49 protein-coding genes, 2 pseudogenes and 1 riboswitch (2 of these 52 cut by a window edge) are annotated in these 57,671 nt (G+C 54.9%); of the genes and pseudogenes, 29 read left to right on the top strand and 22 right to left on the bottom strand.

The window, feature by feature from the left end; all coding sequences use genetic code 11:
- Both ABWV79_RS12625 and ABWV79_RS12620 read left to right on the top strand, forming a co-directional pair.
- Window positions 1–1,375, top strand: partial view of a type I secretion system permease/ATPase gene (locus ABWV79_RS12625; protein WP_353392342.1) — the 3' portion only. It extends 368 nt beyond the left edge of the window; 1,375 of the gene's 1,743 nt are visible here — the last part of the coding sequence; its start codon lies beyond the left edge, outside the window; it ends in the stop codon at window positions 1,373–1,375.
- Window positions 1,372–2,688 carry an HlyD family type I secretion periplasmic adaptor subunit gene (locus ABWV79_RS12620; protein ID WP_353392340.1) on the top strand — a complete coding sequence of 439 codons (1,317 nt, stop codon included), beginning with the start codon at window positions 1,372–1,374 and terminating at the stop codon, window positions 2,686–2,688. The genes ABWV79_RS12625 and ABWV79_RS12620 overlap by 4 nt, the downstream gene beginning before the upstream one ends.
- On the opposite strand, the gene ABWV79_RS12615 is transcribed toward ABWV79_RS12620, so the two are convergent.
- From ABWV79_RS12615 to ABWV79_RS12595, 5 genes are all read right to left on the bottom strand, one after another.
- A complete protein-coding gene (locus ABWV79_RS12615; RefSeq protein ID WP_353392338.1) occupies window positions 2,651–3,442 on the bottom strand; it encodes a maleate cis-trans isomerase family protein in 792 nt (263 codons plus the stop codon). The two genes, ABWV79_RS12620 and ABWV79_RS12615, sit on opposite strands and share 38 nt — an antisense overlap.
- Window positions 3,439–4,521, bottom strand: a complete 1,083-nt coding sequence (locus ABWV79_RS12610) for a pyridoxal phosphate-dependent aminotransferase (protein ID WP_353392336.1) — start codon at window positions 4,519–4,521, stop codon at window positions 3,439–3,441. Before ABWV79_RS12610 ends, ABWV79_RS12615 begins: the two co-directional genes overlap by 4 nt.
- Window positions 4,518–6,167, bottom strand: a complete 1,650-nt coding sequence (locus tag ABWV79_RS12605) for a hydantoinase B/oxoprolinase family protein (protein WP_353392334.1) — start codon at window positions 6,165–6,167, stop codon at window positions 4,518–4,520. Before ABWV79_RS12605 ends, ABWV79_RS12610 begins: the two co-directional genes overlap by 4 nt.
- The gene (locus ABWV79_RS12600) at window positions 6,167–8,263 is read right to left on the bottom strand and encodes a hydantoinase/oxoprolinase family protein (protein ID WP_353392332.1); all 2,097 of its coding nucleotides are present in this window, start codon (window positions 8,261–8,263) and stop codon (window positions 6,167–6,169) included. The genes ABWV79_RS12605 and ABWV79_RS12600 overlap by 1 nt, the downstream gene beginning before the upstream one ends.
- Window positions 8,264–8,509: 246 nt before the next feature.
- Window positions 8,510–9,247, bottom strand: coding sequence for a DUF3299 domain-containing protein (locus ABWV79_RS12595; RefSeq protein ID WP_353392331.1), 738 nt, complete (start codon window positions 9,245–9,247; stop codon window positions 8,510–8,512).
- 331 nt (window positions 9,248–9,578) lie between these two features.
- Window positions 9,579–9,685, top strand: a riboswitch (guanidine-I (ykkC/yxkD leader).
- 95 nt (window positions 9,686–9,780) lie between these two features.
- Here ABWV79_RS12595 and ABWV79_RS12590 point away from each other — a divergent pair.
- The 7 genes from ABWV79_RS12590 to aspT all read left to right on the top strand — a co-directional run bounded on the left by ABWV79_RS12590 (window position 9,781) and on the right by aspT (window position 16,274).
- Window positions 9,781–10,839: a putative urea ABC transporter substrate-binding protein gene (locus ABWV79_RS12590; protein ID WP_353392330.1), complete on the top strand. Its 1,059-nt coding sequence runs from the start codon at window positions 9,781–9,783 to the stop codon at window positions 10,837–10,839.
- Between the two features lie 63 nt (window positions 10,840–10,902).
- Window positions 10,903–11,715 (top strand): ABC transporter permease, encoded by an 813-nt coding sequence (locus tag ABWV79_RS12585; protein ID WP_353392329.1) that lies wholly within the window; start codon window positions 10,903–10,905, stop codon window positions 11,713–11,715.
- Window positions 11,712–12,479, top strand: a complete 768-nt coding sequence (locus ABWV79_RS12580; RefSeq protein WP_353392328.1) for an ATP-binding cassette domain-containing protein — start codon at window positions 11,712–11,714, stop codon at window positions 12,477–12,479. Before ABWV79_RS12585 ends, ABWV79_RS12580 begins: the two co-directional genes overlap by 4 nt.
- Window positions 12,480–12,576: 97 nt before the next feature.
- A complete protein-coding gene (locus ABWV79_RS12575; RefSeq protein WP_353392327.1) occupies window positions 12,577–13,830 on the top strand; it encodes an agmatinase family protein in 1,254 nt (417 codons plus the stop codon).
- Complete coding sequence (locus ABWV79_RS12570) at window positions 13,820–14,275, top strand: hypothetical protein (RefSeq protein WP_170756042.1); 456 nt, start codon at window positions 13,820–13,822, stop codon at window positions 14,273–14,275. The genes ABWV79_RS12575 and ABWV79_RS12570 overlap by 11 nt, the downstream gene beginning before the upstream one ends.
- On the top strand, window positions 14,272–14,427 hold the full coding sequence (locus tag ABWV79_RS12565; protein WP_170356243.1) for a hypothetical protein: 156 nt from the start codon (window positions 14,272–14,274) through the stop codon (window positions 14,425–14,427). Before ABWV79_RS12570 ends, ABWV79_RS12565 begins: the two co-directional genes overlap by 4 nt.
- A 146-nt stretch (window positions 14,428–14,573) precedes the next feature.
- Window positions 14,574–16,274, top strand: a complete 1,701-nt coding sequence (gene aspT, locus ABWV79_RS12560; RefSeq protein WP_353392326.1) for an aspartate-alanine antiporter — start codon at window positions 14,574–14,576, stop codon at window positions 16,272–16,274.
- Between the two features lie 22 nt (window positions 16,275–16,296).
- Here aspT and ABWV79_RS12555 read toward each other — a convergent pair whose 3' ends face one another.
- The gene (locus ABWV79_RS12555) at window positions 16,297–17,928 is read right to left on the bottom strand and encodes a bifunctional aspartate transaminase/aspartate 4-decarboxylase (protein WP_353392324.1); all 1,632 of its coding nucleotides are present in this window, start codon (window positions 17,926–17,928) and stop codon (window positions 16,297–16,299) included.
- 227 nt (window positions 17,929–18,155) lie between these two features.
- Here ABWV79_RS12555 and ABWV79_RS12550 point away from each other — a divergent pair, with 227 nt between their 5' ends.
- Complete coding sequence (locus ABWV79_RS12550) at window positions 18,156–20,408, top strand: hypothetical protein (protein WP_353392322.1); 2,253 nt, start codon at window positions 18,156–18,158, stop codon at window positions 20,406–20,408.
- A 139-nt stretch (window positions 20,409–20,547) separates the two neighbouring features.
- Here the strand turns inward: ABWV79_RS12550 and ABWV79_RS12545 are convergent, their stop codons facing one another.
- Window positions 20,548–21,183 (bottom strand): glutathione S-transferase, encoded by a 636-nt coding sequence (locus ABWV79_RS12545; RefSeq protein ID WP_353392320.1) that lies wholly within the window; start codon window positions 21,181–21,183, stop codon window positions 20,548–20,550.
- A 282-nt stretch (window positions 21,184–21,465) separates the two neighbouring features.
- Here ABWV79_RS12545 and ABWV79_RS12540 point away from each other — a divergent pair, with 282 nt between their 5' ends.
- Window positions 21,466–21,639, top strand: a complete 174-nt coding sequence (locus ABWV79_RS12540; RefSeq protein ID WP_353392318.1) for a hypothetical protein — start codon at window positions 21,466–21,468, stop codon at window positions 21,637–21,639.
- A 596-nt stretch (window positions 21,640–22,235) separates the two neighbouring features.
- Here ABWV79_RS12540 and ABWV79_RS12535 read toward each other — a convergent pair.
- Window positions 22,236–23,378 carry a hypothetical protein gene (locus ABWV79_RS12535; protein WP_353392316.1) on the bottom strand — a complete coding sequence of 381 codons (1,143 nt, stop codon included), beginning with the start codon at window positions 23,376–23,378 and terminating at the stop codon, window positions 22,236–22,238.
- A gap of 439 nt (window positions 23,379–23,817) precedes the next feature.
- Between ABWV79_RS12535 and ABWV79_RS12530 the strand changes: the two are divergent.
- Window positions 23,818–24,339: pseudogene (locus ABWV79_RS12530) on the top strand (flavin reductase family protein).
- 402 nt (window positions 24,340–24,741) lie between these two features.
- On the opposite strand, the gene ABWV79_RS12525 reads toward ABWV79_RS12530, so the two are convergent.
- Window positions 24,742–26,109: a sensor histidine kinase gene (locus ABWV79_RS12525; protein WP_353392314.1), complete on the bottom strand. Its 1,368-nt coding sequence runs from the start codon at window positions 26,107–26,109 to the stop codon at window positions 24,742–24,744.
- Window positions 26,106–26,774 carry a response regulator transcription factor gene (locus ABWV79_RS12520; protein WP_170356252.1) on the bottom strand — a complete coding sequence of 223 codons (669 nt, stop codon included), beginning with the start codon at window positions 26,772–26,774 and terminating at the stop codon, window positions 26,106–26,108. Before ABWV79_RS12520 ends, ABWV79_RS12525 begins: the two co-directional genes overlap by 4 nt.
- Before the next feature lie 139 nt (window positions 26,775–26,913).
- Here ABWV79_RS12520 and ABWV79_RS12515 point away from each other — a divergent pair, with 139 nt between their 5' ends.
- From ABWV79_RS12515 to ABWV79_RS12495, 5 genes are all read left to right on the top strand, one after another.
- On the top strand, window positions 26,914–28,002 hold the full coding sequence (locus tag ABWV79_RS12515) for a tricarboxylate transporter (protein WP_170356253.1): 1,089 nt from the start codon (window positions 26,914–26,916) through the stop codon (window positions 28,000–28,002).
- A 76-nt stretch (window positions 28,003–28,078) separates the two neighbouring features.
- Window positions 28,079–30,109: a tripartite tricarboxylate transporter permease gene (locus ABWV79_RS12510; protein WP_353392312.1), complete on the top strand. Its 2,031-nt coding sequence runs from the start codon at window positions 28,079–28,081 to the stop codon at window positions 30,107–30,109.
- Between the two features lie 10 nt (window positions 30,110–30,119).
- Entirely contained in the window at window positions 30,120–31,208 is a 1,089-nt protein-coding gene (locus ABWV79_RS12505; RefSeq protein WP_353392310.1) for a 4-oxalomesaconate tautomerase, read from the top strand.
- Window positions 31,209–31,258: 50 nt separating this feature from the next.
- Complete coding sequence (locus ABWV79_RS12500; protein WP_353392308.1) at window positions 31,259–31,495, top strand: hypothetical protein; 237 nt, start codon at window positions 31,259–31,261, stop codon at window positions 31,493–31,495.
- Window positions 31,492–32,472: a D-2-hydroxyacid dehydrogenase family protein gene (locus ABWV79_RS12495; RefSeq protein WP_353392306.1), complete on the top strand. Its 981-nt coding sequence runs from the start codon at window positions 31,492–31,494 to the stop codon at window positions 32,470–32,472. Before ABWV79_RS12500 ends, ABWV79_RS12495 begins: the two co-directional genes overlap by 4 nt.
- Here the strand turns inward: ABWV79_RS12495 and ABWV79_RS12490 are convergent.
- Window positions 32,441–33,505: an AbrB family transcriptional regulator gene (locus ABWV79_RS12490; protein WP_353392304.1), complete on the bottom strand. Its 1,065-nt coding sequence runs from the start codon at window positions 33,503–33,505 to the stop codon at window positions 32,441–32,443. The genes ABWV79_RS12495 and ABWV79_RS12490 overlap by 32 nt on opposite strands.
- Window positions 33,506–33,583: 78 nt before the next feature.
- Here ABWV79_RS12490 and ABWV79_RS12485 point away from each other — a divergent pair, with 78 nt between their 5' ends.
- Genes ABWV79_RS12485 through tcuB form a run of 3 tightly spaced genes read left to right on the top strand, consistent with a single transcriptional unit; the run spans window position 33,584 to window position 36,760 of the window.
- Window positions 33,584–34,264 carry a GntR family transcriptional regulator gene (locus tag ABWV79_RS12485; protein ID WP_170356258.1) on the top strand — a complete coding sequence of 227 codons (681 nt, stop codon included), beginning with the start codon at window positions 33,584–33,586 and terminating at the stop codon, window positions 34,262–34,264.
- An 11-nt stretch (window positions 34,265–34,275) separates the two neighbouring features.
- Window positions 34,276–35,670, top strand: coding sequence for an FAD-dependent tricarballylate dehydrogenase TcuA (gene tcuA, locus ABWV79_RS12480; protein WP_353392302.1), 1,395 nt, complete (start codon window positions 34,276–34,278; stop codon window positions 35,668–35,670).
- Entirely contained in the window at window positions 35,660–36,760 is a 1,101-nt protein-coding gene (gene tcuB, locus ABWV79_RS12475; RefSeq protein ID WP_353392300.1) for a tricarballylate utilization 4Fe-4S protein TcuB, read from the top strand. Before tcuA ends, tcuB begins: the two co-directional genes overlap by 11 nt.
- A 408-nt stretch (window positions 36,761–37,168) precedes the next feature.
- On the opposite strand, the gene ABWV79_RS12470 is transcribed toward tcuB, so the two are convergent.
- From ABWV79_RS12470 to ABWV79_RS12435, 8 genes and pseudogenes are all read right to left on the bottom strand, one after another.
- A complete protein-coding gene (locus ABWV79_RS12470; RefSeq protein ID WP_353392298.1) occupies window positions 37,169–38,653 on the bottom strand; it encodes a cryptochrome/photolyase family protein in 1,485 nt (494 codons plus the stop codon).
- Window positions 38,654–38,762: 109 nt separating this feature from the next.
- A complete protein-coding gene (locus tag ABWV79_RS12465) occupies window positions 38,763–39,995 on the bottom strand; it encodes an FAD-binding domain-containing protein (RefSeq protein ID WP_353392296.1) in 1,233 nt (410 codons plus the stop codon).
- Complete coding sequence (locus tag ABWV79_RS12460; RefSeq protein ID WP_353392294.1) at window positions 39,992–40,123, bottom strand: DUF2256 domain-containing protein; 132 nt, start codon at window positions 40,121–40,123, stop codon at window positions 39,992–39,994. The genes ABWV79_RS12465 and ABWV79_RS12460 overlap by 4 nt, the downstream gene beginning before the upstream one ends.
- 2 nt (window positions 40,124–40,125) lie before the next feature.
- A complete protein-coding gene (locus ABWV79_RS12455; protein WP_353392393.1) occupies window positions 40,126–41,193 on the bottom strand; it encodes an FAD-binding domain-containing protein in 1,068 nt (355 codons plus the stop codon).
- A 60-nt stretch (window positions 41,194–41,253) separates the two neighbouring features.
- Window positions 41,254–41,625, bottom strand: a pseudogene (locus ABWV79_RS12450) (deoxyribodipyrimidine photo-lyase); the annotation flags it as partial.
- Between the two features lie 137 nt (window positions 41,626–41,762).
- A complete protein-coding gene (locus tag ABWV79_RS12445; RefSeq protein ID WP_353392292.1) occupies window positions 41,763–42,215 on the bottom strand; it encodes a TspO/MBR family protein in 453 nt (150 codons plus the stop codon).
- 42 nt (window positions 42,216–42,257) lie between these two features.
- On the bottom strand, window positions 42,258–42,596 hold the full coding sequence (locus ABWV79_RS12440; RefSeq protein WP_353392290.1) for an aggregation factor core: 339 nt from the start codon (window positions 42,594–42,596) through the stop codon (window positions 42,258–42,260).
- A gap of 280 nt (window positions 42,597–42,876) precedes the next feature.
- Window positions 42,877–44,235 carry a DUF3179 domain-containing (seleno)protein gene (locus ABWV79_RS12435; RefSeq protein WP_353392288.1) on the bottom strand — a complete coding sequence of 453 codons (1,359 nt, stop codon included), beginning with the start codon at window positions 44,233–44,235 and terminating at the stop codon, window positions 42,877–42,879.
- A gap of 309 nt (window positions 44,236–44,544) precedes the next feature.
- On the opposite strand from ABWV79_RS12435, the gene ABWV79_RS12430 reads away from it, so the two are divergent.
- Window positions 44,545–45,180 (top strand): glutathione S-transferase, encoded by a 636-nt coding sequence (locus tag ABWV79_RS12430; protein WP_353392286.1) that lies wholly within the window; start codon window positions 44,545–44,547, stop codon window positions 45,178–45,180.
- Between the two features lie 1,383 nt (window positions 45,181–46,563).
- Here ABWV79_RS12430 and ABWV79_RS12425 read toward each other — a convergent pair.
- The 3 genes from ABWV79_RS12425 to ABWV79_RS12415 are packed head-to-tail and all read right to left on the bottom strand — an operon-like array spanning window position 46,564 to window position 50,111.
- Window positions 46,564–47,703, bottom strand: a complete 1,140-nt coding sequence (locus ABWV79_RS12425; protein WP_353392284.1) for an HlyD family secretion protein — start codon at window positions 47,701–47,703, stop codon at window positions 46,564–46,566.
- A 4-nt stretch (window positions 47,704–47,707) separates the two neighbouring features.
- Window positions 47,708–47,920 (bottom strand): DUF1656 domain-containing protein, encoded by a 213-nt coding sequence (locus tag ABWV79_RS12420; RefSeq protein ID WP_353392282.1) that lies wholly within the window; start codon window positions 47,918–47,920, stop codon window positions 47,708–47,710.
- 13 nt (window positions 47,921–47,933) lie between these two features.
- Window positions 47,934–50,111, bottom strand: a complete 2,178-nt coding sequence (locus ABWV79_RS12415) for an FUSC family protein (RefSeq protein WP_353392280.1) — start codon at window positions 50,109–50,111, stop codon at window positions 47,934–47,936.
- A 326-nt stretch (window positions 50,112–50,437) separates the two neighbouring features.
- Here ABWV79_RS12415 and ABWV79_RS12410 point away from each other — a divergent pair, with 326 nt between their 5' ends.
- The 8 genes from ABWV79_RS12410 to ABWV79_RS12375 all read left to right on the top strand — a co-directional run.
- On the top strand, window positions 50,438–50,719 hold the full coding sequence (locus tag ABWV79_RS12410; protein WP_353392278.1) for an aspartate-alanine antiporter-like transporter: 282 nt from the start codon (window positions 50,438–50,440) through the stop codon (window positions 50,717–50,719).
- Entirely contained in the window at window positions 50,719–52,122 is a 1,404-nt protein-coding gene (locus ABWV79_RS12405; protein WP_353392276.1) for an aspartate-alanine antiporter-like transporter, read from the top strand. The genes ABWV79_RS12410 and ABWV79_RS12405 overlap by 1 nt, the downstream gene beginning before the upstream one ends.
- 443 nt (window positions 52,123–52,565) lie before the next feature.
- Window positions 52,566–53,861, top strand: coding sequence for a serine hydrolase domain-containing protein (locus ABWV79_RS12400; RefSeq protein ID WP_170724468.1), 1,296 nt, complete (start codon window positions 52,566–52,568; stop codon window positions 53,859–53,861).
- A 66-nt stretch (window positions 53,862–53,927) separates the two neighbouring features.
- A complete protein-coding gene (locus tag ABWV79_RS12395; RefSeq protein ID WP_170621463.1) occupies window positions 53,928–54,932 on the top strand; it encodes a linear amide C-N hydrolase in 1,005 nt (334 codons plus the stop codon).
- Between the two features lie 64 nt (window positions 54,933–54,996).
- A complete protein-coding gene (locus ABWV79_RS12390; RefSeq protein WP_170621461.1) occupies window positions 54,997–55,263 on the top strand; it encodes a hypothetical protein in 267 nt (88 codons plus the stop codon).
- Between the two features lie 39 nt (window positions 55,264–55,302).
- Window positions 55,303–56,661, top strand: a complete 1,359-nt coding sequence (locus ABWV79_RS12385) for a serine hydrolase domain-containing protein (RefSeq protein WP_170724469.1) — start codon at window positions 55,303–55,305, stop codon at window positions 56,659–56,661.
- Between the two features lie 71 nt (window positions 56,662–56,732).
- Complete coding sequence (locus ABWV79_RS12380) at window positions 56,733–57,185, top strand: VOC family protein (RefSeq protein ID WP_171127162.1); 453 nt, start codon at window positions 56,733–56,735, stop codon at window positions 57,183–57,185.
- A 53-nt stretch (window positions 57,186–57,238) separates the two neighbouring features.
- On the top strand, window positions 57,239–57,671 hold the beginning of the coding sequence (locus ABWV79_RS12375) for a threonine/serine exporter family protein (RefSeq protein ID WP_170724471.1). It continues 833 nt past the right edge of the window; only the first 433 of its 1,266 coding nucleotides appear in the window; it begins with the start codon at window positions 57,239–57,241; the stop codon falls past the right edge of the window.

Raw genomic sequence — 57,671 nt, 5'->3', positions numbered from 1 at the left:
TCCAGCTGATCTGGTTGCCATTTCGCGGTTGTTCTCGTCACCAGTTTTCGGAGCGGTTTTTGATCTGCCCTGGACCCCGGTATTTTTCCTTGGAATTTGGGTTTTCCACCCTTGGCTGGGCATACTCGCCCTCGTAGGTGGGGTCATTCTTATTGCAGTAACCGTCATTAACCAGGTCACCACGCGCGCACCTAGTCAAGCGGCCAACCGGGCTTCGGTCGAGGCGCAAGTCATCTCGGACCAAATGCAAAATGAGGCCGAAATGGCGCAGGCGCTGGGAATGCGTGGCGCAGCCTTTAAAAGGTGGAGCAAAGCACGTGACAACGCATTGTCCGAACATATGCGCTCGGCCGATCTTGGAGGGACGTTCACCACCACGACAAAGACATTCCGACTGTTCTTACAATCTGCAATGCTGGGGCTTGGCGCACTGCTTGTGCTACGGGGTCAGATGACGCCAGGGGCAATGATTGCAGGTTCGATCCTGATGGGCCGAGCCCTTGCACCTATCGAACAGATCGTCGGTCAATGGCCAATGGTTCAGGCTGCTATGCGAGGCTGGGGACAACTGGCCGAGCTTTTGGGAACGGTTCCAATCGAAACAAAGCGAACACCGCTGCCAACGCCGAAAGCCCGACTTGAAATACGTAACCTCACCATTGTTCCACCCGGTGAAACGCAAGCCGTCCTAAAAGCTGTCAACTTCGCTGTTTCACCAGGGCAAGCCGTGGGGGTGATCGGTCCGTCAGGTGCTGGTAAATCAAGCCTCGCAAGGGCGTTAACCGGCGTATGGCCTTCGGCAGGGGGGTACATCCGGTTGGATGGGGCCAGTCTTGATCAGTATACGCCAGATGTTCTGGGGTCGCATATCGGGTATCTGCCGCAGGAGGTGACCTTGTTTGACGGAACAATCGCCGAGAACATAGCTAAACTGGCCCCGGACCCCAAAGCTGAAAAGGTGGTATCGGCTGCGCGCAAGGCGGATGCGCATGAAATGATCGTTAAGTTGCCAAAGGGTTATGACACGCCTGTCAGGGCCACGGCCAATCGCCTGTCTGGTGGTCAGATTCAACGCATCGGTTTGGCCCGAGCGATGTATAGCGATCCTGTCATTCTTGTTCTGGATGAGCCGAACTCGAACTTAGACAATGAAGGAAGCGAAGCAGTGAACAAGGCGATCCGGGGGCTCAAGGCTGATGGCAAGTCCCTGTTGATTATCGCGCATCGGCCCGCGGTTCTGGCAGAATGCGATCTGTTGTTGATGTTGGATGGCGGAACTGTACGGGCGTTTGGGCCCCGAGACGAGGTTTTGCGAAAAGTGGTCAGGAACAGCAATGATGTCGCTCGAACAGATGCGCAGGGAGGTGTCCAGTGACCCGACCGGTTCAGCAAAACAACGGGCAATGGTCCGCGAAGGGGCCGTTGATTCTGGGCGTATTGACACTGTTTCTGTTGCTTGGAGGTTTTGGCGCCTGGGCGGTACTTGCCCGTATCTCGGGCGCGATCATCGCTAGCGGACAGATTGAGGTCGATCAGAACCGTCAGGTGGTTCAGCACCCCGATGGTGGCGTGGTGGCAGAAATTCTGGTGGATGAAGGAGACGTGGTCAGGGCAGGTGAGACCCTAATTCGTCTGGATCCAAGCGCTTTGGAGTCCGAGTTGGCCATCGCTGAAAACCAGCTCTATGAGTTGATGGCCCGCCGCGGACGACTAGAAGCTGAAAGGGACGGGCGCGAATCCATCCGGTTTGACGTTATTCTGTCGGAAGCTGCGGCTAAAGACTCAGACGCTGCGGATCTGATTGCGGGTCAAAAGCGGCTGTTTTCCGCGCGCGCGGCATCGACGCGCAACGAGATCGCCCAACTTGAGAAGCGCGCCAATCAGATCAAGAACCAGATAGATGGTCTGGCGGCACAGGAGGCGGCGCTGTCCCGGCAGCTTGAATTAATCACACAAGAGTTGGCCGGGCAGCAACAGTTGCTGGATCGCGGCCTGGCGCAGGCGTCTCGTGTTTTGGCCTTGCAAAGAGAAGATGCCAACCTGTCGGGCCAGATGGGTGACCTCAAGGCGCGTAAGGCAGAAGCCGAGGTGCGGATCACCGAGATTGGAATCGAAATCCTCAAGCTCGCCACTGCTCAGCGCGAAGATGCTATATCCCAGTTGCGCGACCTGACGGTTCGTGAGTTGGGTTTGCGGGAAGAACGCCGGGCTCTTTTGGATCGTCTGGCTCGCCTTAACATCAAGGCTCCGGTCGCAGGCGTAGTGTATAGTCTGCAGGTCTTTGCACTGCAATCCGTTGTCCAACAGGCGGATCCGGTTCTGTTCATTGTGCCGCAGGACCGACCATTGGTGATCAACACACAAGTTGAGGCTATTCATATTGACAAGCTGAGTATCGGCCAACTGGTCACCCTGCGTTTTCCAGCGCTGGATCAGCGCAAAACACCTGAACTTAGCGGTCGCGTTGTGACAATTTCGGCAGACGCTTTCGAGGATAACACCAGTCAGCTGCGATATTACCGGGCCGAGATCACATTGAACGAAGGCGAAACGCGAAGGCTGCCAGAAGGTTCGATTCTTGTACCTGGCATGCCTGTTGAAGCTTTCATCCGAACCGCGGATCGCAGCCCTTTGGGGTATTTGGTCAAACCTATGGCAGACTATTTTGCGAAGGCATTTCGTGACTAGTGTCTGGGCGATCGGACGCCGTCGTTTGCAGCAACCTCCCATACCCATGCACAGAATTGGCAATACCCATGATGTGCCGAGCCTGATACATCATTGCTTGGTTTGACGTGACAATTGGTTTGCCCAATGCCTGTTCTAATTGGTCGATAACTTCGACACTGCGCATATCGGTACAGGAAAGAACAATCGCATCAGCCTTCGGGTGGTCTGCAGCTCGTCCAAGTTCGAACACGGCTTGGGGGCCTATCGTGCCCTGTCCATAATTGTCCAACGTACTTGCGACTTCCGAGCGGTTGACCGTGTGGATTCCGGCCTCGGTCAAAAAACTGACGGCAAGGTCGTTGATTGCGGGGACATACGGCGAAGCAAACCCGATATTTTTCGCGCGCAGTGATCGCAGCGCAAACACGATTGCTCCGGCAGCGGTTACAGTCTCGGCTCCGCATTCGGCTTTAATCCGGGCCGCAAGTGTGCGGTCAAAGGCGAACCCATGGGTCAGGGTTGCAGATGTGCATCCATAAAGTATGACCTCGGGCCGGACCCCTTGGAGCAAACGAAGCGGCTCTTCAAGATTTGCGGCTCCAAGGCCGTGCATCTGTTCGGCATCAGGAATCTCATCCTGATCATAACCGCCCATTCTCGCGAAATGCAGCGACACCCCGTCGGGGCGCAACAAATACATATCAGGTTCAAGGTTGGTGTTCGTGAAGGGCACAAGAATGCCGAAACGAGCCAGCCCTCGGGAATGCTTCATGGTGTGTCCCCTTCGATCCATGCTTCCAACAGTTGGGCCGTGCGGTCCATTTCGGCGGATTGGCCGACAGTGATCCGCAGGCATTCGGGTAAGCCGGCCCCGGCCTGACCACGTGCTATGATGCCGTCGGCCCGAAGCGCATCATTGGCCGATCGTGCATCTTGGGGGTTTGCAAAGCGGATCAACACGAAATTGGTGAAGCTTTCTGGAACCTCGAAACCCGCACGGCGTAGTCTTGTCGCGAAATCGTCGCGCAGTTGGATCGTTGCTGACCGAGTGGCCTTCATATAGTCCTGATCATTCAACGCGCCTATCGCCGCAGCCTGAGCCGCCACTGATATGTTGTTGGGATTCATAATCTTACGGGTCTGTGTCGCGATATCCAAAGGGAACACGCCCCAACCGATCCGCATACCCGCCAATCCGTAGGCCTTGGAAAACGTCCGCAAAACAACCGTGTCACCGCGTTCGACCAGATCAAAGATAGGCTCGTTAAGATGGTCCGCATATTCGCCGTAAGCCTCGTCAACAACCAGCAACACCTGATCGGGAAGAGCCTCACGCAAACGCACAAGATCCGCTTTCGGGATAACGGTACCAGTCGGATTTCCCGGATTGGCAACAAAAACGATACGTGTGTCGGGTTGAACATGGTCGATCAGCGTATCAACGCATACTCCGCGCGACTTTTCTGGGGCAGTGTCAAAACGTGCACGCGCGACTTGTGCGGCGGTTTTGAAAAACGGATATGCATGTGCCGGTGCAAGTACCGAACAGTTTTCGTCTGCGTAGGCTTGGGCCAGACATGAGATCAACTCCATGGACCCGTTGCCACATAATATCCACTCGGCTGGCAGATCATGCAGCGCGGCCAGTGCCGAGCGGAGATCACGCCAATCGGGATCAGGATAAAGATGACCTGCTTCCATAGCGCCAGCAGCGGCAGAAACTGCCAGCGGGCTGGGGGGTGTCAGACTTTCATTTTGCGCCAGGGATATTAAGCGCCTACCTTCAAGATCGCTCAATTCAGCAAGCGCGTAAGGCGACAGTCTTGAAACATGCGACACTGGTTGGATCATGTTTCCACTCCATAGACGTCACGCGCGGACTGCTCCGTGATCAGGCCCGCCTCTAAGTCACGCAGAACCTCGGTTCGGCTACGGTCCTGGGGTAATCCAAAACCTCCGCCGCCCGGTGTTTCGAATACAAGAGTCTGACCCGCCTGTATTCGGACCTGACCTTTTCCTGGCAAGTCAGAACCATCGTGGCCGACCCGAATGCGCCCATTGGCACCTGCTAATCCACCAGATCGCCCACGTGCGGGGTTTTTGACCCGTTCCACTGAAAGGAACAGCAACAGGTCTTCGTCACAAGCGGATCGAAGCTCGATATGCTGTCCTAGACCGCCCCGCCTTTGACCCGCACCGCCGGAATCTGTTTTTAATTCTCGTCGGGTTATCAATACTGGTGCGACCGCTTCGGTCATTTCGACCTGCGATCCCCAAACCCCAGATGGGAACGCAGTTGCCGAGAGGCCGTCCAAGCTGGGTCTCGCGCCAGTACCTCCACTGAACACCAACTCAAGCGCGAACTGTTCGCCTCCGGTCTGCGGCGCTTCGGGCGCATGTCGCAAAGGCAGGTCGTACATGCACGACGCGCCTTCGGCAGGTACGTGATCGGGCAGGGCCTGCGCGAGGCACCCATACACCAGATCCGGCGTCATCTGGCCCAGCGTGTGACGCATTGCAACAGGCGCACCCGGCTGCGCATTCAGAATGCAGTCTTTCGGCCCCGACACGAGGAAAGCCGCCAATGATCCTGCATTGTTGGGAATATCTGGGCCTATTAAGCACCGCAGGGCAAAGACCGAATAGGCGGTCGCGTAATTCAGGGGTACATTGATACCCTTGCTGGACAGTCCCGAAGTACCCTTGAAATCCAGAACGATCTTATCCGCCTCAATCGTCAGGGCGGCGTGCAGTTCAATTTCGCGCTCGTACCCGTCTACTTTCAGTACGTTATGCCATGTGCCTTTCGGCAATCCAGCGATGACGTCAAGAGTGCCGCGATACGATGTTTCGATAATATAGTTTGCCAATTCATCCAGCCGATTGATGCCGAACTCTTGCATCATGCCAGACAATCTAACCGCTCCGGCCTCGCAGCATGCAATCAAGGCGTAAATGTCACCTTCATTTGCAACAGGTTCACGTGAGTTTGCCTTCACGATCTCGATCAGCAGAGCGTTGACAGTGCCGGCCTCTACCAGTTTGCAGGGTGGAACAAGCAACCCCTCGTCGTAAACATCTGACCCTTCCGGCCCCATTCCCAGACCACCCAAATCGACCAGATGAGAGGTGCAGGCCGTAAAACCAATCACCGTATCATCCAGAAATACAGGCATCATCAGCAGGAAATCGTTCAGGTGCCCAGATGCGATCCAGGGATCATTGGTCATGTAGATGTCGCCGGGCTGCATGTCTTGCACGGCAAAGCGGCCACTCAAGGTTTTTACCGCCTCGGCCATCGTGTTGATATGCCCAGGGGTTCCTGTAACGGCCTGCGCTAGCATCCGCCCCTGCACATCGAATATCCCGGCCGAAATGTCGCCACACTCTCGCACGATCGGAGAAAACGCGGCGCGGATAAGCGCTTGTCCTTGTTCTTCTACAACCGCCAGCAGGCGGTTCCACATGACCTGCAACCTAGTTTCTGACAGATTCATCATGATCCTCCACCGTTGCGGGCCAGCCAGATGTTCCCGGCCTCGTCCAGCCGCGCCGAGAAATCAGCGCTGACCAAGGTTGTTGTTTGCGGTTCCATAATCAAAGCCGGTCCTGAAAGATGATCACCCGGTTTCAGAGTGGCGCGGTCATAGAGACCTGCCTTTCGCCAATCACCAGTGACGTCGCACAGGGTTAACCGAAAGCCATGAGGCTTGGCTTGACGTTTTTTTGCCGAAGCCGCAGCGGGTGTTAAAGCGGGAGGAAGCGATGAGACTTCAAGCCCCCAATTCATGATTTCGACGCGCATGCCCGGAACTGCGCGGCTAAACTGTCTGATGTATTCATTCTCGAAACTATGGTGCAGTTCTGGAATGTCTTCTTCTTGCAGTGACCTATTGGGCAGCTGAATTTCTATCTCGTGACCTTGTCCGTGATACCGCATGTAGGCCCGCCTTCGTTGCACTAGCGCGCCCGTTGGGGCGCCGCTGCGAACAACAGACCGGGCCTCTTGCAACATCAGGTCAAAAAACGCGTTGAGATCCTGCAAATCGAGTTTATCGAGAGTTGTGTAACGCGAGCGAATGATCTCGAATGACACCGGAGCGAACAGAAACCCGACCGCTGAGCCCACGCCCGGGTCGCGTGGAATAACGATCCGGTCGACCTGCGCGCGCCGAGCCACTCGGGTGGCATGTAACGGCCCGTTGCCGCCAAAGGCGATCATAACGCGCGCAGTTAAATCCTTGCCGGACTCCACAGCGTGCATTCTGCCTGCGCTGGCCATGTTTTCGTCAACGATTTCGCTAATACCGAGCGCCGCCTGATCTGCCGCCAACACCAACGATTTTCCAATGCTCTGGTCCAAAGCGCAGTGCGCAGCATGTGTGTCTATTTTTATACGCCCTTCGGCAAACCGGTCCGGATCTATATACCCTTGCGCCACATCCGCATCAGTTACCGTAGGCTGCGTGCCGCCATTGGAAAACGCCGCTGGGCCTGGTTCAGAACCAGCGCTTTGCGGGCCGACATGCAGGCGCCCCAAACGATCTACATGAGCAATCGAACCGCCGCCCGCGCCGATCTCAATCATTTCGATAACCGGAATACGAACGGGCATACCCGATCCCTTGATAAAACGCGCCGCGCGGGCGATCTCGAATTTACGCGCGGTCTGTGGGCGAAAGGCGTCGATCAGGCAGAGTTTGGCTGTCGTACCGCCCATATCAAAGCTCAGAACTTCCCGCTCGTCCGTCTCGGCGGCAACTCGCGCCGCAAGTATTGCGCCTCCGGCTGGGCCGGACTCGACCAAACGGATAGGCAGGCGCGCCGCTGTTTCCAGCGTCGTCATACCTCCGCCTGCGGTCATCATTAGAATAGGGCAATCTAAGCCTTCGGCGTTAAACCGTGTTTGAAAGTCCGACAAATAGTCTGCCATCTGCGGCTGGACATACGCGTTGGCAATGGTTGTCGACAGTCGATCGAATTCTCGCGCCTCGGGGCTGACCTCATGCGACAAGGAAATCGCCACCTCTGGCAAAGCCTTGGACAAAAGCTGCCGCAACCTGATCTCATGCGCCGGGTTGGCGTAGGCATGCAAAAGGCAAATCGCGAGAGCCTCGGCGCCACAGTCGGACAAGTCGCGAACAAGCTGTGTGACATCCTCCTCTGCAAGCCCGGACAGTTCGCGGCCACGCGCATCCATCCGCCCTCGGATTGTAAAGGCACGCGTGCGCGGCACGATCAGGTCTGGCTTGACCAGGTTGATGTCATACTGGCTGTAACGGCGCTCATAGGCGATTTCCAGAATGTCCCGAAACCCTTCTGTTGTCACGGTCGCGACCCGAGCACCGCGCCGTTCGATCAACGCATTTGTGGCAAGGGTTGTTCCGTGAATAAATCCGATGATGTCGCGCCAATTTGCGTTGGCATCTGACATCACACGCCGGACACCTTGCAGCGCGCCCAAAGTGGGGTTGCTGGGTGTCGTAGGCGTTTTGGTCGTTGCCAAAATCTGGTCATGTTCGTTGACCAGGACCGTGTCGGTAAATGTACCACCAATATCGACTGCAACACGCAGGCCGTTTTCAGGTTTCATTCAAAGCCATAAGGATTGAGTTAAGGGATTTTGAGCCTGTGTCGCGCTGACAGCGGACCCAACGACGTTTCACCTAATTACGGTCACACAACCAAGTCACAGCCAGTCGCGCGGCGCCCCAGCTGTGAGCCCTCGGCCATAGTAGGTATGTCTGAAACTACCACGATTCCCATGTTTGCAACTCTGCAAGAGGTTCTAACGCGCTGTCAATAAAACGAGCGCGGTAACCTCCCTCGGCTTGCACCGTCAATCCAGCTGGTCGGCACCGCCGGATTTACGGTGGCGGGCCGCCCGCATGCGATCAGCAAGGGTTTCGATCCGGCTTTGAGCGTCCTGTGCGTCTTCCAAAACCTCGACCTTTTCGGCAGTCATCTGAAATGTTGCGCGCATGGGCACAAATCCATCGACGATCATTACCATTTGATCTGATGGAGCGATGGCCAAAGTTCCGGTCACCCGGATGGGCTGGTGCATATAACGCGGCACCCAGTCTGAATCCAATTGCAGACGGATCATCTGATTTGGTGGTGGCGGAGGAAAATGGCTGCACATCCCCAGTTGGGGCACAAGATAAGCCACGGGCTGACCATCAGTGTCAGGCGGAGCGGGGATAGCATACCCTGATACAGTGAAGGACCGACCATCCAGTTTGGGGTTTCCAGCCGTGGCAGCACGCTCGCGCCGTGCGGTCACAGCCTCACGCTGATCCAGAAGCCAATCAATGTCCACGCCTTTCGCCGCCAAGGCGTTTTCGGTTTCTGCCAGAAGCTCCTGCCACCTCAATCTCTCGTCCGGGGTGCCGATTTCTTGCTGCAGTCTACCGCGCAATCGTACTGCAAAAACCAGATCGTCAAATTCTTCAGGGCCGAGTGTCCGAAACGGGTCTTCAAAGACTTGCGCGGCTGGGTCCGGCATCTCGGCCCAATCCAGCGTTTCGTCAGGCATTGCGTCAGCCATGAACGTCATCATGAGCAGAGCAGCCATCCAGCTGAAACCATGTTTTCGCAAATTAGACACAACTCACCATCGTCGGCATAATCCAACTTGAGTATTGTGGACTCTGTGCTGTGAATCCAGCCTCGGCCCAGAACAAATTTGCTGAGAATCAGCCTCGCCGATGTGCGCGATGATTTTGCTGCTGGGTAGTCTAAGTTTGAAACTGTAATGCTTCGGCTCGCGCCAACTCAAAGTACAGTTGAGCCCTGCAATGCAGCAAGCGTTCAGGATTTAGTCTAATTTTTAAGCAACCAGATCAGCTTCCGAGAAACCGATGGCACCTTTGTTGTCAGGATCAAAACCTCTGAGCATTCTGAACGGGCAGGGTGCTTAGGGTTCCGCTGACATCGTCAGGTCAGGTCCAAGAAGCATCACCTTGTCGGCAAACTCCGACAAGGCACACGGCGGGCCAAAATCCCGGGAGGTTACTGCGCTGGTTTCGTCCGCGCCCGATCTCATTGTTCCGCCAGCGGTCCGGAAACCCTCCACGATTTTGGCGGGACGTGACAACGGGGAATGACATGAAAATGACTAAGCTGATGTCCGCGACCGCCCTTGCCTTGGGTGCTCTGGCCGCGCCGCTGGCCGCACAGGAAAAGACCGAGTTCAAGCTGGCATGGTCAATCTATGTGGGCTGGATGCCTTGGGGGTATCTGGAAGACAGCGGGATCATGGACAAATGGGCTGACAAATACGGCATCGATGTCGAGATCGTGCAGTTCAACGATTATGTCGAGTCGATCAACCAATACACCGCTGGTGCCTTTGACGGTGTCTCGGCCACCAATATGGACACACTGTCGATCCCCTCAGGGGGCGGGGTTGATACGACCGCGCTGATCGTGGGTGACTATTCCAACGGCAATGATGCGGTGATCATGAAGGGCGCAGGCAGCCTAGAAGACCTCAAAGGCAAGCCGGTCAATCTGGTGGAACTTTCGGTGTCGCATTACCTGCTGGCGCGGGGGTTGGATTCCGTGGGGCTTGAGGAATCCGATCTGGCCTCAGTCATCAACACGTCGGACGCTGACATGATCGCGGCCTTCGCCACGCCTGATGTCGAAGCAGTGGTGACATGGAATCCGCTTGTGTCCGAAATCATGGGCAGCAACCCTGATGCAGTGAACCTGTTCGACAGCTCGAAAATCCCCGGTGAGATTCTGGACCTGATGGTGGTCAACACTGAAACGCTTGAGGCCAACCCATCATTCGGCAAGGCCGTGGCAGGCGCCTGGTATGAGATCATGGCGCTGATGGCTGCGGGCGACGAAGAGGTTCTGACCGCCATGGCCGAAGCCTCGGGCACCGATCTGGAAGGCTACAAGGCGCAGCTTGCCGCGACCGAGATGTTCTTTGACCCGGCCGCCGCCGTCGCACAGGCCAGCGCCGGGGATCTGCCGGAGACCATGACCAATGTTGCCGAATTCCTGTTCGACAAAGGCATTCTGGGCGAAGGCGCTCCCAGCGCTGATTTCGTGGGCATCGCTTATCCCGATGGCACGACCACGGGCGATGCGGGTAACGTCAAGTTCCGCTTTGACACGACCTACATGCAGATGGCCGCTGACGGCGACCTGTAAGCAAGCTTCGGGGCGGCCCGCGCTGCTGCCCCGATCCCCCGACGTGCCAAGGATCGCCCACTCATGCGCCTGATCAATCACAAACCCGGACGCCCCGGAGCGTTGCTGCTGGCCGCGCTGCCCTTCGTGGTGCTGTTTGTGGCCTATGCGGTTGCCTCGGATATCCGGTTGACAGCTAACCCGCAGGACAAGCTGCTGCCCGCGCCCTCAACCATTCTGGACACGGCGCACCGGCTGTTCACGGAACCCGACCGTCGGTCAAAAGAGATCCTGCTGTGGAATGACACGTTCGCCAGTCTGGCGCGTTTGCTGGGCGGGGTCGGGATTTCGGCGGCACTGTCTTTGGTGTTGGGGCTGGCCATCGGTTTGCTGCCCTATGCGCGGTCGCTGCTGTCCAGCATTGTTGCGGTGATTTCGATGGTGCCGCCGCTGGCCCTGTTGCCGATCCTGTTCATCGTGTTCGGGCTGGGCGAGCTGTCCAAGGTTGTTTTGATCGTCATCGGCATCACTCCCTTCATGACCCGTGATCTGGCACAGCGCGTGATGGAGATCCCAAAGGAACAGATCGTCAAGGCGCAAACGCTTGGGGCCTCGACCTCGGTGATTGCTCTGCGCGTAGCGCTGCCGCAGATTCTGCCGCGCTTGATCTCGAATGTGCGTCTGTCCTTAGGTTCGGCCTGGCTGTTCCTGATCGCGGCCGAGGCGGTGGCCTCGAATGTCGGCCTTGGCTATCGCATCTTTCTGGTGCGCCGCTATCTGGCGATGGATGTGATCCTGACCTACGTCATCTGGATCACCCTGCTGGCCTTCGTGATCGACTGGGCGTTGAAAACCACCTCGCGCCGTGCATTCCCGTGGATGGAGGCCGGGCTATGAGTTTTGTATCCGTCCGTAATGTCTGGCAACGCTACGGCGACCGATCCATTCTGGAGCGGGTCAATGTCTCGGTCGATGAAGGCGAGTTCATCTCGATCGTCGGCGCGTCAGGCTGCGGTAAGTCCACCTTCCTGCGTATGCTGCTGGCTGAAGAGCGACCGTATAAGGGCGAGATCAGTATTGATGGTGGCGACACGGCAGTCGAGCCGAACCGCGAACGCGGCGTGGTGTTTCAGAAATACTCGGTCTTTCCGCATATGACCGTGCGCGACAACCTGATCGCGGGCGAAAGCTTTGAACAGCCTTTTGGTCGTTTGCGCGGGGCTGCACGCACCGAGGCCGCAGCGCGGGCAGACGCGATGCTGGAACGGATCGGCCTGAACCATGTGGCCGATCAATTCCCGGCGGCGCTGTCGGGCGGGATGCAGCAGCGGTTGGCCATCGGTCAGGCCATGACGGCGCGGCCGCGCATTCTGCTGCTGGATGAACCCTTTGGCGCGCTTGATCCGGGTACGCGCCTGCAAATGCATGATTTCCTGATGGAATTGCGGGACGAAACCAACATGACCGTCTTCATGGTCACGCATGACCTGCAAGAAGGGTTCAAACTGGGCGACCGGGTTCTGGTCTTCGACAAACCCCGCTGGGACCCGGACGATCCGGGCCTGTTCGGAGCCACGATCACCTATGATTTCGACGCCCGTAACAAGGGTATGCCCTATCAGGACATTCTCGATCAGTACCCCTCTTTGGCAGGGGCCTGAACAGCCGCAGCATGCGCCGCCGGGCTCCGCATGCTGCGTTCACCAAAGCCCGGAGATTCCCCGCCCGACAGCGGGACACTGATTTGGGAGACATACCGTGTTTTCGGATCCAAAGCGCACGCAGTCCCATCACCCGATGGACCTGCGCACTCATCTTGAACGCCGCGAAAAGCGCCAACACCACCCTGACCTGACCAAACTGGCGGGCTGGAAGGCCATGCAGAAAGAGGCCGATCTGCCCGAAGGCCGCTGGGACGAGGAACGCCGCTGGGCCCTGCGCATGGGCCTGACCGGGGCCGACAGCATCGAGGACAAGTCGATCCCCACTTTCGCGCGGGGTGAGTTGCCGCATTTCGCAGGCATCAACACCTTCCTCAAGGCCCCCTATGCCGAAGACGTGCTGGAGGTTGCCGATTATGACGCCACCGTGTTGGGTATTCCGTTCGACGGTGGCACCACTTATCGCCCCGGCACCCGGTTCGGGCCGCAGGGGGTGCGCAAGATCTCGGCGCTTTATACGCCTTACAACTACGAGATCGGGGTCGACCTGCGCGAACAGATGACCCTGTGTGATGCGGGCGACGTGTTCACCATCCCGGCCAATATCGAGAAAAGCTTTGACCAGATCAGCCGCGCGGTCAGCCATGTGTTCAGCTCGGGCTCGCTGCCGATCATGATCGGGGGCGACCATTCCATTGGCTTCCCCTGTGTGCGTGGGATCGCCGAATGCACCTCGAAGAAAATCGGCATCGTCCACTTCGACCGCCACGCGGATATTCAGGAAAAAGACTTGGATGAGAGGATGCACACGACTCCGTGGTTTCACTCCACCAACCTGCCCAATGTGCCGGCCAAGAACCTTGTGCAGATCGGCATCGGCGGCTGGCAAGTCCCGCGTGAGGCCGTCAAGGTCGCCCGCGAGCGCGAGACCAACATCATCACTATGGGCGATATGGAGAAGATGGGCGTCGACAAAACCATCGAGATGGCGTTGGAGATGGCGTGGGACGGTGTCGATATGGTTTATATGTCCTTCGACATCGATAGCATCGACTGCGGTTTTGTTCCGGGCACCGGTTGGCCCGAACCCGGCGGGTTCCTTCCGCGAGAAGCGCTGGCGCTGGCCTCGAGCATCGCTGCCGAAGGCATCTGTGGCATGGAACTAGTCGAGGTCTCACCGCCTTATGACACATCCGATATCACCGCCCTGATGGGCACCCGCGTGATCGTGGATGTGCTGGGCGCGCTGGTGTCGAACGGCAAGATGGGCGCGCATAAGAAGTTCATCGACAAACCCGTCGCCATTCCACACGGCGAATTCGAAGGGCGGAGGTGGTCGAATGCCACATGATCACGCACACCATCACCACCACGATCATGACCATGCCCATCATGGGCATGGCCACAACCACGCCCATGGCGACCACCTGCACAGCCACATGCATCACGAGGATGAGGCAGCGGACCTGCAGGTTCTAGCCACGCAATTCATCGACGGTTTCCTGCAGGCCGGTGACAAAACCAGCTATCTGAAACTGGCCGGTGTCCCCTTTGAACGCCCGTCCAAGGACGGCGCCAAGGCGCTGAAACTGATCGACATCGAATTGAAGACCGAATGGCAGGTGGGCACCGCCTCGCCTTCATTCGGCTCGCGCGAGCTGAGCTATCTGCCCTTCCCCGGTCAGATGGTGCAGGAGCGCACCAATATGTCGCTGATCTATGTCTCGATGGATGAGAAATCCACTTTAGACATCCGCGACTTTCTTCACCAACGCAAACAGGAGATCGAAGCATGAAATCTGTAAGACTCGCATCAGTAGCCGCATTGGCCGCAACGCCCGCGATGGCCCACACCGATCACGCGTTTCACACACATGGCAGTGAGGTTTTCTTAATCCTCGCTGGCGTTGCAGTGATGGCTTTTCTGGCCTTCCGATCGAAGGGGTAAGTCTGTGACTCGTGGCGCAGTTATTTAAGCACTGCGCCACGTGAAACCTTGTGCCTGTGGTCGAAATCAAAATTTAGTATTTTCTAAATCATCAGTCCCTGTATCGTGAATTAAGCTGACCAGTGTGAAGCTCTGGGGATTTCGATATGGATATTTTAGCAGAACAACTCCGCGCGTTTCCGATTATGGCGCTTTTCCTTTGCCTGGGTCTAGGATACGGCATTGGGAAATTCAGGGTTGGAAAGTTTGAACTGGGCGGAATTGCCGGAACCCTTCTGGTCGCGGTTTTTGTAGGCCAGATCGGCGGCATTACCCTAAGCACTGATGTGCAAAACGTCTTCTTTTCCTTGTTTATTTTTATGGTTGGCTATAACGGCGGGCCGCAATTCTTTGCCGCCCTTAACCGCTCGGCTCTGACAAAACTGTTGGCGGCGTTCATGATGACCGCCTGGGGGCTTTTCTTCGTGATCGCCGTGGCTCGCATGGCTGGGCTGGACAAAGGGCTTGCGGCTGGACTGGCTGCCGGAGGGCTGACGCAGTCGGCAATCATCGGCACAGCGGGCAACGCGATTGATTTGCTAGGGCTCGCGGCAGATGAAGCGGAAAAGCTAAAAACCAATATCGCGGTAGGCTACTCGGTTACCTATATCTTTGGTTCAATTGGGCCGATTCTGGCCGTCAGCGTCATTCCTATCATTCTGCGCTGCGATCTTCGGCAAGAAGCGATCAAACTGGCCAGCAAACTCAGCGGCGGCGGTCGCAAACTGGAGGAGGGTGAGTTTCTTCCAATGAACCGATTTGAGGCGCGCGCCTATCAAGTGACTGCTGATGCGCAACTTGCCGGGCAATCTGTCAAGGCCATCGAGGAACGGTATGGCGGCGATCTGATTGTCGAGAAGCTGATGCAGAACGGAATTCCGGTAGAGCCTGAACCTGAAACCGTTGTCGGGGCAGGTGATGTAATCGTTGTCTCGGGCCTTGTCGCCTCACTTACCAGTTTCGAAGACACCGCAAGCGGCGAAATCGGGGAATATCCACCGGAATTGGTTGTCGTGGAGGAACGCCGCAACGTGATCATCACCAATCGCAAACTGACAGGAAAAACTCTGGCAGAACTGAGGGCTGCATTGACCGCCGATCAGCGTCGTGGAGTTCACATCTCAAAGATCACGCGTATGGGTCATGGCGTGCCGGTACTGCACAATACGGAACTCCACGCTGGTGACGAGATCAGCATCGTTGGCCACAAAGATGACCTGAACCGGGTGGCCAAATTGGCAGGCTACGTGCCGCCCTCGGCCTCGGCTACGAACTTCATCGCTCTGGGTATTGGTGTTGCCATCGGTTACCTGATTGGTGAGATCAGCTTTGTCATTGCTGGAACGAAGGTCGCACTTGGGTCGGGGCTTGGCTGTCTTGTGACCGGATTGATCATTGGCTATCTGCGCATTCGTCGACCCAAGATTGGTGGCATCAACCACGGCGCTGCAAACTTCCTTCAGAGCTTTGGACTGGCGGTATTTGTCGGCGTTGTTGGCTTGAATGCTGGCAAACCGGCGCTGGAAGCCATCCAGCAATACGGCATTACCTTGCTCCTGCTCGGTGTCGTAGTCACCTTGATGCCGATGATTGTGCAGTTCACGATCAACTACTTTATTCTGGGCATAAAAAACCCGGTCGAGGCATGCGCGGTCGTAACCGGATCCCGCTCAGGCAACCCAGGCTTTGCGACGTTGTTGGAAAAGACCGGAAACGCGACGCCAACCCCCGCGTTTACGATGACTTACGCGGTCGCCAATATCTTTTTAACGCTCTGGGGCCCGCTCGTTGTGGCCTTTGTTCCCTGATCAAAGCGTTCGTAGTCGCAAACTAACCGTGAATTGGCAGGCCATTCGCGGCGCGGTAGGCTTGCACATAGCCAACCGCCACCGCCCTAACTGCCCGGCCGATCTGGCGATAGGCGCTGTCATCTAGATTGGCAAAAGAGACACGTGCCGACCAGTTTGGTGCGTCAAAGCCCGACCCATTGAGTAGAACAATCCCATGGTCTTGCGCCAGTTTGAATGAGATATCCAGAGGGTGAACGTTCTCCTTAATCCACTCCACAACCTCTTCACCTACATATTTCCTTAGCCAGAATTCAAAATCGATAATGCCGTAATACTTGTCGAAAAGCGGATTGTCAGAAACCTCTATCCCCAAACCTTCGACCAGCTCATTGAAACGGTGATCGAGAATACCCCAGCAAAATGCCTGATATTTTTTCTCTTCGTCCATCAGTTCAACAAGTGAAAACAGCGTCATCATAACTTGCTGTGGCAGAGACAAACCCGCAGTATGATTCAACGCGACATCTCGGCTGTCCGCCACAATTCGGTCGATGAATTTGAACGAGGACGGATCAGGGGTAAGCGTTTCGTATCGCGCTTCAACGACTGCACGCGTATCCGCTGGGGCTTGGGCGATCATTTTGTCGAAGATGTTGTTTTCAGACACTAAGATTGCGCCGAGACGCCAACCGGTACACCCAAAATACTTCGAAAAAGAATAAACGCCGATCGTGTTTTCCGGCAAATGTCCCATCACCGACTGAAAGTCTGGCACGAAGGTGCCATAGACATCATCGGTCAGGATAATCAGATCCGGACGTCGGGTATTGACGAAATGCACCAGCCGGGCCATGACCTCGGGGCTGATCGCAACCGACGAAGGGTTGCCTGGATTGACAAGGAAAAGTGCTTTGACCTTCGGGTCGGCCAAGAGCTCCAGATGATCATCCGTCAACTGAAAATGGTGTTCTTCCTCTGACGATATGTCGACCACGTTCAACCCGTAGTCTTCCAAAAGCGGCATTTCCAAATAAGGCGTAAAGATTGGTGTGCCCAATGCTATTGTATCGCCTGCGTTAAGCAGTCGCTGGTTTTTAAGCGCCTTGAAAATATAGCACATCGCGGCGGTACCACCTTCGACAGCATATATGTCGAATTTTGCCTCGGGCCGATGCCCGGCGCACATCGCCCACATTATGTAATCGTGCACAATGGCTTCGTTGTGTTTCATGCATCGGTCAGGCATTGGATAGTGGTCGCCCACAATGCCATCGGTTAGTTCAAGGACAAAGTCGTCAGGCGTGAAACCAAATTTTTCAACGGCGTAATCCACCATTGCCGCCAGCGTGTCGGCACCCGGAGGTCCATTCTGTTCCAAAGAATTGGTGCAATAGGCTTTCAACCTCTCGTAAGAACCGTTGCCTTGAGGCATTCCGGCCAACCCGACCTGTGGTTCATCGCGGTGCCTTTTTGCCTCGGTCATCGCAAACTGGCCCAGCAGGAAGAACGCCTCGCGTGCTTTGGTTGCGATCCAGTTGGGATTTCCACGCCCTGCATTCAGATAGGGCAGGGCCATCCGATGCGACTCTTTCTGAGCCAGCTTGATGAGTTCGTCTTTGATCTGAAAAGGGCTAAGATGTTCAAATTTGTGCAAGTTGAGCGTCTCGGGCATGACAATAAACCTTTCGTAAAAACTTCAGGAAAATTCATTGAAATCGTAGGCAAACCATAGGGCCAAAGTAAACAACGCTCTGATCGAAGGCACGGGCGGTGTCACAAACTCTGGTATTCAAGACTTGGCCTTAGAACAGGTTATTGAATGCCCAACCCACAGTGAGCTAGGCTATTTTCAAGGTGCTTTGGATGCCATCTTGTCAGAATTAAGCACAGACGCCATAGTTGCCATTAGAAATTTATTTATTCGATTATTTTTTGAAGCGCTTTTGCAAGGAGCTGAACAAAATCGAAACGCAACAATCTCGGTTTTTTCAAGAACTCCTCTGGTTCCTGCTGTTTATTGGCTGGGTCCCTATGTTGGCGTCCTATGCATTTGTGCTGGACCCGGTGGCCACTGGAAAGACGGGTGTTCTGACGACGATTACCGATCAAATAACGCTTTATCAGCAGCGTGGTTGGGGGCATCCGGCCATCGGTATTTTGGGGTTGGCAGGGCTTGTTTCCGCGGGCCTAGTCATCCGGCTAGGGCGTTTGTCGCTTTGGCCAATTCCGGCCTTTTTGTTTTGGTCGTCGCTGATTTATCAGTTCAATTCGACGGGGGCCGGCGGCGCATTTGAGATGACCACGCACGTGATTTATGCCGCTCTTGCTGCCGCATGCACCTATCTTTTTCTGCGCCACGGTCATTTGCTTTCCACGTCATTCATAGGGTTTACCACTATTCTTTTTCTGGATGTAGCTGGGTCACAGATTGCGCAACTTTTCGGTGCAGCTCCGGGTGCCAGCTTGCTGGGGATGATGTTTCTTGGCTATCAACCCAAACTGGTGAACGCACTGTTGTTCCTGACGATTTCGGTGCTGGTTCGAATGCTGTGGATGATGGTCCGTGACAACTGGCAGTTTGTCACAACGCTTTCTAAATCGGATCTACGCTCCGCCAGTCGCAAGACATTACGACTCTGGAGCCCTGCATTGGCTGTTTTTGTTTTCTTCGGCGGGTTTTGGTGGGCGCTCGTAAATTTGTGGGTCGAACCACAGATGGTTGCCGATGTTGAACGCCGGACGGCCGAGTTGGAAAACCGGGCAATCATCTGGGTGATAGAAAACGAGCCGATGGCGCAAGACAGCCATGTTCCGTACGTCAAATCCTGGTCCCGTAGCTATCCAAGCGCGGACCCGCTGGAACGCGCTATCAATCAGTGGTCGGATCTGTATCTGATTTCGGTGCATAAACGTGTGAGCCTCAACCTGAAGACGGTTGAACGGGACGCAAAGAACGACCTTGCTCGTGTACCCCTAGCTGTAAAAGACCAGATGAATACAGCCTTTCCCAAAGAGGTCTTGCCCTTGTTGGAAAAACCGGGCTGGTGCTTTCCACTTGATCCTGTCTGCAAGACAAAGGAATGGATCGTCGAAGGGGCCAACCAGATGATGGTGGATGCGCGGACCGGAATGATAGACGGCACCACCGATTTTGCGGGATGCATTACTCTGGCATCGTCTGACCCGAACAGGCCCCGAAACTGCCCCAGCGATGTCGCTCTGTCTGACGACGTGTCAGATGCTTCAACCCGGGTTCAAAGCTACTACCAACAGGTGTATCTAGCCACACACACGACAACCACATCGACCGTAACAGGCGGCTTTAGAACCTGGCGCAACGTATCGCTGCTTTTGACGTTGTACAGTGTTATTATTCTGCTCAAGACGTTCCTTATTGTTTTCTCGCGCGTGATATTTGCGCCAAACGGGGCCGCCAGTCTGCATGCACAGTTTCTGCCAGATGCCCCCCCATCTTCAGCGTCTGTTTTGGCTAACCATGGGCAGCACTACCGCATCCCCATTACCGAAAAAGATGCGTATTTTGTAGCGCGTTGGGGCGTGACGTTGGAAGGGCCTCCGCCCGCCCGACGCCGTCCGCTTGGGTTTCGAATGCCTGTCGCACGCATTGCCAGCGGTACATGGGCTATGAATCGGATTGAGGGCAACCGCGTAGAGAAACCCGATGAATTTGACGCGGAACTGAAAGTCGACGAGCCTGCAGAACTTGTTTCTTGGTCCCTTCAACCCGGTGAGCGTGTGATTTTCAGGTTTTCAGATTTCGTTGGAATGAGCGAAACATTGAAAATGGGACGTATTGCCAGTCTTGGTCTTTCGACGCTGATACTGGGGCGTATGATCTACTATTATGCAGAAGGTCCAGGAACCCTGATCCTTCGAACGACCGCGGCTGCGCGTCTTACGCCTTCATCTGAGGCGGAAAAACCTGCTCCAATGCCCAAGCTGGTCGCCTGGGGTAGCAGTACAAGATTCAGCATTTTTGCCGCTCTTACAACGATGGACACGTTCTTAAGTGGATACAATCTCAAAACAGCGCCAAAAGATGCAGTCGTCTGGGATAGTTCAACCCGCCGTGGAGATGGTCCGGGGACAGGGATCATGCGATTTATGAAAAGCTTCTTGCTACCGCTATAAGTGGCGCAAGCATAGTGGTGGATCAGTTCAGTTGGGGAAGCTCAATACCCGCTGCGAATGTCAGCTTAAGCGAATACCGCATCGCGGCAAACCAGACCCCACTCAAAGTCCGGTTTGGGCCGAATATGATCTGCTGCATTCAGCCGTTAAACCAAATCGGCGCTTCGTCTTCTGACCAAGTTGCATACTTTTTCATCACCAGCAAAAAAGCTTCACTGTTTAGGAACTGATCCAACCAAGCGATTAAACTTGGCCACTTCTGTGCATCAAACCAAGCCCTGTCTATATGCGCAAACTGGCGAACAAATGGCAGAAGCGCTAGATCCGCTAGGGTGGGTCTATCCCCAAAAAGCCAGGCCCGCCCAACTAACCGTTCGTTGAGGTCAAGCAAGTAGCCCATCGCTTTCTTGCGTTCCTCATTGAAGTCTAGATCCGGATAACGCGTAGCGTATTTTGTGTGATCCAGTGCTGTTTTGAACGGGCCATCATTTGCCGAAATTAGGTCCCAGCCTTCAGAGGGCATGTCCGAAAGCCGCTGCGGGTCATTTTGTTGGAGCGCCCAAACCATGATTTCCAAGCTTTCATCTATGACTTTGTCTGGAAGTCGAAGCGCGGGCACTGTGCCGGACGGAGATGTTTGCAAGAAAGCTTCTGGTTTGTCCCGCAAGAGAACTTCGCGCAGCTCGACTTTTACACTTGAACTCGCCAGTGCGAGCCGGGCTCTTATCGCGTAAGGGCATCGACGAAACGTCCAAAAGATTGGGTAGTTGTCCATACTAGATTTTATCTCCAGATCTATCTGGCTGCCCAAGGTCTCTGCCCGCCTTGTCAGCGCGTTGCAGAATAAAAGCGTGTTGATCAGGCAATTCAACCAACCCGGTTCGAATCTCCAAATCTCCCATCGCGCGTTCAACTATCGGCCTTGGCAGTTCTGCTAGGCAAGGGCGCGCACCGACATTGATGTTGGTATGCTCCCGCAAGATTGCGCGACACATAACGCCAGCCACAAACGGTCCGTGCCCTTTCTCCGCGATCAACTTCCATGTTGGGTTATAAGATGCCCATCGAGCTTCCCGGAAACACTCACCTCCATGCCGCAGCGATCGCTTCCGAAGGGATAGAGCGCCTTAGAGAGCAGGTGGAGCGCGGAATGGGTCATGCCCGGCAGGATTGGAATGTCGATCAGGTCGATCTCATCCAGACCGTCGATCAAGTCTTTGACGATGCATGAGGACAGGCAGGGTACACTGGATGCACCAGACAGCACAAAAACGCCTGCGGCTGCCCGAGGGGGAAGGCAGCGTCTTTTCCCTGATGGCAAGGGGGGGTGGCTTGTCCAAATCCCGCAGCCCCAAAAACATTTGCGGCGGTCCAGACCTCGCCGGTACTTTTCGCGCCAGACGCGTTGCCATTCTAATGAATTGGGGGAAAGCTAACCTTCGCTGCGCTTGGCAAATGGATTGTCGTTTCCAAGAAATCGGACGTTCCGATCAAGGCCTTTGCTTCAGTGCCTGCTACACTGGAAGACATTGGAGTGATGCACTTGGTTTGCAAAGCTCAACTTGAGTCAGGCATCCGTCCGATTGCCCAATTTGCAGAACTGACAGTACTAGTGGCAGTTTAGGTGTAAAATCTTCGTTCAGTCAGAGACTTCGCAACAGATCCCGCCCATGACCCTGGGATCGTCGAAAACGTGCTTTGTGGCCACCATTGCCCTCAGTCTGACGACACATGGCACGCGACGGCGCAGAGGGTCCTGGACTGGCTAACCCGTAAGGCTTAAGCGATGCTGCTGGTTCTCTGGCCCCCCCAAAAAAGCCTCGGGGTTCACTGGTTTGAAGAGATATTGGTTTCAATAACAAATCGGGTCACTGGATCGGTGCCTTCGTTCTCCAGTATCGCCAAAAGCTGATCATCCAATTCTGCGAAATTCCAGTTACGAGCGGCGATAGCGATATCCAACGCCAAGTCGCCGCTGCTATTCAACTCAGTGGAAAAGACTTCAACAATTTGGTCTCGAAGGCTTGGGAGAGCCGTGCCGCCATCCGCTAATGCCCGAATAAGATAGCGCTTGCTTTCCAAGTTCCGGTTCTTCATTTTCAGCGCATTATCGATGGCTTCCACTGCATGCGATCGATCGACTTCAATTCCGGCCAGCGCCCATTCGTATACGTAACCACCACTGGAACGCAATGCGCGTGGGTACCGAGACCTAACGACTGAAACCGCCTCGGCATCTCCTGTCTGCAGACCCAACAGTCGAATCGAGACAGGAACAAAACTGATACGGTAAATATTGCGAAACTCGTTCAGCAGCTGGTCTTTTGGCACCCTTGGGCGAAGTGACCGGACTACAGAATACGGCGCTCGATCCATCTCAATCAACGCAGTGTCGCGCAATACTGGGTCATCGGAGGTTATGTGATGAATAAAAAACGCAGCACGCTCTGGAGAATTTACGTCATTGGGTTGCCAGATTTTTGCAGCAGTTTCAAGGCTTTCCAGAAACTTCTCTCTTTCGGGGGTCAGTGTGAAAATTCTCTTCCAACTGCGCGAAAAACTGCGGCCCGCGCCATCTTTTTCGACAGCTCCGTAAGTAAAGAGAATGCGCATTTGCGGATCAGTGCGAAAGGCCGCCCGGGTTGTGCTGTCGATGAGAAACGGAATCTCGGGCGCTCGTTCGAGGCGCTGTTGGGTCCCTTTGATCAGCTTCACCGGGGCAAAGCTAAATGGATTTTCGGCGGACGGAGCAGCCAATACGATGATCTCGGCCCCGATCAAATGATCGGCAAGCGATGCGTTTGGTAACGTGACGCAAACCGGGCAGGCGTGCGCAGAGTGAGGGTGCGAAATTGCCGCCAGAAATGCGCCGATGACCAATAGGGTCAGACTCGAAAACCGGATCAAACACCCCCGGAAAGTGCACAGAAGACCGTTAGGGCCCCAAAATGAAGCGTTTTGGTTGAGCACTTGGAGCGCCTCCGATCCTGAACCGACGCATACGTCGAACAATTGTCCGGTTATGTGCTTATAGCACTGATCAAAGCATCTGGATCAAGCCTGGCGGTCTGAAGGGTTCCTAAACATTTGGAGCCTGCAACCGCTGCATCAGGCAATTCCATTAACAGAAAATTTGGATTAACGTATGCCAAAAAGGAATGGGGCAGCCATGGACATTCGCCAAGTTGAGGCTTTTCAGGCGGTCATGACCTATGGCACGACTGCTCGTGCGGCGGCCTCAAAGGCGATCAAAGTCTGCAACGGCGGCAGCGAACGCCGCATTCGGTTGCTGTCAAAGCCAACCGGTTCAAGTCTTGACAATGCACCGGGCCGAAGAAGGTCCAGTTTGTTTTAAAGGGCATGTCGCATCACATCCCTGCATAAGTTTTCGTTGGGCAAAGCTTAAGTAATTCGTTCCTGTGATCAAGGCGGTCGCACCGGCAGAAGGGTTCGAAACAGAAAGGGGCGAAATGCTGGCCCTGACCGAATTCACAAACGCAATGCGCAAAGCGGCGAAAACCGTCCCTATGGCGCCACCGTCAGCGCGGTTTGTTCCCTAACGGCGGCGCCACCAGCAGTGTTGATTTGTATCAACAAGAAAAGCCGCATTCTGGGGATTATTTAGGAACACGGTGTTTATTGCGTCAACCACATCGCGCAGCAGTATGACAAGCTGGCGCTTGCCTTTGCCGGTGCCCCCGAATTCGTGGGTCAGCGTAACTTCGCATCTGTGCGTTGGATGGTTGATCAACAGACAGGCCTGCCGGTTCTATCTGGCGCCACAGCAATTTTTACTTGCCTGCACATCCAAACGGTTTCCTTCGGCACGCACCGCATTTTGATCGGCAAGGTCGAACGCGCCGAAAGCTCTGAGGCTAAACCGCTGGCGTATTGGGTCGGCGGCTTTCGATCGCTGGCCGATCCCGAATAGTCCAGCTTTCGAAGGCATTGGCGAATGTAAATGGAATATAGTTGTTTAACATACGATAGGATTGGCAGGAAAGTTCAACCTGCCGTCGCATCAATGTCTTTACACACCGCAACAAGGGAAGTTCGCGACGAATGATCGAAAGACCGTTTTTTCCACGAGGCAGCCTTTCGTACTCGTTCCACTGAATGACCACTACGCAACCAGAGATCGCTTCACATAAAACCGCTTCAACGGTGTTCGCGGTTCGTTATAATCTGGCCAATCATCCAATGGTTGCGAATCCGGCCATTCAGGGTGCTGTGCGACGACAATTGCAATGCGTAACGGAGAGGCACTTTGTTGCATTAGTAAAGAATGCGCTTTGATCATGAAGTGTTTCGGGCTCCTAAAAACCAAAACGACTTACAGGACTATTGGGAGCTCAAGGGTAATGCTCGCTCCTTTTTCGACTTGATTGATTGCGACCGTTCCTCGATGGCGCTCCGCCACCGCTGAAACAATTGACAACCCTAAACCGCTGCCTTGGGAATACTCCAGCTGCGAAAACCGACTGAATGCTGCTTCGCTTTGGTCGGGCGAAAGACCTGTTCCGTCATCGGCCACCGTTAGCTTGACGTGCCCGCCATCACAGCGCAGCGTGACAGAAATTCGGCTCAACTGAGTACCACCGTGCTTAACTGAGTTATCCAGCAGGTTTTTTATGGCCTCAGTCAAAAAGACTTGATCTCCTGAAGCCATAATTGCCGAGCCCGGCATCGACACCTCAAAATCGATCCCTTTTGCGAGGATGTGCACCCCCATTTCCGCGCAAGCCTCTTCGACGACCAAGCGGAAATCAATCTTCTCCATCTGATCTTGATGCGTAGGTTGCCGTAGTCGTTCCAATGACAATAACTGATCCGCGACTGTAGCCGAATTCTTTGCGGCTGCCACAAGCTCAACAATGCGTTTAGCCCTGTCCTCATCCGTTTTTGCATCGCGCAGTGCCTCGGCCATGGACTGGACTGCCGCTGCTGGATTTCTAAGCTGATGCGCGGCTTCAGAGATAAACACTTGATGGGCGTTAATGCTGTGTTCGACCTGCCCGAACAGTCGGTTCAGGGTTCGGACAATTCCATGCACTTCGACAGGGACCGGGCGTTTGATCTGACTGAGGTCGTCGGGTGAGCGAATATCAATGGCGTCCTGTAGATCCAGCAACGGCCGCAAACCGCGCGCGACACCGAACCAGACGACAACGGCAAGCGTGGCCAGAAGAATCCCCATCAGAATCGCGGCGCGGATCGACAGTTCATTGGCAAAATTGTTTCGATCCGCGAGACGTTGCCATGCCGTGACCGTCGCGTCGCCCGCCAGATTACCCAGCGTAACCCGTTCGGTCATTTTCAGCACACGCACCGGCTCGCTGCGGTAAACAGCTTCAAAAAAATGGGGTTGGTAAATGTCTTGCTCCGACGGTTTTGCTGTGGCCGGGGGATACGCGTACCCAGTCACGTAAATACCGCCGGGTCCGGTCACGTGATAAAAAATCTCTCCGCCTGACGCGTCGCGGATCAAGCTGCGCGTTGTGGGCGACAAGGCATCGCCTTCTGACACCGCCACATCGCGTGAAATGGCCAGACCGGCGGACAACAGGCTGTCGTCAAAAAGCTCCTGTGCCGTTTGTTGAGCAACCGTGTAGCGCCAGTACCCAAGCAGGATTGCGAGCAGCACCAATGGCGTCAGGATCAGAATGAAAAGCCTAAGCCTGAGCGAACCGTGCCGGATCACTTTTTCACCTCAAGCAGATATCCAAGGCCACGGGCCGTCTTGATCTGGATGCCAAAATTCTGAAGGCGCTTTCGCAGTCGTGACACGTGCGGCTCGACGGCTGAATCGTCAACATCGGCGCCCACGCCGTAGACGTAGTCGGTCAACTGACTTTTGGGGACGATCCGGCCACGTCGTTCCAACAGGCATTCAAGCACTGCCATTTCCCGACGCGGCACATCGAGCACTTGGCCCTTTGCGCTGACCTGCCGGGCGGTGCGGTCGAATTCCAGTTCTCCGATGGTCTCACGCGTGCCGTATTCCAGTTGTTTGCGGCGGGACAGGGCGCGGATGCGGGCCTCAAGCTCGTCCATCTCGAAGGGCTTCACAAGGTAATCGTCTGCGCCCATATCCAGGCCCGATACGCGATCGCTGGTCTCGGTGCGCGCGGTCAGCAGGATAACAGGCGCACTGTCGCCCCGATGGCGCAGCGACCGCAAGATCTCAAGACCTGACCGACCCGGCAGGTTGATGTCCAGAACGATCAGATCTGCACCTTCCTGTTCCAGATACAGATCGGCGGCATCGCCATCTGTCAACACGTCAGCGGCATGGCCCCGATCCCGCAGACGATAGGCAATGGCGTTAGCAAGGGTCTCATTGTCCTCGACGATTACGATCCGCATTCGGGCTCCTGCAAGTTTCGCGCAAGGTTGGCGCTCCATGATTGCCAGATGGGAGGGGGAATCAACCCCACAGTTCTATTTGCGATCACGGTGGCGCGGAGGGCGTCAACGTGGTTGTCTGGTCAACAGGGAGGAACCAATGGCCATTTCCAACTTCACCCGTCGCGCCGTCGTGGGGCTGATCGCCGCCGCCGGACTCGCCGCGCCTGCCGCTGCCGAGGTCGATTTCTCGGGCAAGACCATCGAATGGGTCATTCCGTTCTCGGAAACGGGCGGGTCGGCCAAATGGGCCAACTTCTTTGCCCCGCTTCTGTCCGAGGCGCTGCCGGGTCAGCCAACCGTCGTGGTTAAATTCATGCCCGGCGCAGGATCGACCAAGGGTGCTAACTGGTTTCAGGAGCAGAGCCATGACGACGGCACGCTGCTGTTCGGCACCTCTGGCTCGACACAGTTCCCGTACCTGCTGAGCGACCCGCGTGTGCGCTATGAATACAACGATTGGATTCCGGTTATGGCGTCGGGCACCGGCGGTGTCGCCTATCTGAACGCAGAAGATGGGGCCAAGTTTGATGGTTCCGCCAATGCGCTGAAAGACACCAATTTCATCTACGGCTCGCAGGGCGCGACCCGTTTAGACCTTGTGCCGCTGCTGGCCTGGCAGATGCTGGGCATGAATGTTGAGCCGGTCTTTGGCATTAAGGGCCGCGGTGACGGTCGCCTGATGTTCGAACGTGGTGAGGCCAATATCGACTACCAGACATCCTCCGGCTATCTGGGCGGCTCGGCCCCGCTGGTTGAGGCTGGTCAAGCTGTGCCGATGATGACGTGGGGTGCGCTGGACGCTGATGGCAACATCGTGCGCGATCCGACCTTCCCGGACATTCCGACTTTCAAGGAGGTCTGCGAGGCCACCGATGGCTGCGAAACCAGCGGCGAAGCATGGGACGCATGGAAAGCCTTCTTTGTGGCAGGTTTCCCGGTTCAGAAGCTGGCCTTCCTGCCCGGTGACACGCCGCAAGAGGTCGTCGACGCCTATACCGCAGCGTTCCAAGCTGTGACCGAGCGGGGCGATTTTGCCGATATCTCCTCGAAGCGCGTTGGTAAGTATCCGGTGTTTGTAGGTGACGGTTCGAAAGCGGCACTGCAGACTGCGACAAAAGTGGATGACAATGCCAAGCAATACGTCCTGAACTGGCTGAAAGAGGCCTACGGCGTCGAACTGAATTAAGCCGACACGTCGTCGCGTGCCCAACGAAGGGCGCGCGCTTTTCTAAATACAAGACAATTTATGAAAGGCGGCCGCTATGGAGGTTTTCGCCACCGCTCTACCTGCGCTCAGCGACGCGTGGGGTCTGATCCTGCAACCCATCGTTCTGGGGTATCTCATTCTCGGCGTCGTTATGGGGCTGGCCGTGGGCGTCTTTCCGGGCCTCGGTGGCATCGCTGGCCTTTCGCTGCTGCTGCCTTTCATGTTCGGCATGGACCCCATCTTGGGTCTGGCCCTGATGATAGGGATGGTGGCGGTGGTTCCGACCTCTGACACCTTTGCATCAGTTCTTATGGGTATCCCCGGTAGCTCAGCCTCGCAGGCAACCGTGCTGGACGGCTTCCCTATGGCGAAAAAGGGCGAGGCTGCGCGGGCCCTGTCAGCGGCCTTTGCTTCATCGCTTTTCGGCGGTTTGGTCGGCGCAACTTTTCTGACCATGTTCATCCTGGTCGCGCGGCCCATCGTTCTGGCCTTTGGTCTGCCCGAGATGCTGATGATCACCATTCTGGGCTTGTCGATGGTTGCCATTTTGGCAGGACGCATCCCACTGAAAGGCGTCGCCGCCGCCGGTCTGGGCCTGATGGTTGGCACAATTGGTGAGGCAGATGCAGGCGGTTCGCTGCGCATGGCGACCTATGACATCCCCTATCTGACGGACGGATTGAAGCTGGTTATCGTGGGATTAGGTATCTTTGCCGTGCCCGAGATCGTCTCGCTGCTGCGCCAGGACCGGTCGATTGCCAAAGGGGCCTCGCTGGGCGCCGGTTGGTTGGACGGTGTCAAAGACTGGTTCGCCAATATCTGGCTGTCGGTTCGTTGTTCGATAATAGGTGTGGTTGTTGGGGTCATTCCCGGCCTCGGCGGCTCGGTTGTCGACTGGATCGCCTACGGTCACTCGGTGCAATCCACCAAGGACAAGAGCAATTTCGGCAAAGGCGAAGTGCGCGGCGTCATCGGTCCGGAAAGCTCGAACAACGCCAAAGAGGGTGGAGGGCTGGTGCCAACTCTGCTGTTTGGCATCCCTGGTTCAGGCTCGATGGCGATTTTCATCGGCGCGGTGGCTTTGCTTGGGTCGGGCGATATCGAGGTCGGTCCGAGCATGCTCAAGGACAATCTCGACATCACTTATTCGATCGTCTGGCTGCTGGCGTTGGCCAACGTCGTCGGGACCATCCTGTGCATCGCGGCCTCGGGCGGGATCGCCAAGCTGACTACGATCCGTTTCACCTATCTGGCGCCGTTCCTGTTCATGTTGATCAGCTTTGCGGCGTTCCAGTCCGGCCAAAACTTCGAAGACTTGCTGGCCCTGTTCGTGATCGGCCTGATCGGCATCTTTTTACGCCGTTTCGACTGGTCGCGCCCGGCCTTCCTGATCGGTTTCGTTCTGTCGAACCCGGTTGAGAAGTTCACCAACCAGGCATTCCAGATCGCCACGTTCCGGTTCCGTAAGAGCTTTGGCGAAGGCATGGAATACGTCTTCAGCCCCATCGTGATCGTCCTGATCGTGGTCACTGTGGTGTCAGTCATTCTGGGCATCCGACAAGCCAAGATGATCATGTCCGAAGGTGACGTTCACGCAGGTACCAAACGCGCGCCGCTTATCTTTCTGCTGGTGATCATGGCCTATCTGATCGTCGCTTTGGTCAACGCCAACATGATCCCCGACTACAACATGACCGACAAGATCATCCCGCTGGTGATCGGCAGCGTCTCGCTATTCTGTTGCGTGATCCTTCTGATCCAGATGATGCGACGTCCCGAAGGTGACGCGATCTTTGCCGACAAGGAAATCGCCGGTGAGGACGCCAGCGCCCCCCATGGTCTGTGGTCAACGCTGGGGTGGTTCGCCAGCCTGATCGCAGCAACCTGGGTGGTGGGCTTCATCCTCGCTCTGCTGGGCTTCCTGATAGCGTTCTTCCGCATCCGCGCCGGGGCAAGCTGGCAGATGACACTGATCCTGACCGCCTGCGGCATCGGTTTCATGTGCCTGATGGCGGGCGCGCTGAACCGCGATTTCCCGCCGGGTCTGTTGCAAGACATGGTCAGCCTACCCTGGCCGTTGAAGTGAGGGATTCAAAATGACTCAAACCGCAATCCCTTACATCTTCATGCGTGGTGGTACGTCAAAAGGTCCGTATTTTCGCCGCTCAGATTTGCCCGAGGATCTGGACACGTTGGCCGAAGTGCTGATCGCCGCCCTTGGTTCCGGGCAGTCGCTGAACATCGACGGCATCGGCGGCGGCGCGGCGGTGACTACGAAGGTCGCGATGCTATCGGTCAGCGAGGATGACTGGGCCGATATCGACTATTTCTTCGCGCAGGTCTCGGTCGAGGACAAGCTGGTCGATTTCAAACCCACCTGTGGCAATATCCTGTCCGGCGTTGCCCCTGCGGCTATCGAGATGGGGCTGTTCAATCCGCAAGGCGATGAAACCGAAATTCGCATTCGGGCCGTCAACACTGGGGCTCGGGTTGTAGCCAAGGTGAATACACCCGGGGGCGAATTGACCTATGAGGGCGATGCGGAGATTGCCGGTGTTCCCGGTCATTCAGCGCCGGTGCAGCTGAGCTTCATGGGCGTGGTAGGCTCGGCCACCGGAGCGTTCCTGCCTACGGGCAACCTGCGCGATACTGTTCAGGGCATCGAACTGACTTGCATGGATGTCGCCATGCCGATGGCCATCGCCCGCGCCACCGACTTCGGGTTGACGGGTTATGAAAGCGCTGAAGAGTTGGACGCCGACAGAAATTTTTTTGACCGAATGGAGGCTGTTCGGATTGAGGCCGGGCAACAGATGGGCATGGGAGATGTGTCCAAGTCAGTGACACCCAAATTCGGCCTAGTCGCGCCTGCCAGAGACGGCGGAACGCTTGCAGTGCGGTATTTCATGCCGTGGAAGACCCACCCGACTATGGCTGTTACCGGGGCACAGTGCATGGCTTCTTGCGCTTTTACGCCCGGGACTGTTGCGGACGGTTTGCTGGATCGTCCGACTAACAGCCCGGCTGAAGTCATTCTGGAACACGCTTCGGGCAAGATCGACGTGCTGGTGGACTTCTCCACCGCCGACGGGTTCTCGGTGGACGCGGCGGGCCTAGTACGGACCGCGCGCAAGCTGGCGGACGGGCATGTTTATGTGCCTAAGTCGGTTTGGAACGGGAGTTGATCAGGTGTCATCCAAATAGTATACTGTGGTATACATAAAGGGAGGACGCGATGGACAACTATTCGGAATGCCTCGCTATCGCGCGTCAGGAACTCAGGTTGGCGCAGTTGGCTCTTCGGCGGGACATCGCGGACTACCCGACACCGATTGCTGGCTGCGATGAGCAGTTCAACCATCTGCTGGATCAAAGCGAACGGGTCCGCAATGCACTTGCTGCTCTCGACACATGTCATTTTGTCCCGACGCCAAGAAAACTCAACACCGAGCAGGGTATAGAAAGCCGATGAAGGTCCACATTCTTGATGATTGGTTTGACACGCTGCGCGGCGTGCCTTGCTTTGATAAACTCACCGGTCATGAGGTGACGGTATGGACGGATCATGTCGAAGACACTGACACTCTGGCCGAGCGACTGCAGGACGCGGAGGTGCTTGTCCTGTTCCGCGAACGTACCAAAGTCACCCGCGCCTTGCTGGAGAAATTACCGAACCTGAAACTTATCAGTCAGCGCAGCGTTTATCCTCATGTCGATGTCGAAGCCTGTACAGATCAGGGTGTGTTGTTGTGTTCGAACATGCATGGTGGGACACCGTCCTACGCCGCAGCCGAACTCACTTGGGCACTGATCATGGCCGGGATGCGAGACTTGCCTGCGCAGTTGGCCTCTGTCAAAGCGGGGCATTGGCAGGCCGGAGTTGGCAAGACCCTGAGAGGGCGGCAGTTGGGGCTGTATGGATATGGCCGAATCGCCCGCGCTGTTGCTGGCTACGCCGAGGCATTCGGGATGGATGTGGTCTGGTGGTCTTCGGATGCAGGCCGGGCACGCGCGCAGGCAGACGGCGTGCAGATTGCCACAAGCCGCGAAGCGTTCTTTGCCAACAGCGATGTTGTCTCGGTCCACGTCCGCCTGAAGCCCGACACGAACGGTATCATCACAGCGTCAGATTTTTCGCAGATGCAACCGGGCGCGATGTTTGTGAACACCTCCCGGGCCGGGCTGATCGCTCCGGGTGCTTTGTTGGACGCGCTGAACGCCGGTCGCCCGGGGAAGGCCGCAATTGATGTCTTCGATACCGAGCCGCTCACGGACCCGAATGACCCTTTGCTATCGCACCCAAACTTGATTGCGACACCGCATATAGGTTTTGTGACTGAGGACGAATTCGACCTGCAATTCGCAGATATTTTCGATCAGGTGAATGCCTATGCTGAAGGTGCCCCTATTCACATGATCAACCCCGAGGTTTGGACCAGCGCAGGATAAGATTGGCCGCTATGGGCGCGCCGATGATAACCAGCACGATCCTTGTCAGATGGTGGGTGATCACAAAGCCCAGATCCGCGCCCGAAACGATGGCCAGTACCGTCATCTCGGCCTGTCCACCGGGGGCAAAGGCCAAGAAAGCCTCAACCGGTTGACCCAGTCCCAGCGTGGTGACAACGGCGGTGAAAACGGCTGCAAGGATGGTAAGGACAATGACATAGGCGAAGCCTGCTGCAACCACCCGGCGGAGTTCGACCCATGTGACGCCAACGAATTTCACGCCTATCCCGCAACCGATAAAGAACTGCGCCGCAAGAATGGCCTCGCGGGGTGGTCGGGTATGAATGAAATCCGCCAGTGACAGGGCTGCCGTCAGGATCATTGGCCCGAGGATGGATGCCCCGAACAGACCGATCCGCTCACCGCCTTTCCAGCCTATAAGGGCGGCCAGTACCATCAGCGCCAACTCATGCATCGGCAGGTCGCGCGCAGGCTCTCCGATTGGGTTGGTGAGTTGAGCATCGTAGAACACCGTCAGAAACAGCGGAGCCAGCGTTACGATGATCAGCACGCGCGTACCGTGGATCAGGGATAGCGTACGCGGGTTGGCGCCAGCTTCGGTTCCAAAAATGATCATGTCCTGCAGTCCGCCTGGCATGGCAGCGTAAAACGCCGTCGTGGAGTCAAACCCCCAAAACTTGCGAAAGAAAGGCACTCCGACCAACGCGATCAGCAGGATGAAGAACGGGACCAGTGCGATAGACGCCGCCATCTTCGGCAATTCTACAAACAGGGCAGGGGTTATCGAAGCCCCAACTGCAACGCCGAGGATGGTGCGCGCTGCAACCGAGACCTGACCAAAACCTTCCATCGGGGCATGCGCCAGGGCGGCTATGAGACACGCGCTCATTGGGCCGAACAGAAAGGGTAGCGGCAGATTCAATGCCCAAAAAATGCCAGTGCCCAGCAGTGCAAGGACCAGTGTTACGGCCCGCTTTGTCAGGAGAGAAGGTGTTTTGTCTTGGGTGGGCAAGGCGCGGCTTCCAACAATATTGACTCGCTATGTATCCAAATGTATACAACTGGACGCAAGAAGACAAGTGAGCGCTCGATGACCATTCAAGACGACCCCTTACAGCCTGGCCCACAAGGTAATTCTGCGTATCAGCGCTTACTGGACGAGATTCGCGAGGGCACACTGCTGCCTGGCGAACGCCTGCGTGAGATTGAGCTGTCAGAACGATTAGGAGTCAGCCGCACACCGGTGCGGGAGGCTATCCGTCAGTTGGAGGCCGACGGGCTAGTCACTCATGTGCCCCGGCAGGGCGCAACCGTACGCAGCCTCGATTACGCCGAAGTAATGGAACTCTATGAGATGCGCGCGGTGCTCGAGGGAACTGCGGCCCGTTTAGCAGCGCGTGCTGCGTCGGATGTCGAATTGGACGAGTTGGGCGTTTTGAACGATCGCTTGGCCGAGGCAGGCACCGGCTCGGAGGCGGCTCGGATCAACCGGATTTTTCACGCCACACTTTTGGATGCGGCAAAGAATCGGTTTCTTGCCAAGTCTATGTTGTCTTTGCAAAAAGCGCTGTTGATCCTCGGACCATCTCAATTGCTGGACGGTGATCGGGCCGAGACAGCAGTGGCAGAGCATAAGCGTGTCATGGCTGCCTTAAAAGCCCGCGATGGTGCAGCGGCTGAAACAGAGATGCGCGCGCATATTCAGGCCGCACAACGGATGCGTATTCGGGCGTTGCAAGAACGCGACCGGACAACAGATGAAAATCAATAGGTAGACAGGATATGGCAACCCAAAAGGAAGCTTATGATATCGCTGTGATCGGCGGTGGGAATGCAGCCCTTTGCGCGGCGATGACTGCTGCCGAGGCAGGCGCCCGTGTTCTGATCCTGGAGACGGCACCAAAACCCTATCGTGGGGGGAACTCACGCCATACGCGCAATTTTCGTTGTATGCATGGTGCTCCTCTGGGCCCTCTGATCGAAGAATATAGTGAAGATGAGTATCTTGAAGATCTGCTCAAGGTCACTGGCGGCAAAACCGACGAACATCTTGCTCGCCTTGCGATCCGAACCTCCGAGGAATGCCTGCCGTGGATGGAAGAACACGGCGTGCGGTTCCAACCCTCTCTGTCTGGGACACTGTCGCTGGCGCGGACCAACGCCTTCTTCATGGGGGGTGGGAAGTCTCTGGTGAACGCCTATTACCGAACTGCCGCGGGTTTGGGTGTCGATGTTCTGTACGAAGCTGCTGTCACGCATCTGGAGTTGAATGGTGATCGGATCGAGTGGGTCGACTACACCTATGAGGGCCAGTCTCATCGCATCACGCCCAAGGCGGTCATCGTTGCCTCGGGTGGGTTTCAGGCCGACACCGACTGGCTGACCCGTGCATGGGGTGAGCCTGCCAAGAACTTCCTAATCCGGGGTACTCCATACAACCGTGGTGTGGTTCTGTCCGATCTGCTGGATCAAGGTGTGGACAGCGTCGGCGATCCGACCCAGTGCCACGCCGTTGCCATCGACGGGCGCGCGCCGAAGTTCGATGGCGGCATCGTCACCCGCCTGGACTGCGTGCCGTTTTCAATTGTCGTGAACAAGAATGCCGAGCGGTTTTATGACGAGGGCGAAGACGTTTGGCCCAAGCGCTATGCGATTTGGGGGCGTCTTGTCGCGGCCCAGCCGGATCAAGTTGGCTATGTGATCATCGATGCAAAGTCGCTGAACCTGTTTATGCCCTCGGTCTTTCCACCGCTGAAGGCGGACACCCTGGAAGAACTTGCTGGAATGATGGACCTGCCTGCCGACAAGCTGAAGGCAACCGTTGCTGAATTCAACGAAGGATGCGGCGACACCAGTGGATTTCATCCAACCGAGTTGGACGGAGTAACGACCTCCGGTCTGACCCCACCCAAGACCAACTGGGCCCGCCCGATCTCCGAACCGCCATTCTATGGTTACTCGCTGCGCACTGGCGTGACCTTCACCTATCTGGGGCTGAAGGTCGACGATACGGCTCAGTGTTCGACTCCCAGCGGCAAGATCAAAAACCTATGGGCCGCGGGCGAGACGATGGCGGGTTCGATCCTGGGACAGGGGTATCTGGCCGGCTTCGGCATGACCATCGGAACCGTTTTTGGACGCATCGCAGGACGTGAGGCTGCAGCCTATGCAAACTGATCTTATTCAAGAAGCCCGCCGTCAGGCAGAGATCTGCAACGCCTGTCGCTACTGTGAGGGTTATTGTTCGGTCTTCCCGTCGCTGCACGCGGAACGCGCGTTCTCGGATGGGGACATCAACCAACTGGCCAACCTGTGCCACAACTGCAGGGGGTGCTACTACGCCTGTCAGTACACAGCTCCGCACGAGTTTGACCTGAACCTGCCGAAAGCACTGGCCGAAGTGCGGCGGGACAGCTGGGAAAGCTTCGCTTGGCCACAGCCTCTGGCACGCCGGTTTCACACTCACGGCGGGGCCATTGCCTTGGCACTGGTGATTGGATTTGCCCTGTTGTTCTGGGCAATTCGTGCCATCGGGTCAAGCGGAGGAGAGGGGTTCTATAGCGTCCTGTCCCACAATGCGATGGTCGCAATCTTTGCGCCCGCATTCTTGTTGCCACTCTTTAGCTTGGCTATCAGCCTGAGGCGCTATTGGGCGGAGGTCGATGGCAAACCTATCCAAATGTCTGATCTGACAGCTACGTTCAAACGCGCTGGCAAGATGCAGGACTTGGCCGCAGGCCACGGCGAGGGTTGCAATTTCGAGGGCGAAGACCGATTTAGCCACGCCCGCCGCCACGTGCATCATGCAATCATGTACGGGTTTTTGCTGTGTTTTGCCTCAACCTCAGTAGCTACGATCATGCACTACGGGTTCGACCATCACGCACCTTACGGGTTCTGGTCATTGCCAAAGCTGTTTGGCGTACTAGGGGGCGTTTTGCTTACTGTCGGTTGCTGCGCGATGGTCCTGTTGAAACAGAAGTCGGACCGCAATCTTGGCGACGTCTCAGCTTGGGGCGGAGATATCGGGTTCATCTTACTGCTTGGCTTTGTGGCGCTAAGCGGGCTTGTTCTCTACGCTTTCGGTTGGTCGGCAATTATGCCTGTGTTGCTTGCTGTCCATCTTGGATCGGTCCTGGCGCTCTTCCTCCTTACGCCCTACACAAAAATGGCTCACGGTTTCTATCGGCTTGCCGCCCTGGTCAGGGATGCGCAACGGAAAAGAGAAGCGTCCGTAGCTCGCCAGCAGCCCACATCTCCTGCCTGACGCGAAAGAAAATGCAATTGAATCGCATTTGATATCGAATAACGAAGTGTTGCGGCAATGCGGGAGGCGTCCAGTGTTGGAGAAGGATCTGTTTGCGTTGATCCTGACTTCCTTTTGGGGAAATTAAGGGCTGATTTGCAGATCAGACGCCGAAGGCGCCTGTTACTGCTGATCTGTCACGTGGCGAACGCGGATGGGGGCGAGGCAATGCTATTCGACAATATTTGTGCAGCCCTCAGGCGCAGCTGAGCACAAGGTATTGTCAAATAGGGTTGCCCGAGGGAGAAGGCAGCGTCTTCGTTCGGTCGCCTATGGCTCAGATGGTCGACTGTCTATCTTTCCTAGGATGGATTTCCTAGTAGAACCGGGTAAATCATAGATCGATGCCCGAAAGCTCTTTCAGGGCTGCTAACCCAGGAAAGCATCCGCAACGCTTAGATGCTTTTCCTTGATCTCCGCATTCATCCGCCTTGCTGCTCGACACATCATTGACCAGCGCGGATTGTGTGCAAGCTTATCCAGATGTTTGAAGATAAAACGCCAATACAGGCCATCCCAGACCTCTGCCCAAGGTCCTTTGCTCCAATGACTCATCTTTCGGATGTAGTTTGAACCCGAAAAATAGGGTTTGGTGGTGATAAGCCCTCCATCGGCATGCTGGCTCATGGCATAGGCGTTTGGGACCATGACCCAGTCATAGCTGTCTACGAACATCTCCATGAACCAGCGATAGACCTCATCAGGGTCGATCTCGCAAAGGAACATGAAACCACCCAGCACCATCAGACGTTCGATGTGGTGGCAATAGCCGGTCCGCAGAATGCGCCTGATTGTGTCGTCAATCGGGTCGATACCCGTGGTGCCATCGTAAAACGAGGCGGGCATCTTACGGCTGTGGCCCCAATGATTTGTGGTCCGCATGTCGACGCCGAGGTCTTGATAGGTGGCGCGCATGAACTCTCGCCAGCCTATGATCTGTCGGACAAACCCCTCGACCGAGTTGAGGGGGATACCCCGTGTCTGCGCATGTTCAAGCGTCGCGTCCAGTACTTGTCTGGGCGTCAGCAGCCCGATGTTCAGCGCGGGGGTCAGAACGGCGTGCCACAACCAGCTTTCCCCTTCGACGATGGCGTCTTCGAAGTCCCCAAACCGATCAAATCGACGTTCCAGGAATTGTTTCAACCAATCCGCAGCCGCTCTGTGGGATGTCGGGTAGTAGAGCGTGTCCAACGATCCGAGCGCATCCGGAAAATCTGCGATCACACTATTCTTTGCAGCGTGATCAATGCCGTCATGTGCTGGCCAATCAATCCGGGGCAGACTCCCGAGCATCGCTTTGGGAACCTTTTTGCGATTGTGTTCGTCAAAGCTCCAATGGCCACCCATAGGTTGATCACCGTCCATCAAGACATCCAGACGACGGCGCTGGCTTTTGTAGAACTCGGCCATGAACCAACGTTTGCGGCCGTTGATCCACTCAGCGTTATCTGTTGGTGTGTTCAGAAAGCCGGGTGATGGGCGTATTTCCAGAGAGATGCCCACGGCCTCTGCAGCCTTTTTCAAGCGGCTTTGAGCGATGAAGTCCACTGGGTCGGCCATCACCACGCGATCGACACCGTCCCTGGCCAGCTGTTGAAACAGACCTAAGCACGCATCTGTTCGCTTCTCATAAAGGTAGATATCGGCGTTCAAGCCTTTGGCAATCAAATCCTGATGATAGCGTGCCATGCTGGCGCGATGGAGCCAGAGCTTTTGCTTATGCATCCGCGCAGGATATCTCGCATCGCCAAAGAAGAGCGGATCTTCGAACAGAATCACCTGATCCGCGGGCTCTGAAAAACCAGGATGATCGGCAAAAAGCTGGTTGGGCAGAAGGATCGTGGCAATGGGCATGGTCGCTCCGGAGCGCTGTATTTACCAACGAACTATGCCGCGTGGCTCCTTTGGCAAATGGTTGTTCATTTGTCGGGTCGGCGATCGTCGGCTATGCGGCGGCGCCGCTTCATCGCAATAAGTTAAGATTTGCTAGAATGGTGGGGATCTTCGTTTTCAACTTGAAGAAGCCCGCATCGGCGTAGGGCCAAGCGATACTATCGAGGTTGCGTCTTACCCGATGCAGTAGCACGCCCGCCTCGACCAATTTGGATTCGGCTCGGTCCAGACGCGCCCGTACGGGACCAATGGGAGGATAGGCGGTGGCGACGGTTCTGACCCCGATCCGCTGGGCGGCTGCGAGGATTGGAACACTCCAGTCATCGGCGGATTGAGGCTGCACGTCAGTGCTCGCCAGAATGCCGCGCAATGCGTCCTTCGCAAATCTTTGCGCCGCCTCGCCAATTGGCTGCGGAGACCGACCATGAGTCGCCAGCAGACCCAACACACCTGCCGGTTCGTGCGGCATAATATCGTAACTACATAGGTCTTCTTCGGTCAGCAAAAGCAAATAAGGTCCCGAAGGTGACGCGTTGCATGGCGCGATTGGTCGCCTTGGGTGATCGGCAGCTTCAATCAAAGGATCAGCCACTCGTGCAAGACCTGTCGGACTAAAACGACCGTTGGTATACTTCTCTATGTTCTCGGGACGGGCCAGGTAGGTTTTGTCTTTCGTGTGCAACCCAGCGACCCATCGCCAACTGAGTGTATTCGACGCCGGATCACCATCGAGCAAATGCCTGAGAAAGAAATCCGCACCCAGTTCCCATGGCAAGCGAAGCGTAAAAATCCAGATCGACGCCATCCACATGCGCGCATGGTTGTGCAAATATCCCGTTCGGATCAGCTCTGTCGCCCAGTGATCGAAACAGTCGATTCCGGTCGCGCCGGACACGGCCTGGCTGTAGGTCAACTGCAGGCTTGGATCAGATTCCAACGCTTGATAGCTTTTGACCAATTCGAATTGGTACATGGACCAGACACTGGGTCGTTGTTCCAGAAAGCCCTTAAAATATGTGCGCCAAAATACCTCTTGCACGAATTTCTCAGCCTGCCCGAGGCGATGCGAGGCTAGTACACGTATCAGCACTTCTTCTTCAGTTATGAGCCGATGCCGGATCCAAGGTGACAAAGCCGAAACATTCGTGCGCCGTTCAGCGCCGAAGTCGTAGTTTCGCGTGTTTGCGTAATGGCGACCGGTGCGCGCCGCAAAGCGCTCAAGACGTTGCAACCCTGCTGCACGTGTTGGGGTGAACGCGATCGGTTCGCCGCTCAAGGCTAGTCCCGGAAGCACACCGCTCATGGCACTCGCCGACACCGGGTCGAGCAATAGCGGACTTCCTTCCAAACCTTCGCCCATTTCTTGCGCCATGTGAACGGACGACCGCATCTGGTGCAGGTTTTCTGGGGCAGATCAGATTTCTTACGCATTTTCATAGAGCATCTAAGAAGGGCAGGCTCAATTGGGTTGCAGTGTCCTTTTTCGAGCGTTGTTTGCGGTTTGTCTTTCGGCTGGCGTGTTTGGCAACAATCGCTTGGGCCTCCGAGCGAAACTCGGGGCCACGTCGTACTGCCCAGACTCGTTTGCGTGCGGCTTTTGCCGCCGCAAGGTGGTCAAAAATACGAACAGGATAGCGTCGCCCGACCACTTGGGTTGAAGCCTCATACTTCCAAGGCTCATGAATGTATCTATCGGGAATTTCAGCAAGTTCAGGCAACCATCTTCGGATGAATATCCCAGCCGGGTTCTGATCATATCCTTGTTTGACCGGGTTGTAGATGCGCACTGTATTGATGCCCGTAGTGCCCGATTGCATCTGGACCTGGCTCCAATGTATGCCAGGTTCATAGTCGGTGAACATACGCGCCAGATGCAGTCCAGGTGCACGCCAATCCAGCCATAGATGATAACTTGCCACCGCCATTACCATCGCGCGCATCCGAAAGTTAAGCCATCCCGTCGCCTGTAGAGATCGCATACATGCATCCAAAAACGGATATCCGGTTTCCCCCGCACTCCATGCTCCCAGAAGCTCGGTGCTTGGGGTTTGCGGACGCAGACCGTCGTAAACCGAGTGCAAGTTCTCAAATTCGATCAGGGGGTCGCCTTCAAGCTTTTGGATAAAGTGACAATGCCAGTGCAGCCGACCAGAGAAAGAGCGCAAAGATTTTTGCCAGTTTCGCGTCCCTTGCGGAAGGCTCCGACGACGGGCGTCGCAGGCTTGCGTAACCTCGCGCATTGAATGAGCGCCCCAGGCGAGATACGGAGAAAGCCGGGAGCACGCCTCTGCACCCGACACCGGGCTGGACATCTCGCACTGATAGTTCTCACCGCGACTGGTTAGAAAGCTAGCAAGGCGTTCCAAACCGGCACGTCTACCCCCGGCCTGACGTTGCGGGCAAGGATCGCTGGCCAAGCCCAGATCGCGTGCCGTCGGTATGTGCCCGAGTTCAAGGTCAACTGGCGGCAATGCGGGCACAGGTGTGATGGGCTCAGCCATAAGCCTGTCCCAGCGGGTCGCCCACCCATCCCGCGATCTGAGTTTTCGCCAAACGCCATGGTTTTGTACTTCGGTCCAGGGCACCCCCTGTTCACGGCACCATGCGGCAACTTTCAGATCTCGCTGATAGGTCCAATCGTTTCCGGTCTCTTCGTGAGACCAAAGAGCGTGCAACAGCCCGACCTGCTTTAACTCATCCAAAATGTCTACAATTGGACCGAACCGCAGAGCCAAAGGCTGGCCTAATCGAGCAAGATCTGCCCTTAATTCTGCGAGTGTTTCAGAAACAAAGCTCCAGTGCCTTGCGGAGGCATCCGGTTGTTGCCAAAGCTCTGGTTCGACAACGTATATTGGCAAAGTTGGTCCAAGCTGAGCGGCTCGTGCCAGTGCCCGATGATCTTCCACACGCAAGTCCCGTTTGAACCACAACACTTGCACTTGCCATGCCCTCACTCACTTATTGCGTGATGCAGATATAACTAGCCCGCACCAAGTACCTGTCCAAGTGAACGGGTTCCGGCTTCCGTGAAGCAGTCAGACGTAGGTGGTGGTACGCACTCTGCTTGTGTTCAATTCAAAATCGCGATCAATAGGTTCAATGCCGAAGCGAAGGCTACCCAGGCCAGATACGGTAGAAAGGCCAACATTGCGATCGGAGCTGATCTGCGCACCTGTTGAATGAAGGCGCCAATCACGATCAACAGCGATAGAATGACAACGAAGGCGAACCAAGGCAGATGCAACACGAAGAAGACTGGCGACCATAGGAAGTTCAAGCCCATTTGCGCCCACCATAGCTTCATTTTGACAGAGCTTTTATCCGCCTCGAACTGACGCCATCCCACCCAGGCGATCAGTACATAGAGCAGCGACCAAACCGGAGCAAAGATCCAGTTGGGCGGGTTGAACACGGGTTTGGATAGGTTCGCGTACCATGCACCCGGTGCAGTCAGTGCTCCTATCAGGATGCCACCACCCAACACGAGGACTAAGAAGCCAAGCCGTATCAACAGTTTTGTCATCTTTGGAACCTCATTCGAATGACTTAGCCACACGAACGGCCATCAGCAATCTGGGATAGACAGCAAGGTAAGCGCGTCAGAAGAGAAAACCGCGTTACTGCTTTCACCTTCTTTCGCATATGTCACTTTGGCGCCGGCAATCTCTGAACCGCTGACAGTGATCTCCCTCTGACCGATGGTGTCATCGACGTCGATGGTAAAGGAAATACTGGATCCGATCTGGAGGTCAATGAAGTCCTGTCCGTCCACAACCGAAGGCACATCGAGCAAAGCTTCTGCGCCATCGATAACTTCAAGAGGCTGGAACACCTCAACCCCTGCGCCAGCCTCTGACACATCAAAAATCAGACGGCCGGAAGATGGCGAAAGGTCTACTTTCAAGGTTGAGGAACCCAGATCGCACCCTCGACAAAGCGCACCTCAAGTCCAGCATGGAGCGCTCCGGTCGAAAGAAAGCCAATGGCCGTTGCCAGCAAGTATGAACGAAAAATCGCGACCTCTTAATTGCCTCTATACGTACATTACGCCCCACGCAGTTCTCTGGATCTCGAATTTGGCCCCATCTTTCAGATAATCAGCAAGTTGCCACTTGCGGCCCGTTCCGGACCTTGACCGATGCGCTTGCCGATGCTGTGCAGCTCTCACGAAGCAAACGTTCACTCTATTCGGTCCATAAAACGGTCTCCGAGTAAAACTGGGACCAAGCAAACCAAAAGGCCTGATGGCTCAAACGTTCGTCGCCGTTTAATCCGATGGCCCTTACGCCCCCTGCAAATAGTTCCAATCTCACGTCTTCAAACGCGACGTCTTGCCCTGCAACCAATGCAGCCACGGCTGTTGCACGGGGAAAGGCGACTGGAGTTCCGTTGGCCGTGATTGTGCCGATGATGTCTTCGTGCACAGGCAGCCGCGGATCGACGTCCCCTATCGGGAATATTGGGCCATTCGCGTCGCGTGTTTCGCGCAGGTTGAAGTCGCGACCTAGGGCCAAAGCTTCAACCAGGACCGTTGTGTTCGGATAAGCCTCGCGCCAAGCACCCCAATCAGTCGTGATAACCGTTGCTTGTTCCAATTGGAGCCCGATATCCGCCAATGGGCCCGTCACGGCCTTGCCAAGGAATGTGTCAAAAACAGAATGTGTTTCGGTGTCATACATGACTTTGTTCGAGCGGATAAGCAGGCCAGACGTTCGTAAAATGGGCCGCTTCACGCCTGCCGGTAATCGATCAGTAAAGTAGGCTTGCGCGGCTCCGCAGAGCGTGCAGTAGGGAATGCCAAGATCACGCCCCCCGAGTGTGTCATTCACCATTTCACGTACTTCCATTATCCTGCGAGGATAGGCACGCGCCTGACCGTTCACCACGATGCCGAAGATGACATCATCATCTTCCAACCAAGTCGCCTCGGCTGCGGTACTGATCTCGGGATTATCGACGGCAGGGATGCAATGGCAGACATCATCAGTCGAGTCATAGGGACGCGCATCAATGTTAACTCCGCCCCAATCCACGAGTTGCCATGCGATATCTCCCTCGACAAAGAGTTTGTCCCAACCGGAAACATAGTTGGTGAAGACATGGCGCTTATGGGCGAGGTAGCCCGGATAGGCGGGAATGTCCCACGCGATCATCTTGTTGATAATCTCCGGGCGCCGAAGTCCGGTATTCAAAGGAATGTCGAGGATCGTCGCCGCAGCCCGCGTTAGCGCAGCGTAGAATTCTGGCCTCCAAGCAAAACGCTGCATGTCGGTGATGATCCAAACCAGTCGAGGATCATACGTTTGCGCGATTGTATCAAAGGCCGCAGCATTTGCAGGGTCCCATGCGGCCTGCGCCACTGCGATCGGTAATATCTCTTCCAACGCCTCTTTTACAGAAGCGTCCAGAGGTCCTTCCTGGATCGTCGGTGGTGCCCCAAACTCAGCCGTCACATAGTCCCGCGACGGCCCGACTGTCTGCGACCAAAGCATGTCGGAAGCGAAACAGAGTACGACGGCAATAGCGAACAGATGGCGAAGCATATTAGTTCCTTCGAAGGGAAATCCCTTGGGAGATACTAAGCCGGGAATACAGGATGGTGGCTTCACGTTTGCATTAGGCTGCAGCAAACCTGACATTTGAGGTCCCCACTCAGCGGCCCTCAAACGGCCAACGTTTGTTATTGACACTACGGCCGCAGCCGCAAAGCTGACATTGACGCCATTGCAGCGTTTATTTGTTGGGGCCGCAGGATCACCACACCTGTCTGCCCATACAGAGTAAGCAGGAGTACCAATTGGCCAACAATTGGAGGTTTGACCAGCCAGATAGATCTGGAGATAAAATCTAGTATGGACAACTACCCAATCTTTTGGACGTTTCGTCGATGCCCTTACGCGATAAGAGCCCGGCTCGCACTGGCGAGTTCAAGTGTAAAAGTCGAGCTGCGCGAAGTTCTCTTGCGGGACAAACCAGAAGCTTTCTTGCAAACATCTCCGTCCGGCACAGTGCCCGCGCTTCGACTTCCAGACAAAGTCATAGATGAAAGCTTGGAAATCATGGTTTGGGCGCTCCAACAAAATGACCCGCAGCGGCTTTTGGACATGCCCTCTGAAGGCTGGGACCTAATTTCGGCAAATGATGGCCCGTTCAAAACAGCACTGGATCACACCAAATACGCTACGCGTTATCCGGATCTAGACTTCAATGAGGAACGCAAGAAAGCGATGGGCTACTTGCTTGACCTCAACGAACGGTTAGTTGGGCGGGCCTGGCTTTTTGGGGAGAGACCCACCCTAGCGGATCTAGCACTTCTGCCATTTGTTCGCCAGTTTGCACATATAGACAGGGCTTGGTTTGTTGCACAGAAGTGGCCAAGTTTAATCGCTTGGTTGGATCAGTTCCTAAACAGTGAAGCTTTTTTGCTGGTGATGAGAAAGTATGCAACTTGGTCAGAAGACCATGCGCCGATTTGGTTTAACGGCTGAATGCAGCAGATCATATTCGGCCCTTTGCGGCCGTTGGAGCCTTATCAATGCTGCATCGCAGCATTTCGAGCTGCGGAGCGTCTGCTATGGAGGTCTTTGTCGACGCCCAGCTGAGCCGGGTACGGCACGCCGTTGTTCAAAGCTGCCCTTCGAGGTGTGAAGCAGAAAACGAAGTGGTGGCCTTGTAGAAACTGTACGAAACAAGCGTTCGACAAGGTAGAACCAAGGGTCGCCTTAAAGTAGAAAGCGTCAATCGTAACTATCGAGCGATTCCCCAAGCGTAACACCTGCCCTGCCGGTTCGCAGATCAAGACTTACACCCTATTTTCTGAATCACGCACGATGGAAACAAACGGCTGGTAAAGCCTTCTGGACTTCCCGGAGATGACCATTCTAGCAGCCTGTGTTTCAGCACAACGCATAATTGCACTCAAAGCAAATTCGATCAGGTCAGCTGGCGCTCCGTTTTGGGAAAGGCGATCAGAGGACACTGCGGGCGACTTAACCCGTCTGAGCAACTCCTGTTTGGCACTTTGAAAGAGGTCACTTTTGGTCGGCTTTTTCATAAGTAGACACTCGCGGCAATGCAGAAGAACTGCAATCTCGGCTCATCGCTGGGTTTCTCTATATACAGGATCAATGTCCGCTAGTAGGCAGAATAAAGTGATGATGTGTTGGCACCGCAGGGGGGCTGATTACTCAACCAGAGATCGCTTCACATATCACCCATACCCCGACGTTCATATTCTTTTTTGGACCGTCAAACATCCATGGGTCGCGAAATTTCAGACGCTGTGACGGACCGCCTAGGCCCGGATTGACGTCAGACTTCCAACTCTCGTCACCCTCATTCTCGGCGATTGCTCCAAAAGCTAGTCACGGACGCCCGTTCGGTTGAAATGTACAATCCCTCGAAAGAATCAGACACATAATCCAAGGGCGGATCTTCCTTTTCATCATCGTCCCACGCGATACCAGATCGCGAAGAGTCTCGCTCCGATCCAAAGCCTTGCGGGATTCCTCGATAGATTTCTGGGTGGATATTAAAGTACCCGACAATCAGAACGACCAACGGGATAATAGTAACGCCTATGCCATACCAAATGGGGTGTCTTCTGCTCATTTTGCGCCTCTCGATACTGACAAAGCACTGTTATAACTAGGAATGCGGCACTACAACTGGTGGCCAGCAGAACTGGCGTCTCGTCACTAGTCTTGTGCGCCATGCTTTGACATAGGGCGCCAATCGGACATGTTGCCCGCCAACTCAGGCACTTTAGAAAAGACGCGATCAGGGGCAGCGACACCGTGCGCTTCCAACCACTCACGTATCACCAACCAGTCGTCTTGTAGGCCTCGCGAGTACCGAACCTATTGAACCGACTATTGTAGAATTGTCGGCGCCGGCGGTGGTAACGCTTCATTTACATCGGTTGAATCCGTATTAGTCATCACAAGAACCGACGCCGTTGTGCCTACAAGCAATTCGACTCCCTCGGGGAGTTGGTCAATTTCTACTCTTACCGGAATTCGCTGTGCCAGTCGGATCCATTCAAACGTTGGACTCACGTTTGGCAAGAGATTGACTCCAACACTCCCATCACTTTTGGCAATTCCTCGCCCGATGCTATCCACCACCCCAGGAATTACGATATCGGGGTTAGACATGAGCGTTATGGCGGCGCGGTTACCAGGGGATATATCGCCTACATAGTTTTCGCGGAAATAAGCGTCGACCCAAAAGCTTTGGGCATCAATGAGTGCAAGGATCGGTTGATTAGCGACAGCCTGGCTGCCGAGACGCAATGTCAGATTTGCCACATATCCGTCAACTGAGGCATGTACTTTAGTGAATTCAAGGTTGAGGCGCGCAGCTTCTAGAGCAGCTTTAGCCTCGCGGAGGCTTGAGTTTTCCTCACCAGTTACGCCGCGGCTTGCAATTGAGCCCTCCAGCGAAGCCTGCGCTTGGGCGAGCGCGGCTTTGGCTTGAACCACTCCGCCTTGTGCTCTGGCGGTGTTTGCTTGAGCAACGTCCAAATCTCTTTGTAATTCGTCGAACTGTGACTCGGGGATGCGACCGTCGCTTACCAAAACAGAGGCCCGGTCAAATTGACGTTGTGCCTCTGTCTGCTGGGCTTTTGCGGAAGACAATTGAGACTCGGCTTGTTGGATCGACGATTCATATTGCTGAACACTCGCACGGGCGGCCTCAATTTGCTTATCCAAAGAAGCCAGATCTTCGACGGTTTTGTCGAATCTCGCTTGTGCTTGCGACAGTGCTGCTTCGAAAGTGCGCGGATCGATTTCGAAGAGAAGATCCCCAGCCTTTACAAACTGGTTGTCTCGTATCGGAAGGTTGACGATTGGCCCGGAAACGCGCGGTGCAACTTCTAGAACATTTGCGCGAACCTGCCCATTGCGCGTCCATGGGTTGGATACGTAAATGGCATATTTCAAGAACACGGCGCCCAAAGCGACGAGTACGATTGCAACTGTGACGATCAACTTGGTGTTTCGGTTCATTTGACTATGCCGGGATAAGAAAGGTTCCGATGACGGACGTATAGATTGCTACAAGTGCAACAAAAACCAACGCCGGATGAGAGATGAAACGCGACATTCGGAAACGGTTCAAAACACGCGCCGTCATCATAGTTAGAACGACTGCCAGTAGGGAAGATATGAAAAGTGGTGAGAGGTAGACGCCAAAAAAGTCGAATTCGCTTGGAACAGGTAGCATTTTTTCCTCGACTTCAGAAACGGGACTCTCGTAGTGCGTGCCAATCAATGAATGCCGCTCTGCCGGTGTACCCCAAAACACCCTCCGCAAGACCGCGATACGCGCCAAGAAGACGATACATGTTTTCGTAGTCAGCGGTATTCAAATTTGAACTAGACTCTTTGTTAATTAGGACTTCTACAGTCTTCTCAAGGGCTACAGTAGCGCTTTGAAGCCTGTTTTGCAGATATTCAGGGTCAATCCCCCCTGGGTCGCGTTCAATATCCAACATTACATCCGCAACGGCCAAGCGCCACTGCTTCATTGCTTCGCCACCGCCTTCTCTCAGTGAAGCTGCCTGTGACAGTCTTCGGGTTGCGGCAAATTCAATTAGCTTGCTGCTCAGCGCTTCCAAACTTGTCGCGATTTGAAGCGTATCCGTCCTTTTGGTATTGCCCAGTGCTGGTTCCGACAATGCAGATAGCCAAGGAACAAGTTTGGTCGGAATGCTATCTATCTCGCTGACATGTAGCGAAAGGCGCATCCGATTAAACCAGTTTGGTTGCTCTCTTTGGTCGGTAAGGCTGTGTCGGACCACATAATCCGCGCTAGAAAAGAAACGCTTTATTAGAGCTTCCACACGGATTTCCGGCCTTAAAGAAACCGGGAAAAAACGCGTGCATTCGATGATCACAATTACACAGAACAAACCGATGAACATGGTTGCAAAGAAGAGGAAACTGTATTGCTGCTGATTATCGATCTGAAGGCCGACCAGAAACAAGTTCAGGAAAAAACTTCGAACAATCATTTGTTCCGGGCGGGAAGTTAAGTAAGCCACCAGGACTGTGGTGCCGAAGATTAATAAAGCCAACTGCCAGAAGGTGGCCAATAGCGGTAATAGAACAAGGTGCACAGTTCCAACAATCAACAGTAGGATCGCTGCGAAAGGCAGCGCGACGGAGACAGACGCCTGCGGATGTAAAGCAAGGTTCAGAGCGAGAGAAACGCCTATGCATATTACAAGAGCCGGATTGGGAAAGCCTGGAACAAACAGGACACATGCCACTGTCGCAAGAAATATAACCTGAACACGGATTAGCGCGCTCCACATATCCCGATCAAGGAATTCGGATGTGGGTTTAGGTTGTTGGGATGAGGCCAAATGCCGGGTGTTTGCCTTCCAGCTTGCATCTTTAATGTTGGTCATCAAATCTGACAAAGACCGACTGTATTCTAGCGACCGTTGGACATTGTGACGGGTGGCAGTCATGGCAGCAAGTTGGAAGTGTCCTAGCCCGCTGTTGACCATTTCTTGGGTAATCTGGTTTTCGGTGTGATACCCAGCTTGCGATGCGGTTGCGGACAGAATTTTCTCCGCTTCAAGAAGATATTGCTCGGTACTCAGTATCGCGGAGCAAAGAGATTGGACTTGGGCTGTGTCACGGGAGTCTTCCAAGTCTCTTGCGTTCAAATATAAACGCTGAAGCTCTCGGTCCAGTGACGCCATATTTGCCACGAATTGCCGCCAGACAAGGCGTCTATCCCAGACGTCATAACTATCGACAATTGCGGCATCCAAAAGCCTTTCGACAGTGGAGCGCAATTGAGCGATCTGCATCCGAAGCTTTGGCAGGTCTTCCTTGCGCTCATTTCCAGTCAAGATGTCCAAGGTCGCCATGAGAAGACGTCGTTTTAAAGTAAGTGCTTTGCGTACTTCTTCTTCGAACTGTTCCCGACTGCTGTAGGGCCATAGCAGTGAGTAGACGACACTGAAGCACACAATACCAAGGACGGTTTGCTGAGCCCGAAGAACCACAACAGTAAAATCATTGACCGGGTTTTCGCCGCCTCCAATGACCAATATGGGCACCACAAATCCGGCAGTCATCCAGAAGTATGAGCGAGACGTTCGAAACATATTGAAGCAACAGAATGCCAGCCATAAACTGAGCGCTGCGATAAATAGCCAACGATCCTGCGGGAACAGCGACAGCAGAGCAATCGCAACGACAATTGCCAAGAACGTGCCACCCAGCCGGAGTAGTCCTTTGTGAAAGGACTCGCCAAATGTTGTCAACGAACAAGCAACTATTGAGAGACCGGCCCAGTAGGGCTTAGCCCAGTCCATCGACAAAGCGATCCAATACGCAAGCACCAAAGCCAACGCCAATTTGATAGCAGCTTTAAGGCGCAAGGAGTCCATGGTCATGGCATCGTTTGATGAGATCACAATAATGCATTAATCGAGATGTATCTTGATCTTATGAGTTTTCCAATTGCAATCCTAAACAGGCTGAAATGGCGCGTTCACTCTCCTCCTTAGCTAGCCTTGCCCCGTGTGACAGCCCTGTGTCACAGAATGATTGCCTACATTGTGAAGCTGTTGAAAACGCTTGATGACAAGTCATATTTTGCTGAATAACTTGCCTAAAGCAGCCAGAAACGAAGGTGTTTGAAACAAAATACTTGGCCTTGGACATCGATTGGTGTGCCGCAATATTGCAGTTGAGGAACTAGCCTGATCGGGAGAGACGCGTGGAAGCTTTGATTTCTTATGCTCGAGAAAATGTTGTCATTCTTCTCTTTGTTGTCATCGGATTGGGGTATCTGGTCGGCAAGCTGAAGATTGCCGGTATCGGGCTTGGACCAACTACAGGAATACTGATTGTCGGGTTGGTTATCGGATTGGCACAAATCGAAGTTCCGGAAATAATCAAAGGGTTGACGTTTACAATTTACCTTTTTGTTCTGGGAACGATGGTTGGACCTGGCCTGGTGCGTGTTTTAAAAGTAAGTCGGCTTTCAAATACTTGGTAATGTGCGTTTTTACTGCCGTGGTCGCTGGGGTCTCGGTTTATCTCATGGCTTTGGTGTTTGGCTTGAACAACATTGTCGCCGGTGGGCTGACTGCCGGCGCGGTCACAACATCTGCGGTCCTAGCCGCCGCTCAAGGCGCTGTGTTTTCCGGATCGGTCCAGCTTCCAGAGGGTATGGCGCCGTCAGATGCGGGCAATATCCTCGCCAGCGCCTACGCCATCACTTATCTGTATGGCACATTTGGACTAATTATCCTTATTAAATTGTGCCCAACGCTTGTGGGAGCAGACATAGCTAAAGAAGCGGCGAAACTTGACGCAGTCGGGAGTGTGCCCCAGAAGCGCGTAGCGCCATCCGTTCGGGCCTGGAGGCTGGAATTACCGAAGTACATCGGAAGTACAACTGGCGAGCTTGTCAAAAACGTTGAAAAGCGGCGAGAAGAAGGAGCTTTACCTTCACTTGAGCAGGTAATTCGCAATGGAGAACGTTTGACCGTCACCGATGATCTGGTCCTTGCAAAAGATGATATCTTGACCTTCCTTGCGCCCAGCCATTTGCTCTTGAGGGGTAATGAGACGCTGGGGCCGGAAGTTGCGGATAATGACGCTTTGACCGTGGATATGGCATCGGCAGAACTCGTTCTCACCAACAATGCACACGTCGGCAGAAGACTCTCGGAACTGCTAAACGAGCATGGCTACGGTGTCAGCCTGGAGCGCGTAGTGCGGCTCGGTACAGAAATGCCAATAGACGACGAGGATTTTGAACTGATCGCTGGGGACGTGCTGTTTGTGTTTGGTTCAGCACGGTGTGTGTCGATATTTGCCGACGAAGTCGGTTACGAGGTCACAAACCAGATGACGACTGATTTGATGAATACTTCATTTTTCATCGCCATATTTGCGGCCTTGGGTACGATTTCAGTGACCGTAGCCGGGATTGAAATTCCACCCCTCGGGGGGTCCGCAATGGGTGCCATGTTTGGCGGGGCTATTCTCGGTTGGTTAAGGACCCGCAGCCCCAGCATGGGGTCGGTATCCGCGCCCGCGGCAACGGCGCTCTCTGACCTAGGGTTGTCACTCTTTATCGCGGCTGTCGCAATTGGCGCAGGTGGTTCGTTGATTTCGACCATGCAGGCTTTTGGGGTAAACCTTCTGATTGCCGGAGCATTTGTGACGACGGTTTGCACGATTTCTTGTTTCTTGTTCGGGCACTTCATCATGAGGTTGAACGTTGCTGAGAACGCCGGTGCCACGACTGGCGTCATGACAGGCGTCGCAATCGCTGAGGTCTGCAAGGATGCCAAGAGTTCCGCACCGGCTGTTGCCTTTGGCTTACCAGGCGCTGTATCCAGCTTGACATTTATCGTCGTCGGACTCGTCATTCTGGCCATAGTGCCCTGAAAAGACTTCTTGCCGCCACTGGATCGGTTTCTCAATCGATTGTGTATTGTCTTGCTGTTGATCAAACAGGTCGCGAGGTGCACGTGCATCTCTCGACTGGTGAAAGTGCGAAAAAAGAAAAATCTGTCGAAGTGCCTACTTGTGGGCAGCTTTTTTCAACGGCGACTCGCAAGCTTCAGGGGTAACTTTAGGCTTCCGCCTCGATACCAAGGAATTCACCGACTTTGATCCGGTCTGGCGGGCTGTATCCCATCACGCGAAAGACCGGGGGAAGGTTACTTTCCACGTCTTTGGTAAGGCACCTTTGGTCAAGATAGGGGCGCCAAGCGAATGACCCACAAGTTTGACCAGAAAACAGTTGCATCTATCTCGATTCATGATCTTGTTTGATTTCATTGTGATATTGGACAAACGCAAGTTTCATTACAGCTGGGAGCAAAAAAGTGGCGAATACATCGACCGATGGACCTATCCTCGCGAAACCCGAAGATCTCAGTACAAACGTGCCGCTTGACCGCGTTCTCGAGATCAGCGCCTATCTCAACGCGCCGGAGAATATGGTCAAGGTACAGTTTCCATCTCCTGAAACGCAGTACTCCTATGTGAACTTCTCAAAAATCAGACCAACGGCGCAGGTAATGCGCGGTGGACCCGTGGTCGACCTGCCCTACGCAGTCGACCCGTCAATCGGGAATATCGAATACCGGAACAAGCATGGTGACTGGGTCAGCGTGGATGAACATTTTGCCACCAAACCAATCGACGCCATGATGGTCGTGAAAGGTGGTGAGATCGTTTACGAACGCTATCGCACGATGAAACCGCATGAGAAGCATCTGTGGATGTCCGTCACCAAAGTCACCGGGTCAACCATGATGGCGATGCACGAACATGAGGGGAATGTCGATGTGGACGCGCCGGTCAGTTCCTACCTGACAGAATTGCAAGGATCGGTATGGGACACGGTGAAAGTCGTCGAAGCCATGGACATGGCCACGGGCCTCAACGGCACAGAGCACGATGAGCCGGAGCCAAACTCGCGCACCGATCCTGACCAAATCTGGTTTCGCTGGGCGGCGACGAGCGCGGTCGGCATGTTGCCCGATGTGCGCGGTCGCAATGAAACATGGGTTGATGTCTTGCGCGATATGGAGCGGCATTCTCCACCGCATCAGAAGTTTGAATACAACTCCATCGACACCTTTGTCATGAACCGGATTAATGAGCGGATCGCCGACAAACCGCTCTACGCGCAGTTCTCAGAACGGTTGTGGTCTAAGCTTGGCATGGAGCATGACGCTTTTTACGTGGTCAGCCCGACCGGAAATACACTCGGTTTTTTCGGCATGAACTCTACGCTGCGCGATCTGGCCAGGTTCGGCATGGCCTTTTCGCCAAGCTGCGCGAAGCTGGCTGGTGAGCAACTGATCCCTGACGCGGTCATGGCCAAGATCTATGACCGGACGTATCTCGACATGTACGACAAGGGCTGGATCGGCAAGAAGAACAGCATCACCTTCTGGGATGATGCCGGCGCGATCTCTAACCGTTACCAGTGGGATGCTGTCTTTTCAGACGGCGACCTGTTCAAGGCCGGAGTGGGCGGGCAGGGGATTTACATCTCACCCGAGACCGACACCGTCGTGGCATTCTTCAGCACCAGTGATGGGGAAAACCAGGAAGAAGGCATGGCGCGTGCTATCGTTCGGGCAATCAACGGTAATCCGCTGCCTAGGTAACCTTCAAAGTTTTGAAGCGACAGTCAGGCCAAGATCAACAGTAGAGTCTGAGACAGGGAGAAGACCATGTGTTCGCGCATTTTTTTCAACAAGGATGGCCAACCAATGCTGGTAGGCCGGAATGAGGATTGGTTCGAGAGCTTGCAAACCAAAGTTTACGCGTTTCCCAAAGGGATGAAGCGTGACGGCGCGGTAGACGACAATCCTGAGACCTGGACATCGAAGTACGGAAGTATAGTTGGGGCCTGCTACGGCGCGGCAATTACTGATGGCATGAACGAAGCGGGATTGAACGCCAACCTGTTGTATCTCGCGGAGTCGGACTTTGGCCCTCGCGATACCTCAAAGGGCGGTCTGTCAGTTTCGATTTTTGCGCAATGGATGCTCGACAACTTCGCGACGGTGGACGAAGTGCTCGCTGCGCTAGACAGCATTCAGATCGTGCCGATCTACATGATGCATTTTGATGACAAGGTGCAGTCACCCTTCCACTACTCAATTGCCGACAAGACCGGCAACTCGGCGGTAATCGAGGTGTTGGACGGAAAGTTCAGCGTTCACAAAGGCCGTGATGTCACAATCATGACGAACTCGCCACCATACGAACAACAGCTTGAAAACATGAAGAAGTATGTTGGTCTTGGCGGGGATCAACCGCTTCCGGGCGGCTCGCAGGCCGACGAACGTTTTGTGCGCGGCGCCTATTATCTCAGTGCGCTGCCTGAGGAGCCGGCTGACTACCATGAGGCTGTCGCAAATGTACTGGCCGTCATTCGGAACATGTCAACGCCTTGGGGTATTAGTGATCCAACCCGGCCCAACGTCTCTCCCACCCGCTGGCGCACGATCAGTGATCTGACCAATGGAAGGTATTATTTCGAGTTCACTCAGAATCCGACAGTCGCTTGGATAGATTTGCACAAGCTCAACCTGAGCGACGGAGCGCCGGTCGTAATGTTCGATCTTAAGAAGGACATTCGAGCAACGGGAGAGGTTTCGGACTGTTTCAATCCATCAAAAGAACTGGCGTGGTTGCGCGGCGGATCAGTGCTCAACCCAGCCGAATTGTGAATAGCCAAAAAGGTGAGAAGATTCTGCCTCCTCCGATCTGATTTTTCAATAGGAGTAAGCAATTATGACCAGTGGTCCCGCCCCGAACCTGTTGCCACCAGCTGCCCTGCCGAAGCCCATCAACCCGGAAATCGGTAAAATCGCGACTGAACCCAAGAATTTCGGCACAATCACTCTGGCCGGACGGCGACATGTTCAAGGCTGGCTTCCAACGGCAGGCAATCTATGCGTCGTCGTCTCGCGATTTGGTTATCGTGCATTTTTCGGTGAACGCGGCGGACGATTCGATCATGCAATACCTGAGGCCCATCGCGACGTCGGGGCTTTTTGACTGAGCAAAACTAATGCACTGTGAAAAGGAAAAACTGAAATGAAACCACGAACGCCCCTGTCAGAGATTTCTGGTATTTTTCTGCCCTTAGGCCATCGTATTGTTCATGCACCAGACGATCCAATGAGCGTACCAGGCGCTAAAGTAACGCTGCCAGTAGGTGCCGTACACGATGGGTTCGACCTCGAGTTCGTCGCCGCAGCCCGAAAAAACTTTAGCAACACGCACATGCAGTTGGGTGGCGACCACGCGCTGTATTACACCACAAACATGACCGAATTCGTGCCGGCTGCCTTTACCTATTCCAAAGGTCCGGTCAGTGAACTAGCTCGTCGACCAAACCCATCGCTGGGGGACTTAACCTACATGCTGGGTGACGGCAGTGAAAGTGCAACCTTGGATGACCACATCGCGGATTTTGACACGAGGCTTCAAGGCGTGATGATCCTGCACAAAGGCGAGGTCGTCTACGAAGCCTTTCCGGGCATGCATCCTGAACAGATGCACATCTGGGCTTCAGTCGCTAAGTCGGCCGTGGGCACTCTGCTTACGATGCTAGAGCTTGAAGGCAAGGTCGACACATCCAAGCCAGTTACTGATTTTGCGGCTATGCTAAAAGGGTCCGAGTGGGACAAGGTCGCGCTCATCGATGCGATGAACATGGCGTCAGGTCTCGATATCTCCGAGGATGCCAAGGCCACGATGGACCCCCATTCTGTGTTTCAACGGATGCTGGCGGCTGATTTTGGGATCCCGAATGCGGATGGGGTAAAGGAAGATGAATATGAGGTGCTGCGCGACGTAGCCCCCATAGCAGGCGAGTCGCCGGGCAAAGTTGCGCGCTATAGCTCCGTTATCACCAAAGTATTGTGCGCAGCAGTGGAAAGCGTGACCGGACAAACCTACACCGCCTATCTTGGCGAGCGTATCTGGTCGAAAATCGGCGCGCGGTCGCCATTGGCGATCAATATTTCTCCTGCCGGTTTGGCCATTGGCTATGGTTTATTGAATTCCACGCTTGAAGACCTAGCGCGCTATGCGCTGATATTTACGCCAAGCTGGCGCAAGGTTTCGGCAGAGCCCGTAGTGTCGCCGGATGTGCTGCGCAAGATGCAGACCGCCAGCAGCAAAGAGGCCTACCTGGCGGGTGATTTTACCGACCATTCGTGGGTAAAGATGTGCTTTGGTAATGATATGCCAATCTTCAACTCGCACCAGTGGGATGCAGTGTGGGAAGACGGAGCGCTTTTCAAGCACGGTAACTTGTATCAGGGCATTTACACCGATCCGGCTCGCGATGTCGTGGGCGTGTTCTTCTCGACGTCGCCTGTCAATCTCGCGCCGGACCTCAACCCCGGCTATATGCGCGCAGCGGCAAAGCAGTTGGCAGGCGGTTGAATATCGATGGGCCGCTCGTATGCTTTCGCGCGGCCCACATCGCACTATTCTAGGACCGGAGATAGAGGCTCGTGGAACAAAGCGACTGTGTTAGTCTGAATCATACATGCTTTACGGTCACCGATATTGGAAAGACTATTCAGTTTTTCGAGGAATGTCTCGGTTACCAAGTAGAGCTCCGGCAGCAGGTGCCGGGGGTGATCGGACGCCTTATCGGTGTGGCAGATGCGACGGCAGAGCAGGCTTTTCTGACCGGTAACGGAAGTCGTATCGAGTTGCTTTGTTACCAGTCGCCGCCCAATCGCACGGTCATTTCCTCAACGCCAGTAGATACGGGGTCCGTCCACATCGGAGTTTACGTTGATGATGCCAAGGCTGCGGTTGCCAAAGCCACCGGGCACGGCTTTGCGCTTCTGGGTGACTTCATTGAGGTGGACAGCGATCATTTTTCCAGCCCGGTTAATGCCGTTGCTTGGGTCCGTAACTCAGACGGCATCACAGTCGAATTCCTGGAGATGGAATAGTAGGCCAAGCGTGCAACACGATTTCTTTGACCAGCGTATGAGAGGGAAAACGAGTGACTAACAAAACACCAGACCCGGCGAAACCCGACGCACAAATCAGGGAATACTTGGTCGATCTAATGCAGCTCCTTCTATCGTGGAGTTGGGAAGGCGTCGTAGGCCATGAGGAAGTCGTAGAAAAGGCTGCGGCCTCTTTTGGTGTAAAGGATGTCACGGTCGTCTATGGTGCAGAGTCTGCAATATTGGAGTACAAAGGTCAGACGGTTCTCGTGAAGGTAGATATGCCTGGGTTCCCGGCGCTCACGAACACTCAAAAACTAAAGAACCACCTCGCAGATGTCTTTGAAGGCAAGCTGACTCCGGAAGAAGCCTGCAAAAATCTTTCTGATCTGAAGTCGAGTAAACCTCCTTATTCGCCATTGCTCGTTTGGCTTGGCGTCGTCTCGGTGTCGGCGGCTTTTGCTGTTGAAGTCGTCGGTACGTGGG

Origin of the sequence: Ruegeria sp. HU-ET01832, from assembly GCF_040371315.1 — a bacterium.
Lineage (GTDB): Bacteria > Pseudomonadota > Alphaproteobacteria > Rhodobacterales > Rhodobacteraceae > Ruegeria > Ruegeria lacuscaerulensis_A.
Note: the sequence above shows the minus strand (reverse complement) of the source record. Positions and strands in the feature narration are given on the sequence as shown.

Excerpts from the sequence above, each read along its gene's own strand:
- ABWV79_RS12615 (WP_353392338.1), bottom strand. The coding sequence starts at position 3,442 with ATGAAGCATTCCCGAGGGCTGGCTCGTTTCGGCATTCTTGTGCCCTTC.
- ABWV79_RS12610 (WP_353392336.1), bottom strand. The coding sequence starts at position 4,521 with ATGATCCAACCAGTGTCGCATGTTTCAAGACTGTCGCCTTACGCGCTT.
- ABWV79_RS12605 (WP_353392334.1), bottom strand. The coding sequence starts at position 6,167 with ATGAATCTGTCAGAAACTAGGTTGCAGGTCATGTGGAACCGCCTGCTG.
- ABWV79_RS12600 (WP_353392332.1), bottom strand. The coding sequence starts at position 8,263 with ATGAAACCTGAAAACGGCCTGCGTGTTGCAGTCGATATTGGTGGTACA.
- ABWV79_RS12595 (WP_353392331.1), bottom strand. The coding sequence starts at position 9,247 with ATGGCTGCTCTGCTCATGATGACGTTCATGGCTGACGCAATGCCTGAC.
- ABWV79_RS12590 (WP_353392330.1), top strand. The coding sequence starts at position 9,781 with ATGAAAATGACTAAGCTGATGTCCGCGACCGCCCTTGCCTTGGGTGCT.
- ABWV79_RS12585 (WP_353392329.1), top strand. The coding sequence starts at position 10,903 with ATGCGCCTGATCAATCACAAACCCGGACGCCCCGGAGCGTTGCTGCTG.
- ABWV79_RS12580 (WP_353392328.1), top strand. The coding sequence starts at position 11,712 with ATGAGTTTTGTATCCGTCCGTAATGTCTGGCAACGCTACGGCGACCGA.
- ABWV79_RS12570 (WP_170756042.1), top strand. The coding sequence starts at position 13,820 with ATGCCACATGATCACGCACACCATCACCACCACGATCATGACCATGCC.
- ABWV79_RS12565 (WP_170356243.1), top strand. The coding sequence starts at position 14,272 with ATGAAATCTGTAAGACTCGCATCAGTAGCCGCATTGGCCGCAACGCCC.
- aspT (WP_353392326.1), top strand. The coding sequence starts at position 14,574 with ATGGATATTTTAGCAGAACAACTCCGCGCGTTTCCGATTATGGCGCTT.
- ABWV79_RS12555 (WP_353392324.1), bottom strand. The coding sequence starts at position 17,928 with ATGCCCGAGACGCTCAACTTGCACAAATTTGAACATCTTAGCCCTTTT.
- ABWV79_RS12545 (WP_353392320.1), bottom strand. The coding sequence starts at position 21,183 with ATGGACAACTACCCAATCTTTTGGACGTTTCGTCGATGCCCTTACGCG.
- ABWV79_RS12540 (WP_353392318.1), top strand. The coding sequence starts at position 21,466 with ATGCCCATCGAGCTTCCCGGAAACACTCACCTCCATGCCGCAGCGATC.
- ABWV79_RS12520 (WP_170356252.1), bottom strand. The coding sequence starts at position 26,774 with ATGCGGATCGTAATCGTCGAGGACAATGAGACCCTTGCTAACGCCATT.
- ABWV79_RS12515 (WP_170356253.1), top strand. The coding sequence starts at position 26,914 with ATGGCCATTTCCAACTTCACCCGTCGCGCCGTCGTGGGGCTGATCGCC.
- ABWV79_RS12510 (WP_353392312.1), top strand. The coding sequence starts at position 28,079 with ATGGAGGTTTTCGCCACCGCTCTACCTGCGCTCAGCGACGCGTGGGGT.
- ABWV79_RS12505 (WP_353392310.1), top strand. The coding sequence starts at position 30,120 with ATGACTCAAACCGCAATCCCTTACATCTTCATGCGTGGTGGTACGTCA.
- ABWV79_RS12500 (WP_353392308.1), top strand. The coding sequence starts at position 31,259 with ATGGACAACTATTCGGAATGCCTCGCTATCGCGCGTCAGGAACTCAGG.
- ABWV79_RS12495 (WP_353392306.1), top strand. The coding sequence starts at position 31,492 with ATGAAGGTCCACATTCTTGATGATTGGTTTGACACGCTGCGCGGCGTG.
- ABWV79_RS12485 (WP_170356258.1), top strand. The coding sequence starts at position 33,584 with ATGACCATTCAAGACGACCCCTTACAGCCTGGCCCACAAGGTAATTCT.
- tcuA (WP_353392302.1), top strand. The coding sequence starts at position 34,276 with ATGGCAACCCAAAAGGAAGCTTATGATATCGCTGTGATCGGCGGTGGG.
- tcuB (WP_353392300.1), top strand. The coding sequence starts at position 35,660 with ATGCAAACTGATCTTATTCAAGAAGCCCGCCGTCAGGCAGAGATCTGC.
- ABWV79_RS12470 (WP_353392298.1), bottom strand. The coding sequence starts at position 38,653 with ATGCCCATTGCCACGATCCTTCTGCCCAACCAGCTTTTTGCCGATCAT.
- ABWV79_RS12465 (WP_353392296.1), bottom strand. The coding sequence starts at position 39,995 with ATGAGCGGTGTGCTTCCGGGACTAGCCTTGAGCGGCGAACCGATCGCG.
- ABWV79_RS12460 (WP_353392294.1), bottom strand. The coding sequence starts at position 40,123 with ATGCGTAAGAAATCTGATCTGCCCCAGAAAACCTGCACCAGATGCGGT.
- ABWV79_RS12455 (WP_353392393.1), bottom strand. The coding sequence starts at position 41,193 with ATGGCTGAGCCCATCACACCTGTGCCCGCATTGCCGCCAGTTGACCTT.
- ABWV79_RS12445 (WP_353392292.1), bottom strand. The coding sequence starts at position 42,215 with ATGACAAAACTGTTGATACGGCTTGGCTTCTTAGTCCTCGTGTTGGGT.
- ABWV79_RS12435 (WP_353392288.1), bottom strand. The coding sequence starts at position 44,235 with ATGCTTCGCCATCTGTTCGCTATTGCCGTCGTACTCTGTTTCGCTTCC.
- ABWV79_RS12430 (WP_353392286.1), top strand. The coding sequence starts at position 44,545 with ATGGACAACTACCCAATCTTTTGGACGTTTCGTCGATGCCCTTACGCG.
- ABWV79_RS12425 (WP_353392284.1), bottom strand. The coding sequence starts at position 47,703 with ATGAACCGAAACACCAAGTTGATCGTCACAGTTGCAATCGTACTCGTC.
- ABWV79_RS12420 (WP_353392282.1), bottom strand. The coding sequence starts at position 47,920 with ATGCTACCTGTTCCAAGCGAATTCGACTTTTTTGGCGTCTACCTCTCA.
- ABWV79_RS12415 (WP_353392280.1), bottom strand. The coding sequence starts at position 50,111 with ATGACCATGGACTCCTTGCGCCTTAAAGCTGCTATCAAATTGGCGTTG.
- ABWV79_RS12405 (WP_353392276.1), top strand. The coding sequence starts at position 50,719 with ATGTGCGTTTTTACTGCCGTGGTCGCTGGGGTCTCGGTTTATCTCATG.
- ABWV79_RS12395 (WP_170621463.1), top strand. The coding sequence starts at position 53,928 with ATGTGTTCGCGCATTTTTTTCAACAAGGATGGCCAACCAATGCTGGTA.
- ABWV79_RS12390 (WP_170621461.1), top strand. The coding sequence starts at position 54,997 with ATGACCAGTGGTCCCGCCCCGAACCTGTTGCCACCAGCTGCCCTGCCG.
- ABWV79_RS12385 (WP_170724469.1), top strand. The coding sequence starts at position 55,303 with ATGAAACCACGAACGCCCCTGTCAGAGATTTCTGGTATTTTTCTGCCC.